This is a genomic window from Sphaerotilus microaerophilus (genome assembly GCF_023734135.1).
Taxonomy (GTDB): domain Bacteria; phylum Pseudomonadota; class Gammaproteobacteria; order Burkholderiales; family Burkholderiaceae_C; genus Sphaerotilus; species Sphaerotilus microaerophilus.
This window is the reverse complement of record NZ_AP025730.1, coordinates 1,921,031-1,977,350: the sequence shown is the minus strand read 5'-3', so window position 1 is coordinate 1,977,350 and position 56,320 is coordinate 1,921,031. Positions and strand designations below refer to the sequence as shown.

Sequence of the window (56,320 nt, the reverse complement as noted above, 5' to 3'; positions counted from 1 at the left end):
TCCAACGAGAATTTTTCGTTGTCATCATCGATTTTTTTGATGACTCAATTCACGAACCCCGCTGGGGACAGACCGCCCCAGACGGGTGCACCTGCGCAGCGCAGCGACAGGGGTCGACGCGGCCGGCCCGCGGCCACCGCCGCCTGCGTCCCCCGCCCCGCGTCGGAGCCCGGCGGAGGCTGCCCGGTCCTGCGGCAGTGACCGGGACCGCCGACCTCAGCCCGGCGGCTGCCCCAGGTAGGCCTGCGCCGACTCCAGCACCGAGCGGGTCAGGGTGGAGGTGGGGTCCTCCCGGAAGCTGGCGTGGATGGGCAGCGGCTGCAGCGCCCGCTCGGCCACCAGCTCGCGCAGCGGCGCGCCCCGCGCCAGCGCCGGCACCGTGGCCTGCGGCAGCGTGGCCACGCCGAAGCCGCCTTCCACCAGCTGCACCATCGCCGAGATGGACGAGATGGTGTGCACCCGCGGCACCGGCGCGCGGTGCTGCTCGAACAGCGCCAGCAGCGCCTGGTGCGGCTGCGAGCCGCGCTGGAAGGTCAGCAGCTCGATGCAGCTCAGGTCCAGCAGGCTGTAGCACGGCTGGGTGTGCTGCGCCGCGTGGCCGACGAACACCATCGGCATCGGCGGCAGCGGCAGCGTGCGCACCGCCGAGTCCGACGCCGGCAGTGCGGCGAACACCAGGTCCAGCGCGCCGCGGCGCACCTGGTCGACCAGCACCGGCGAGGTTTCCACCGTCAGCTCCAGCTCGAAGTCCGGGTGCGAGCTGCGCATCTGCTGCAGCCAGCCGGTCAGCCAGCTGTGCACCACCGACTCGATGGCCCCCAGCCGCAGCACCATCGCGCGGCCGGCGTGGCTGCTCATCTCCGCGCGCACCTGGCGCTGCACCTCCAGCAGCCGCAGCGCCAGCACATGGAAGCGCTGGCCGGCCACGGTCAGGCGGAACTGCTTGTCGCGCCGATCCACCAGCACCGTGCCCAGCTCCTCCTCCAGCGCCGCGATGCGCGCCGACAGCGCCGACTGGGTGATGTGCAGCTTCTGCGCCGCGCGGGTCACGCTCTTGAGCGACACCGCCCAGTGGAAGGCCTCGACAAAACGCAGGTTCATGGCACGGGGATGGTACGGGCTGCCAGCGGCCTCACCGCCATCCGCGCCCCATTGCGCACCACAAGGCACACCGCGTTCCGCGCGGCCTCCTGCACCACGGTCAAGCCAGCAGCCGCCGACCCCAGAGCTGCGCCGCTTCCCGCAGCGCGCCGGCCATCGGCTCGCTGCCCATGCGGTGGCCGCCACCGGGCACGCGGCTGACCTCGACGCCCATCCCGACCCCAGGGCCGCAGGGGCCCGCTGACCCCAGGCCCCCCCGGGCTGACATCGCCGCCAGCCGGTCCGTGGTGGCCACGGGGCAGACCGCATCCGCCTCCCCATGCACCAGCATCAGCGGCAGGCCCCGCACCGCCAGCGCCGGCAGCACCATTGCGGCCCAGCCCCAGGCGTCGTGGCCCGCCGTCCAGCCGCTGCCGCCGTAGTGGGCGTGCACCCGCCAACTGGCGAGGGTGGCTTCGCTGCGGGCCTCGGGCCGCTGCATGCGCGCCAGCGACCAGCGCGCCCCGCTCGCCAGAACGCCGCCGGGCGCGCCCTGGTCGTCGTCATAGGCCTGCGCGGCCAGGGCGAGCCGGTCCTGCGCGCTCGTGGCCGGCTGGCCGGCCGGGCTGAGCCCGGCCAGGTCGTGGCGGTGGTGGAGGTAGAGATCGGCCAGATCCAGCGGCGTGGACGGCGCTGGGCCCTCCCCGCTCTCCCCGCTTTCCCCGTCCAGCCAGCGGCGCCCGGGCTCGCCCAGCCACGGCGCCCAGCCGCCCAGGTAGTGCGCCAGCTCCGCCGTGCTGCCCAGAAAGGCCGAACGCAGGAACAGCCCCTGCACCCGCTGCGGGTGGCGCGCCGCATAGGCCAGCGCAACGAAGGCTCCCCAGGAGCCAGCGGCCACCGCCCAGCCCTCCAGGCCCAGGTGGGCACGCAGCGCCTCCAGGTCGTCCAGCAGCCACTCCAGCGTGTTGCCGCGCAGTTCACCCAGCGGCAGGCTGCGCCCGCAGCCGCGCTGGTCGCTGACGATCCAGCGCAGCGGCAGCCCGGCCAACCCCGCCAGCGACTCCGGCCGGCTGCGCCCGCCCGGGCCGCCGTGGATCACCAGCACCGGCCGGCCGCCGGGGTCGCCGCCTTCGCAGTACCAGACGCGGTGCGACACGCCCTCGGCCGCCGGCCGCTCCAGCCAGCGGCCGGCGGCAAAGGGGTCGATAGAAGGGTCGGCGCTCATGGGCATCAGTCCCGCACCCCGGTGCGGCCCCCCCTCTCCCACCTTGGGAGAGCGGCCGGGGGTGAGCGCCTGGGCCAGACCGGACTCATCCCGCGCCGCCGTCGATGCTCAGCTCTCGGCCGCCGCCGCGATCAGCGCGGCCAGCGCCTCGGCCACCTCGGCCTCGCTCACGCCCTCACCCAAGGCCAGCAACCCCACCGGCGCCCCGGCCAGCGCCGCAGCCCCGTCGGTCTTCAGCTTCTTCACCCACTCGCCCGCATCGCGCCCGCCGGCAAAGGCCTGGCTCTGCAGCAGCACGCGGCCATCGTGGGCGCTGAGCTTGAAGTAGAACTGGCCGTCCGCCTCGCGGTACTGCTTGAACACCGGCAGATGCGCCTTCGCCTTGGCCGCGGGCGCCGCAGCGGCCTTGAGCGGCTGGAAGCTGCGCAGGCCGACGGCATGGCGCAGCTCGTCGAGCAGCGGGCGGGCGATGGCGCGGGCCTTGGCGGCGCCGGCCTGCAGGATGGCCTCGATCTTCTCCGGGTGCGCCATCAGCTCGTCATAGCGCGCGCGCATCGGGCCGATCTGCCGCTCGATCTGGTCGAACAGCCGCTGCTTGGCCTCGCCCCAGGCCAGGCCGGCGCGCAGCTCGGCGCGGAAGGCCGCACGCTCCTCGGCGCTGGCAAAGGCGTCGAAGATCGTCACCAGCGCGCTGCCCTCCGGCTCCTTCGGCTCGCCGGGCAGCCGGCTGTCCGTCACGATGCGCGCAATCGCCTCGCGCAGCGCCCGGCTGCCGCCCTCGAACAACGGGATCACGTTGTCGTAGCTCTTGCTCATCTTGCGCCCGTCCAGGCCGGGCAGCAGCTCCATCTCCTCGTCCACCTGCGCCTCGGGCAGGACGAAGAACTCCTTGCCTTTGCCGAACAGGTGGTTGAAGCGCTGCGCCACGTCGCGCGCCATCTCGATGTGCTGCACCTGGTCCTTGCCCACCGGCACGCGGTGCGCGTTGAACATCAGGATGTCCGCCGCCATCAGGATCGGGTAGCAGTACAGCCCCATCGTCACGCCCGCGTCCGGCTCCTCGCCCGCGGCGGTGTTGGCATCCACGCTGGCCTTGTAGGCGTGCGCGCGGTTCATCTGCCCCTTGCTCGTCACGCAGGTCAGCAGCCAGGTCAGCTCCGGGATCTCGGGGATGTCGCTCTGGCGGTAGAACGTCGCCCGGTCCGTGTCCAGCCCGGCGGCGATCCAGGTGGCCGCGATCTGCAGCCGCGACGCCTCGATGCGGTCCGGCTCATCGCACTTGATCAGCGCGTGGTAGTCGGCCATGAAGAAGAAGCTCTCCACCCCCGACTCGCGGCTGGCTTCGATGCAGGGCCGCACCGCGCCGACGTAGTTGCCGAGGTGCAGGGTGCCGGTGGTGGTGATGCCGGTGAGGACGCGTTGGGGCATGGCAGACAGGGTGGGCAATGGGAAGGCGCCGGTGGCGCGCGGGCTCGGCTCGGGCCGAGCGCAGCAGGTGGTGGATTGTCGCTGCTGGCGGGCCTAGACTGGGTGGCGGCAGACGACGCCACCTCCCGATCCATGACCACCACCGTCACACTGCGCAGCCGCCGCAGGATCACCCTTCCGGCCCCGATCGCGGCCGCAGCCAGCCTGTGCCCGGGCGATGCGTTGAACGTCGAATGGGCCGGCGGGCGGATCGTGCTGACGCCGATCCCGGCCGCCTCTCAGACCCGCCAGCCCATGAGCCGATTCCTCGGCGCGGCACGCGGGGTCTATGGTGACTCGGCTGAGGAAGCGGACAACGAACTGCGCTGCCAGCGCGCAAGTTGGTGATGCCTCCGCTCATCGAAGATCGATCAAATCGAACGATTCGACTAAACTAACCGATCTCCACGCCTTAACCCGGAGTCCCTGACATGCTGACCTTCACCGCCAATGAAGCCAAGACCCGCTTCGGCGAACTGCTCGACCGGGTACAGCGCGAGCCGGTTCAGGTGTCGCGGCACAACCGGGTGGTCGGCGTGATGGTCTCGCCGGAAGACTACGAAGCGATGCGCGCCTTCTATGCGGATCGGCTGCAGCGGACACTGGACCAGACCGCTCAGGAAGCCGCCGCAAAGGGCCTGACCGACGAGGAACTGCAGCGCCTGCTCGCCGATGAAAGCTGATCGCCGGGCCGTCGTCGACACCAATGTCCTGATCAGCGCTGCTCTTTCGGCGGGTTCGGCGCCGGCCCAGGTACTGCGCCATCTGCTGGTCCACGGCCGCCTCGTCTTCTGCGAGGAAACCTTCGCGGAGCTGGAAACGCGGCTCTGGCGCCCGAAGTTCGACCGCTACCTCAGCCTGGAACGGCGCCGCCAACTGCTGCATGACCTGCGAGCCGCGGGCGAGTGGTTCTCTTTGCCCGCCTTGCTGCAGCAGTCCTACAGCCGGGATCCGGACGACGACAAGTTCATCCACCTCGCCTTGGCTGCGCGGGCCGACTGGCTCATCAGCGGCGATCAGGACCTGCTGGTCCTGGTGCCTCTGCCCGGGGTCGACATCCTCACCCCGGCCGACGCGCTCCAGCAGATCCAATTTCAACTGCGCGCCGCACAAGGTGCCGGCCAATTGGCCCGCGGGCTGGAGTTGCTCGACAAGGCGGCCGGCCAGGGCGAGGCCAAGTCTTAGACGGCACTCAACGCTCCCGCTGGCCACTGCGCAGACCGCCGCCATGCACCTCGACCCCTTCGTCGCCGTCGACGGCCTGCCCTTCACCACCACGCCGCAGCAGCTGCGCGAGCGGCTCGGCCCGCCGCATTCAGAAAGCCGCAGCACGATCGAACTCAATGAGTTGGACTACGGCGACGTGGTCTACCGGTTTCAGGACGGCGGCCGGCTGGAGGAAGTCACCCAGCGCGCCGACGTCGTCCACCTCGGCAGCGTGGCGGTGCCCTTCTTCGCGCTGGAGGGCTTCATCGCCGAACACGACCCCGACCACTTCGAGCGAGCCGGCTTCATCGTCAGCCCGAAATACGGCCTGGCTTTTGTGCCGAACCCCTCGCGCTGGGTGACGGCGCTGGCGGCGCACTGCATCGGCACCTGGCGGGACATGGCCGCCTGACCGACGCCGGGCGGGTTCTCCAGCCCTCCCGCCGTGACTGCAGCCCGCTACAGTCAGCGCATTGCCCCGCGCCACCGCTGGAAGGACCGCCATGCAGAACGCCCTCGTTGGACAACGCGTGCTCATCACCCAGTCGACCGCCTTCATGGGCCCGGCGCTCTGCGAGGTCTTCAGCAAACAGGGCGCCACCGTCATCGCCAGCCCGGACGACCTGGCCGACCCCGACGCCCCCGCGCGCGTCGTCGCCGCCGCAGGGCCCATCGACGTGCTGGTGGCCAACCTGGCCTTCACCGCGCCCAGCACACCGGCGCTCGACGTTCAGGACGCCGAATGGCGCGCCGTCTTCGCCGCCCTGGTCGACCCCCTGCCCCGCCTGCTGCGCGCCGCCGCCCCGGCGATGGTCGCGCGCCGCAGCGGCAAGCTGCTGGTCATCGGCAGCGCCTCCGCGCTGCGGGGCATGAAGCGCACCGCCTCCTACAGCGCGGCGCGCGGCGCCCAGCTGGCCTGGGTGCAGGCCGTGGGCGTGGAGCTGGCCCCGCACAACGTGCAGGTCAACGCCATCGCGCAGAACTTCGTCGACAACCCGACCTACTTCCCGCCCGAGGTGCAGGCCAACCCCCGCTTCCAGGAGCGCCTGGCCCGCGAGGTGCCCCTCGGCCGCCTCGTGGCCGCCCGCGAAGACGCCCAGTTCGCCGCCTACCTCTGCAGCCCGGCGGCCGGCTGCTTCGTCGGGCAGGTGTTTCCGGTCTGCGGTGGCTGGGTGGGGCGCTGAGGCCTGGCGGCAAACGGCAGACGGCAAACGGCATCGGGACTGGGCGCGAACCTCCTGCCCACCGATCCGTCAGAAAGCCCATACACCGTCAGAAACCGGAGCCTCGCCATGACCAGCCCCCCTGCCGCCACCGTCAGCCTGCGCGGCCGCCGCCGGATCACCCTGCCGGCCGAGATCGTCAGCGCGGACGGCCTGAGCACGAACGACACGCTGGAAGTTCGGCTGGTGAACGGCAGCATCGTCCTGGTGCCCACCCACGCGGCCCGGCCGGCGCCCCGGTCGATGAGCCGCTTCCTCGTCGCCGCCCGGGGCCTGTACGGCGCCACGGCGGAGGAGGCCGACGCCCAGCTGCGCGCGCAGCGCGATGAGTGGTGACCGCTGCGCTGGCGGCGCCCCGATGCTCGACGTCCCCGCCCTGCTCACCCGCCACGCGGGCCGCAAGGTCTACTTCGACACCCACATCTTCATCCACGTCCTCAACGGAACGCCCGACCTGAGCGTACCCTGCGTCCAGTTGCTCGACGCCTGCGCCCAAGGCGCCATCCAGGGCATTACCGGCGACCTGACGTTGGCCGAACTGCTGGTGCTCCCCCTGCGCCAGAACAACGCCGCCGCCGTCGCGGCCGTGCGCGAACTCCTGATCGACGACGCCGCCATCACCCTGTTGCCGCACGACCGCGCCACCTTCGAACGCGCCGCCGCCCTGCGCGCCCAGCATGGCCTGAAGATGCCGGACGCGCTGCAACTGGCCACGGCGCTTCAGGCGGGAGCGGCCTGTTTGGTGTCGAACGATCGGCGGTTTCCGGGGGTGGATGGGATGGAGTGTGTGAGCTTGGTGGGGTGAGCAGCGCGGCGTGGCATTTCCCTCCAAAGCAAAAGGCAAGCCATGACCCCACAACCAACGACTCGCCAAAACGGGGACTCAGAAAGGTCAGGGCTCACTCTTGGTCGTAGGCTTGGACACTTCGCCTTACCCGCTCGAATAGCTCTTGCCAGCTCTCACCAGGGACCTTGGGAGCCATCCACCAGTCCATCTCCTTCCACTGACGATGGACACGAATACGCGAGGCGGTCTTGCCACGGATCTTTGCTAGTGCAAGCTTTTCGACGGTGTCGTAGCCCTCGCGAACGCAGCTTCCGAGCTTCTCAAGCTCAACCGACGTGAGTTCGGCCATGTCCGAAGACGATCCTTCCGCCACCAAATGCCGGCACACAAGGTCCGGCAACGAGAAGACATAGGCAAGTTCCGGGAGAACGCGCAGGACGAAGCGTCGCGCTTGCTCGAAATGCTTCTGCTGTTGAACTGTGGGCTTCAGTTTCTGAATCTCTGCCAGCGTCTTACCATCGAACCACGCCTTTAGCGCCGCCAGAACAGCATGGACCGCCCGCTCACCCCGCTCCTTATCGTCGTCACATGACTTGAACGACTCGCCCATGAACCCATCCAAACTCTCGCGCCTAATCATCTGCGAGACGACAACGGGCCGCTCGGTCAGCCACTTTACTGTCCACGTGAACCAGTCCAGCGTCGTTCGCCCAGCAGGAGGCGATGTCTCGAGTCGAGCCCATATCTCGCGGAAGACCTCCGACGGCGCGCCGTAGTTTGCAGCCATCTTGTCGGCCCAGTCCGGCTCTTCGTCCAGCTCTTGAAGCTTCCTGCGCGCGCGAAGCGCGCAGTCGATTCGGTCAGTCAGCTGGTCTTCCTGCGCTTGCTTTCTCAGCTTGAAAGCAGCGAATGATTTCTTCAGTAGCAACTCTGCTGGACCATCGACGTCTGAATTCTGTGTGGAGATAGGCAATCGGCGCAGAAGGTAGTCTGCGTCGCCTCCAGCATCTTCGCCAAGCACTTGGATGCGATCGAGGATGCTCTCAAGAGGGTCTTCAATGGCAAGGCACTGGTCACTCTGCGAGAAAATGCCTTGAAGGCTCTTCCAGTGCTTGCCTATCTGATTGCTGGAATCGTTGATTTCCACGACGTCGCTAGGAACGACCAGCACAAGACCGTAAGAGCTCTGACCAGCTCGCCCGGCCCGACCGGCTGCATTGAGTAGGTCATGTGCCTTCATCTGAGCAAGCTGCTTGTTTTCCGCATCAAACTTGCTGTCTCCCGCGATGACGACGACATGGCTTGGTAAGTTCATTCCCTGCGCCAACGTCGACGTGGCCACCAGCACTGACACTCCGTTTGGACGCTGGAAGAGCGACTCGTGCAGTTGCCGCTCGGTCGGCAGAAGAAGGCCATGATGACAGAGGCTCGGCCACCGCGCGACCGTCATTCCGACGACCTCTATATAGAGCGCAGATTCATCCCCCAGTTCATCGAGCGCAAGGTTGTACAGATGTCGCTCATCTTCGGTAAGGGCGATATTCGCCTCACCAAGATGCCTTCCTGCGGCATCCTGAGCACTGATAGCGTATGGTATGGTCTGTGCGAAAATGAGCGATTTCACGCCCTCCTTGCGGGACGCGAGCGACGCAATCTCCGCTGCCACGCTGTTCACATTCGGAGTGAGCTTCCACGTCTTCGCGTTGATGGAAAGGAGCATCTCGCTTTCGGAGAGCGGAAGCAACGCGTAGTCATCCCGGCGCATGGAGTCCCACCGGAACCTCAGTCCAAGAAGACCCAGCGGCCGAGCCTTGAGTTCACGCTTCAGCGCGGCCGGTGGCCCTGGTTTGCGCTTGCCAGCAGCCAACAACTCTTGGCGCTTTGCAGCCAGCCTTTTGCGCAGGTCAGCGACTTGGTCGCTCGGGAAGACTACTGAACCGCGCACCTGCCGCGTCGGCTTCCATGCCATGTTTAGCGGTAAGCACTTGCGACCCGAGAGCTCCGTAATCCAGGCTGCCACTTCCTCAGCATTGCTCATCATTGCCGACAGCAACAGGTAGTCCGCTTTTGGCGCGTGTGTGGAGAGGTTCAGTATGCTGAGCATTGCATCTACAGCGCGCCTGCTACGGTCGTTCACGCCCGCGTGCAGTAGGTGGCACTCGTCGAAAACGAGCAAGCCAACCTCCTTGAAGAGTTCCGGCTGAACCCCAATCAAAGCCAAGCAACGTTCCGGCGTCATCACTGACATCGGCGGCAATCGGGTGCCCAACTCAAAGTCGAACGGGTTGTCGTTTGCCCGTTCACGACTCAGCCGAGCGTTGGGAAAGGTCTTCTGAAGCGCACGCGCTGTCTGGTCAACCAGCGCCAGCGTAGGTGCCAGAAAAATTGTGTCCTTTCCCAGGCAAAGATTCGAAAGAATCTTGAGTAGGACTTACGCAAACGTTTAAATCAAACTAGATTATTTAATATATCGGCGCCGATTTCGTGGTATTTGTGATAATATATTCACCATGAAACCCACGAGCCGAGACTACTGCCAATTTCTGATATCCACACAAATCAACTACACGCAGACCTATTTTGCGGATCACCATCAGAGGTTTTCTCATGACGCCATAAATCGCTACTTGCAGGCTGCCAATATCAGCCCGGCCGATGTCTGGAATCTGGCCCGACGAAACATCGAATTTGACGACGATGCCTGCCTGGTTTTCGATGACAGCGTTCTGGACAAGAACCACTCGCACAAAATCGAGCTGGTGCGCAAACAGTACAGCGGCAACGCCCACGGCCTGATCAAGGGCATTGGGGTGGTCAACTGCCTGTACGTGAACATCAAGACCGGCCACTACTGGATCATCGACTGGCGCATCTATGCGCCTGACGAAGACGGCAAGTCCAAGCTGGATCATGTCCAGGAGATGTTCGACAATGCCATGGCGCACAAGAAGCTGCCCTTTCGCACCGTGCTGATGGACTCCTGGTACGCCACCATGGATCTGATGAAGCACATCCACCGGGCGGGCAAGCACTTCTACTGCCCGCTCAAGAGCAATCGCAAGGTTGACGACAGCCAAGGCCAGCAGCCCTACAAGGCGGTCAGTACGCTGCAGTGGAGTGCCCAAGAACATGTGCATGGCAAACACGTCAAACTGTTCAAGTTTCCCAGTGACATCAAGCTGAAACTGTTCCGGGTTGTGGTTGATACCAATCGCACGGACTGGGTTGTGACAAACGACCTATCTCAAGATTCGACGGACGATACGCATGAGATGTGTGCCGTGCGCTGGAAGATTGAGCAGTACCACAGGGAGATCAAGCAGGTTCTTGGCATCGAAAAATGTCAGTGCAGAATGGCCCGGTCACAGAAGAATCACATCGCCTGCGCGATATTGGCCTGGGTCCACCTCTGCGAGACGGCCAAAGCGCTGAAGACAAACATCTACAGCCTGAAGAAGGGAATCCTCTCGGAATTCCTCAAGAAGGAACTTCGGTCACCAACCATTCGCATGGCACCCATCTGACATATTGAGTCGAAATGGCGAATCATTGCGCTAGCTGAAGTGACCCTGCGTAAGTCCTATTGAGCTCGGACAATGTCGATTTCCCCGCCCCGGTAGGAAAACTAATGGCTGCCGATACGCCTGGGGTCAGGTACCCCCGGGCCACGGCATCTCGGTGATTTTCCCAGAGATACGGGCGAGTCTTTGCGATGAGCGCAAGACCCGAAGTCCAAAGCGATGCGCCGACACCAGGAGGCGGCGGTAGGCGGGCCAAGCTGCCGCCCGGCAATTCGCTGCCCACTGCTTTCAACAACGACGCCAAATGACGAGGTCCAGGGAAGGAGCTATTGCCTAGTCGATTCAGAAACTGTACTGCCGGCTGCGTGCACAACGCTTCGACACGCTCCAGCTCGGGTAGCGATGGCGGATGGCCTGGACGTCCAAGCACCTCGGCGGCGATGCTTTGGACGCAACGCTGCAGCATCAGATACAGCGCACTCGCGCCAACTTCGGCCATCGTCAACTCGCCATCTGGCGAAATAGTTTCTGGAATGGTCGAGTCAGCGAGCAGCGCGTCTAGTTCGCCGGTCGCCAGCCGCTTGATGTCCTGCAAGAGCCTGCGCTCCACCTGCATTAGGCCGTTGGGGATATGAATCTCGCGCGACATCTCAGCAGCATCTGGGCTAGCGCCCGCGGCAAGAAACAAGAGCGTCGCAGAAACCTCCTGCGCCACTCCTCCGACCGTGAGCAAGCCTACGTCAGATTGGTTCGCCGGGCTCACAAGACGCTGTGCCTGCAAAGTTACATAATGTGCTGTCGCCGCGAGGAAAGCTGCGCCGCGCCGCTTCGGGCCATCAGGGTTTACGGAGGCCATGGCCTCCTGGGTGAAGGCAATCCTTCTGAGGCGCTGAAGTTCTGGTCGGAGATTCTCCAACAGGTCAGCGGCGTTGGATGTTCCCTCCGCCATCTTCCGTAGCCGAAGCCTCACAGAAATGATTTCAGCGTAGGCCTTGGTTAGCGCCTTGGGCAGGGAATTGGGGTCAAGACCAGACAACTCTGGGGCAGAGCGAATGAGCTCTGAGGTGGGGTCATCAAACACGCGGCCGCTCTTGGTCGATAGTTTCCATAGCTTTCGCCTTCTCGACAGCCAACTTTGCTAGGTCGTCCATCCACTGGCGAAGGTTCAATACCTCGAATACTTCCGCTCGCCTCCGCTCCACCCCACCAGGAACCCACTTCTCGTAACCCTTGAAGAGACTGGCTTGAGACTGATCTGTGCTCTCGTCGTCCGTGATGCTCAAGCGGTATCGACGGACCTGCTTCCACATGACCTCAGCCACCGCCTGTTGAGGGTCAGAGAGCCCGGCCCCCTTGAGCAGCAGTGTCACTTCGGCTGCGACAAGGTGTTCGTTCTCACCAGTTTCGAACTCTGCGAACTCCGGCCACACCCTGTCACGCACCATGGCCCGAGGGTTCTCCGTTGCTTTGTCCTCGAATATGACAACCGCAGTCACCTTCTGGGCTCCGTCGATTGACACTTGGAGGCCATCTAAACCCTTGTGGGCATGAATCATATGAGGCGTGTTCATCAGCGCGCCCGGGGTTCGCAACTGGGCAGCAAGCCAAGACATGACCTGGAACATCCAACCATCCCGGTGCGCGATATTGCCGGAAGATGTCAGAAGCTTGATGGCCCCTTTGACCGCACCTTTGGTAGTGGGCTTTGCCGCAAGGCCCGTAACGTGCAATATTTTGGCGACGTGGAGAGCTTGGCCCACCGCAATAATGGCGATGGCGTCAGCAAGTTCGTCAACGGAGGGCACTGTCCATGTGCAGCCCTCCCACTCCTTCTGAACGGTGAACGCCTTCTGAGCAATCATCATGAGTCTCTCTACTAGGCGCTACGTGGTACCCCGACCACAGTCATTGGCATTGGCATTGGCTTGTCGAACCTCCGCTATTGGCCGGCTCCGGTCATTTATTGCGCACATTTATCCTCCCCCGGCACATCGGATAATTCACACACCCCCAAAACCCCTTCCCCTCATTGCGCGGCAGCCGAAACACCATCTTCACCCCGCAGTTCACACAGGTGGGTTTCCAGTATTCGCCCTCCAGCGCCACATCCAGCAGCGCCTCCTGCTGCGCCGGGGTGCGTTTGGCGATCAGGTCGAGCAGCGCCGCGCCGTCGAGCAAATTGATCTGGTTGTCGCGGGCGAATTCGCGGGCCGCGTCGGTGTAGCGGGCCGTGCAGGCGAACTGGCCGCGGCGGATCTGGTGGGCGGCCATGACGCCGCGGAGTTCGCGGATCTTGTCGACACGCAGAGCGCCAGACATGGGCGGGAGGCGCCGGGTGGCGCGCCGGGCACGGGGGCTCCCAGGTGCTGCAGCAGGGCGAGGCATGGCCGCTGTTCCTCCCTTGGTTTTGATGTGTTGTGCGGACCATGCTACCCACTCGCCGGATGTGCGAAAAGCCGCCACGCCGGGCCAATGCGTGACAAAGTGCACGCCAGCCGAGCGCGGCAACCCGGCCGCCCGCGGGTCGCCGCCCTGCCGCCGCGTGGCGCTGGCGCGGGCATCCCCTGACACCGTGGGGATCAGCGCCGGGTGGCAGGATGCTCTGCCCGGGATGGGTTGACCTGCCCGCGCCCGTTCAACTGAAAGGATTGCCCATGCAGATCACCGTCGAGACCCTGGTCCGCGCCCCCATCGCCGCCGTCTGGAAGGCCTGGACGACGCCGGAGGACATCGTGCAATGGAACACCGCGTCGCCCGACTGGCACACCACGCGCGCGAGCGTGGATCTGCGCGTGGGCGGGGCGTTCTCGTCGCGCATGGAGGCGAAGGACGGGAGCATGGGCTTCGACTTCGCGGGGGAGTACACCGAGGTCGTCGAGCACCAGTTGCTGGTGGCGACCTTCGGCGACCGGTCGCTGCGGGTGGAGTTCATCCCCGGCGAGGCGGGGGTGACGGTGCGCGAGACCTTCGAGGCGGAGACGACCTTCCCGCCCGAGCAGCAGCGCCAGGGCTGGCAGGCGATCCTGGCGAGCTTTGCGCGGCATGTGGAGGGGCAGCAGTGAGGGCGTGAAGAATGTCGCAGGGCGCCGCCGATCGGGAAGAATGGGTGCTGTCATGACTCGGGCATCGCCGCCATGGAATTCCGCCTGATCTACGAGGGCCCGCTGCGGGGCCAGGGGGCGAAGTCGGCCCACAAATGGGACATCCGCCGCGCGCTGCACCCGCAGCTGCAGCGGCTGTGGCAGACGCGCCCGCTGGTGGACGCGGCGCCCACGCTGCTGGCGCACCCGGCGAAGCCGAAGGCGGTGTCGCTGATCGTCGAGAAGGGCGGGCGACTGTTTGCGCCGCTGGTGACGCAGCGGCTGAATCTGTACGCCGAGGTGTCGGTGCTGCTGTTTCGCCAGCAGCCGCGCGGCACGCTGATCACCGACGGTGGCGACATCGACAACCGGCTGAAGACGCTGCTGGATGGGCTGCGGGTGCCGCATGGCTCGATGGAAGGCCAGCTGGAGGACGCGAACGCCCCGGACCCGGCGCCCTTCTTCTGCCTGCTGGAGGACGATTCGCTGGTGACCAAGGTGTCGGTGGAGTCGGAGCAGCTGCTGCGCCCGGCCGCGGCGGACGAGGTGGTGGCGATCATCTCGGTGCACGTGAAGAAGACGGTGCTGACCACCGCCAACCTGTCGCTGTGAGGCGGGAAGCAAGCGGTTTCACGCCACGGGAGACGCCATGAACATCGACCCAACCGCCCCACTGCCGGCCGCGCTCACGCTCGGCTGCCTCGCCTGCGTGGCCGGCCTGCTGCTGGCCGACCGGGCCGGCTCGGGCTGGGGCCGGGTGGTGATGAAGCTCGGCGCCAGCAGCTGCTTCGTGGGGCTGGCGCTGGCGCTCGGCGCTACCGGCAGCGGCTTCGGGCAGGCGGTGCTGGCGGCGCTGCTGCTGGGCTGGCTGGGGGATGCGCTGCTGCTGTCGCACCGCCCGCAGGCCTTCATGGCGGGGCTGGGGGCGTTTCTGCTGTCACACCTGTGCTTTGCGGCGGCCTTCCTGGGCGGGCCGGCGTCGGGCGGTGCCATGGCCGTGGCCATGCTGGGCGCGCTGGCCTTCGGCAGCGGGGTGCTGCGCTGGCTCGGGCCCCACGTGCCGGCCGGCTTCCGCTGGCCGGTGCGGGCCTACGTGGTGGTGATCCTGGCGATGTGCATCGCCGCCGCCGGGCACGCCAGCGCCAGTGGGCGCTGGGCCGTGCTGGTGGGCGCGCTGCTGTTTGCCGCGTCGGACCTGGCGGTGGCGCGCGACCGCTTCGTGCAGCCGGGCTTCGTCAACCGGCTCTGGGGCTGGCCGACCTACTTCGCGGCCCAGTTGCTGCTGGCGGGGTCGGTGGCCGGGCGTGCGTAGCGGGGCCCAGGTCGAGCGCCATGAAACCATCGTTACACCCGCGATACGAGTAACAAGGGTTTACCAGCGAACCCGCATCGGCCACGGGTGAAAGAATGGTTTCAACGAGGGCCGGTTAGAACGCCCTCGGGAGCCCAGCCACCATGTACACGTTACTGAGGGTGCTGCCATTGCGCAGGGTGTTCGGAGAGCAGCTGCCTGTCCTGCTGACCTCCTGGGTCATCGCGGAGCTCTTCTACAAGTTCCACAGCTTCTCGCTCGAATGCGCCGCGTTCCTCGCGACGTGGTTCGCCCTGGATGCGGTGGTGCAAGGCCTGCGGCGCCTGTTCGGCGTGCCGGCCGACTCGGCCACTACCCGCTGACTGGACACCATGCTGATCCGCCCCATGATCGGCCGCTGGGAGGTGCCCCACATCGAGGGCATCACCAGCCGCGAGTCCCGGCGCCTGGCGGTGCTGCCGGTGCCCGGCCTGTCGGGCGACCTGCACCAGGATTTGGGGCGCGATGCGCTGGAGGTCGAGCTGCACGGCTCGCTGTCGGGTGACCAGGCGCGCGACGATTTCCTGAAGGAGCTGCGCGGCCAGTTCCTCGCCGGCGACCCGGTCGACTTCGTGGCCGACATCGTCAACGAGAGCGAACTCGAGCAGGTGCTGATCACCGCCTTCGAGCTGCAGGAAAGTGCCGACCGCCCCGACGAGTTCCGCTACCGCCTGGCACTGCGCGAGTACACCGAGCCGCCCGAACCCCCCGGCCTGGGAGACGGCTTCGGCCTGGACGTGGACGGCCTGCTCGACCTGGACGTGGACCTGGGCCTGGACCTGCTGGACCTGCCCGGCCTGCTGGGTGACGTGCCGGACATCGGCGACCTGCTGGCACCGGTGGAGCCGGCCGTGCAGCAGCTGAAGGACACCCTGGCCGGTGCGGCCCAGGTGCTGGGCCCCCTGGACGAGTTGCTGGGCTGAGGATGCCTCCATGCCACTCGCGACCGACCTCAGCACGCGCCTGGACGCAGGGGCGCTGGTCAGCGGCTTCCTCGGCCAGCTGAGCGGGCACGGTGCCAGCCTGGGAGCGATCAACGCCCCCGAGGCCGACACCGGGGGCATCGACGACACGCTGGCGGGTCTGGATGCCGGCAGCCTGGCGCCGCTGATCGCCAACCTGGCGCAGCAGGGGTCGGCCGCGCTGGTCGCCGCCAGTGGTGCCAGTGCGCAGGCCGACCCGCTGGCCGGCATCAACCAGGCACTGGCGCTGGTGGAGCAACTGTCCGGCAGCGGCGTGCGCGAGGACCTGGAGGCCCTGTTCGACCAGCTCGGCGCCGAGCTGGAGGGCACGGCCGAAGGCGGCACGGTGGGCCTGCTGCTGCGCCTGTCCCGCCTGCTGGCCGATTCGCCCCAGGGCGGCAGCCTGGTCGCGCTGCTGCGCTCGCTGCTCGGGGCCACGGGCGTGCAGGTGCCCGGTGCGCTGTCGCAGGCCGGCCAGTGGCTGCCGGCGGCGGCCTCGCTGGTGCGCAGCCTGGGCGGGCTGATGATGCTGGAGTCGGTGCTGGAAGAATCCCAGCGCCTGACCGGCCTGATGGCGCAGCGCCTGGACGCCGGGCTCATGCAGCGGCAGATCGACCAGCTGGCCTCGATGCTGGACCCCGCGCTGGCCGCACGCGTGGCCGGCACCGGCACCGACGACGCCGCCCTGGCGGCGCTGCGCGCGGCGCTGGCCGTGCCCGCCGGCCGGGTGGCCAGCCTGCGCGAAACGCTGGCCGCAGCCATGGGCCTGGGTGAGGCCACGCTGGCCTACCTGGACGTGGACCAGGTGCAGACCGAGGTGGCCACCGCCGCCGCACTGCTGCGCGACATCGACCTGGCACCCGTGCAGCGCCTGCTGCAGTCCGCCCTGGGCGGGTTGCGGCCGCTGATGCAGCTGGACCTGTCGCAGGTGCCGGCGCAGTCGCTGGGCACGCTGCTGGACCAGGTGCAGGCCCAGGTCGGCCAGATGGCCAGCCAGATCGAGGCCTTCGACCCCGGCGTGCTGCTGGCGCCGCTGCAGCAGGGCGTGGACACGGTCACCGCGCCGCTGGAGAACCTGGCCGAGACCTTCGCGCAGGTGCAGGCCTCGGTGCGCGCGGCGCTGCAGGCCATCACGCGGGTGGCCGTGGAGCTGCCGGTGGGCGAGCTGGCCGGCGCCATCCAGACCCTGCTGCAGCCCGTCACCCAGGTGCTGCAGGCGCTGACCGAGCTGGTGGCCGGCGTGGCCGCCGCGCTGGAGGCCGCCGCCACCCAGGCGCAGGCCGCGCTGGGCGAGGTGGAAGGGGTCGTCGACGACTTCAAGGCCCAGTTGCAGGCCCTGTTCGGCGAGGCCCGCGCCTTCGTCGAGGGCCTGGACCTGCCCAGCGTGGTGGGTGGCCTGTCCGATCGCATCGCCGATTTCACCCAGGCGCTGCAGCAGGCGCAGCTCAAGCCCTACTTCGACACCGCGGTGCAGGCCATCGACACCGCCACGGGCGTGGTCGATGCGGTGCCCTTCGACCTGTTGCCCGAGTCGATGAAGGCCGACGTGGACGCCGCCGTGGAGCCCATCAAGGCGGTGGACCTGGCGGCCTTCGAGACCCGGATCGAGCAGCTGGTGGGCATCGGCCCGGACGGCCGCTTCACCCCGCGTGCCGACCTGGAAGCGGCCGTCGCCGGCATCCAGGCCAAGTTCGACGCCCTGGTCCAGACCCTGCGCGACCACGACCCGGCGCAGTACCTCCAGCAACTCGACCAGCAGCTGGCACAGTTGTCGCAGCAGGTCAGCCAGATCGCCCCGGCGGTGTCGCTGCAGCCGGTGCAGGACGCGATCGACCAGGTGCGCAGCGCCGTCGCCGGCTTCGACCTGCGCGGCCAGTTGCAACCCCTGCAGCAGGTGTTCGACGATGCCATCGCCGCCATGCAGGCGCATTCCCCCGCGCAGCTGATCGTGCCGCTGGAACAGCGTGTGGATGAGGCACGCGCGCAGTTGCTGAACGTGCTGCCGCTGCAGGCCTGGCGCGAGGCGCTGGACGGCGTGCAGGCGCAGGCCCTGGCCCTGCTGGACCGGGTCGACCCGGTGCGGCTGGAGCCCCTGCTGGCCGGCCTGCTGACCCAGGCGCGCGACCTCCTGGCCACCGATGCGGCACGGTCATCACCGGCTCAGAACGCTGGCCAGGACACCGGCAGCCTGCCCTGGCTGGGCACGCTGCTGGCGGCCCTGCACCGGGGCAGCGGTGCACGCCTCCACTCGCACACCTTCCCCGAGGTGCAGCGCTGGATCCTGGCCCGCAGCGGCGTTGAGACCCTGGCCGCGCGCACCCGCGCCATCGCCGACGCCGTGGCCCGCACACACGGCGCGGTCACCGCGCTGGACCTCGGCGCGGCCACCGGCACCCTGGCCACCCGCGCCCAGCCGCTGCGCACGGCGCTGGCCAGCCTGGTGGCGGCACTGCCGGCCGAGTCGCCCCACCGCCAGCCGTTCACCGAGCTGGCACTTCAGCTGGACGTGGCCACCCAATGGGGCGACCTGGCCGCCAACCAGGCGCGCTACCTGGCGCGGCTGGAGCAGGCCCTGCCCTTGGGCGAGACGTTGCGGCGCACCGGGCTGTCGGAGGTGGACGAGGTCATCGGCCGCCTGCACGCCGCGTTCGAGCCGCTGCTGGCGCTGCTCAACACCGTGCGCGCCTTCCTGCGCACGGCGGGCCTGGCGCAGGTGGACCAGGGCATCGCACCCATGCTGCAGGCGCTGTTCGACGTGGCGCCGCCCCAGCGGCTGGCGGCCCTCACGGCGCCGCTGTTCGTGGCCTTGCGCGGGCGCTTGCAGGCCTTGCTGAACGCGGTGATCCTGCCGGTGCAGACGGCGCTGCAGCGGGTGCAGGACCTGATCGACGCGGTGGACCTGACGCCGCTGCGCGAGGCGGTGGACGAGGCCTTCCAGGCCGCGGTGGCCCAGGTGCAGGCGCTGTCGCCCGCCACCCTGCTGGCCGCGCCGCTGGCCGCGGCCGAGGCGCTGCAGGCCGAGGTGGCGGCCTTCAACCCGCTGCAGGCGCTGCTGGGGCTGCTGAACGGCCTGCGCGACACGGTGGCGCGGGTGCTGGCCAAGCTGAACGCGCAGGAATTGCTGGCCGATCCGGTGGCGATCTACCGCGAGATCGTCGATGCGCTGGACGCGCTCAACCTGCAGGCGCTCATGGCCCCGGTGCTGGACCTGCTCGACAGCATCGCCCACGACGTGGACAGCGGCCTGGACGACACGGTGGGCGCATTCCAGCGCCTGCAGGACGCCCTGCCCTCGGGCGGCGGCGGCTCCTCGGGCAGCGTCTCGGTCACGGCCTGAAGCCGACGCAAGGACATCATCATGGCCGGCCTCATCACCTGTTCCACCGTGCTGCTGCTGGCACGCAAGCGGCTGGAGCGCGTGGAAACGCTGCTGCGCGGCAAGGTGCTGTCCGGTGGCGCCGTCAACGAGATCGACCGCCAGGTGCTGTTCCTGGCCCGCCAGGCCCTGCGCTCGCTCAACCGCGACCCGATCCCGGCCAACCGCTTCGATGCCGACACCTTCGCGCCCTGGCTGGCCACCGGCATCTCGCAGTACGCGGTGATGGGCTCGGTGGGGCCGGAGATCACCCGCTTCGCGGCCCGCTTCGCCCCCGGCCAGGACTGGCTGGTCCAGACGCTGCGCAGCGGCAACCCCGACCCGCAACGCCCGCAGGTGCTGGCGCGGTCCACCGACTTCCTGCTCAAGCTGTGCGAGCGCATCGTCGCAGCCGCGGCGCAGATCGACAACGCCGACGACCGCAGCACCCGGCTGGAGCAGATGCGCGCCTTCGCGCTGGGCTGGGCCTGCCACATCGCCACCGAGGTGGCCAGCGCCCCGTACCGCGACGCCGTGGCCGCCGAACTGGGCGACACCGCCGCGGCACCGCCGCGCCAGCGGCTGTCGGTGCAGGCCGTGCGCGGCGCGCTGGAGGAGGCCGTGGCGCGCCAGGTCTACCGCCGCACCAACCCGCGCGGCGGCGACTGGAACGGCTGGCTGCCCGCCGACGACCAGGTGCCGCAGGCGCTGTTCGAGGCGCTCGCCGCGGCTGCAGCCGACGTGTACGGGCAAGGCGCCCGGGTGAGCGGCTCCAAGGCCTTCGACACGCAACTGGCCGCCCACGACCCGCCGGCGCTGTCGCGCCGCCTGATCGAGGACGGTTATGGTGAATACCGGCTGCTGACCGAGCGCGGCTACAGCTGGCGCTACGTGGACTGGCTGAAGGCCACGCTGGTGATGTTCCTGCCCGCGTCGCTGATGTACCCGTTCGCGGCCTTCCTGCCGCAGGGCCGCCACCAGCGCCGCGACGCGGACTTCTTCACCGGCAAGCCGCCCGACCAGCAGCGCGACGACGAGCGCGCGGTCTTCGAGGTGCTCACCTTCCCGCTCGCCGCCAACGCCGCCGTGCCCTTCGGGCTGACGCTGTGGCTGATGCTGGGCAGCCGCCTGGGTGTGGGCAAGGAAACCATCTTCGGCATCGTCAGCGCCAGCGTGTCGCTGGCGGCGGCCGTGGCCTTCTTCGCCACGCTGGGCCTGGACGACAACCCGGCCTGGGTGCGCTGGTTGTTCATGTTCGCCATCCCGCTGGGGCTGGAGGTGGCGCTGATCGCCTACGTGCTGGGCCGCGGCGGGCGCGATGCACGCCACCTGCAGCTGGCGCTGGGCGCCCTCACCCACGTGGGCCTGGCGCTGCTGTTCGTGATCCTGTTCGTCGCGGTGCTGCATTTCGGCATCGAGGGCGTGGTGGACGACGGCGCGGGCAGCGGCGCGTTCTGGGGCAGCGCGGCCGGCTGGTTCGTGCTGGTGGGCGTGCTGTGGCTGGTCACCGCGGCACTGCTCAACCGCATCGACTCCAGCCTGCCGGGCGTGACCCGCGACGACTTTGCCGGCGGCCGGCGCCACTACCTGCGCCTGTTCGACGACACCACGCTGGGCGCCGGCCCGCTGCCGGGTACCCAGGCCACGCCGGCGCAGCTGCACCAGCGCCTGTTCCCACCCGGGCGCGTGCCCCTGCTCAAGCTGTGGTGGGAGGACGGCGCGCACCCGCTGTTCGTGCGCAGTGACCGCCACAGCCTGGTGTTCGCCTTCAGTGCCGACGGCAGCAGCAAGCCGCAGCGTGTCAGCGCCCCGCTGGCGCCGATGACGGCCACCGACTACGGCCAGTTGCTGAAGAAAGCGGTGCAGGACTTCGACGGCAACTTCAGCGGCAAGCTGCGCGTCGAGCGCGTCGTGGCCGACGAGCCGCTGGACCCCACGCTGCCCACGGGCGCGGTGTTCGCCGACCATGGCGACGACCAGGCCACGGTCCAGGCCTACCTGCCCGCGGCCCAGTCCTTCCGCGCCGTGCCGGGGCCGGACCAGGAGCCGTATGTGCTGCACCTGGCGCCACACGAGGCCACCACGCTGCGCATGGGGCAGGCCGGCAGCGTGCTCGCCAGCACGGGCCTGGCGCCGCTGGCCGGGCCCGGCGCGCTCAACGCGGTGGTGGCACCGGGGTCGGCCAACCTGGTCGGCGACGCGAACACCCGCTTCCTCGACACCTTCGTGCCCGGCGACGTGATCGAGACCGTCGGCCTGGCCCCCAACGACCAGGCCCGGGTCGTCGTCGCGGTGCAGGACGACCAGCACCTGAGCGTGAGCCTGGCGTTCAACCCGTTTCCCGCGGCCACCGGCTACCGCCGCCTGGCGCGCGACCGCGAGACCGACCTGGCGGGCACCGGCACCGTGGCCACCGATACCACCGTCTTCCGCCAGCTGGTGGGCACCGGCACGCAGTTCGAGCGCCTGTTCATGGCCGGCGACCGCATCGAGGCCACCCCACCGTTCGGTGGCGCGCCCGAGTCGCGCACCGTGGCGGCCGTGCTGTCGCCCACCCTGCTGCTGCTGGACCTGCCGTTCAGCGCCAACGTGCCCGGCACCCCCATCGTGGCGCCGGTGGTGGGTGCCGCGTTTGCCCGCCCTGGGCGCCTGCGCGCCGAGGGCTTCAACTTCGCACCCACCGACCCGACGCCGCCCTCCGGCCTCACCGACACCCTGGGCCGGGCCGCCGACCTGGCCACGCTGCTGTGCCTGGGCACGGCGTCCCACGCGCTGCTGGCCAACGAGCGTGCAGCCGTGGCCGCCGGGCCGGCCGACCAGCAGCACGCCGCGGTCAACAAGGCCTACCAGGTGATGCGCAACTGGAACCTGGACCACCGCCGCGGCAACGAGTGGCGCATGCTCGTCGCCGGCCAGGCCGTGAGCGAAAAGCACGGCCTGGCCGACCGCGCCGATGGGCTGCAGCCGCTGATGCCGGCGGCCTGGCGCACGCCCGCAGCGGCCGGGGAGGGCACGGCCAACGACCTGGGCTGGGTGCCCCTGCTGCAGGCCTGGCTGGAGATGGCCGGCGACCCGCGCAGCGACACGGTGGCCGACCGCACCTCACGCCCGGACCGGCCTTCCAACCTGCATCTCTCGCGCGGTCTGGCATTCCTGCTGGACCTGCCCACACCGGTGTAAGTCACCATGGCCGAAGACGACCGCATCCTCGCCGACGACATCCGCGGTCGCACGCTGGCGTTCTTCACCGAGCTGGGCATTTCCGAGACCCTGTTCACCACCGCCTTGCAGGCCAGCGTGAGCTTCGCGCTCGCCGCACCGGCCGACGCCGCACGCACGCCCTGGGTGCCCATGGGCGCACGCAACATCGGCGGGCGCATCCGCGCCCTCGCGCAGGACCCGGCCAATCCGCTCGTGATGTACGCCGGCACGGCGCTGGGCGGCGTGTTCAAGACCACCGACGGCGGCGACACCTGGGCGCACCTGGGCCGGGCGCAGGATGCCTTCCCGGTCGGCACGCTGGCGGTCGACCCCAACAACCCCAACGTGCTGATCGTGGGCAGCGGCGAGCCGGTGAGCCTGACCCAGTTCAGCGCCCCGCCGAACCCGCCGTCCATCAACACGCTGGACTTCGCCCCCGCAGGCTTCGGCCTGCTGCGCTGCGACCAGGCCGCGGCTCCCATCCGCTTCGTGCCGGAGGTCGGCGGCTGGTCCAACCTGGTCGTCGCCGCGCAGCAGCTGGCGCTGGCCGCCGGGGCCGCGGTGCTGCCGCAGCCGGCCGCCGTGGCCGGCCCGAACAACATCGTGCTGCCCGCCGGCGCGGCCGACCGCTACAGCGCCATCGCCTTCGACCCCGCCACCGAGGGCCGCTGCTGGATCGCCAGCAGCACGGGGCTGTGGCGCCGCGAAAACGGCCCGCCGGTGCGCTTCGTGCGCGAACCCGTGCCCGCGCCCGTGCCGCCGGTGGTGCTGAACACCCAGGCCGCCCCCCTGGGCGCAGTGGCCACCGACGTGGTGATCACGGCCAACCCGGCACGGCCCGGCACCTTCCGGCTGTTCGTCGGTTTCACAGCGCTGGGCGTCTTCCGCGGCATCCACGACCCGGCCGCCGGGGGCAACGTGGCCTGGGATCCCGGCCCGCTGGCCGGCGGCCTGCCCGGCGCCAGCTCGCCGCTGGGCACCACGCACGACCGCATCCGCCTGGCGGCCTGCCGCGACGCACCCGACCACGTGTACGCGCTGATCGAGAACGGCATGCCCTTCTCCGGCCCGGACCAGCGGGCGGTGCTCAACGTCTTCCACAGCGCCAACGGCGGCACCACCTGGACCCCCGGCCCGGTGCCCACGCTGGCCAATTCCGCCGCGGCCCAGGTGGGCGACGGCATCGGCGCCACCCAGGGTGGGCAACCCTGGGCCCACCTGGTGCTGGCAGTGCACCCCAGCAACCCCGCCATCGTGGTGGCCGGCGGCATCAACCTGGCGATCAGCCACGACTTCGGCGCCAACTGGGTACGCATCATCCACTGGCCCAATTTCGGCGACGGCGACCGCGCCCAGCATGGCGACCAGCACGCCCTGGTGTTCGACGCGGCCGACCCGCGACGCCTGTGGGTAGGCAACGACGGCGGCCTGTCGATGGCACCCGACGTGGTGCGCGGCAACCCGCTGTCGGACGCCACCTGGCGCAAGCGCAGCCACGGCATCCAGGCGGCGCAGTTCAACGACATCGCGATCAACCCCAGCCACCCCTTCATGGTGGGCGGCGGCCTGCAGGACAACGCCACCTACATCTCCTACGGCGGCGAAACCTGGCACACGGTGTCCGACGCCGACGGCGGCCAGATGACCTTCACCCTCAACAACCCGCGTACCTACATCGCCCCGAACCAGAGCAACGTGCTGATCAGCACCATCGTGCCGGGCAACTCGGTCACGCCCAACCCGGGCTTCTATCCCCTGGTGCAGCGCCGGCGAGTCAACGCCGACCTGGCCGCGCCGAACGAGTTCTTTGCCGTCAACCTGGCCCGCACCGGCTTCGGCAGCAGCTTCATCCCCATCATTGCCCAGCACCGCACCACCGCCGGGCATTTCATCGTCGGCCAGAGCGGCCGGGCCATCGTCACGGCCAACAACGGCACCAGCTTCAACAACGCCGGCATCCCGGCCTTCGGCGGCGGTGCGGTCAGCGCCATCGCCTACGGCAACGCCACCAACAACGGGGCGACCGACGACTGGTGGGTCGGCACCAACCAGGGCCTGCTGCACTGGGGCAACAACGCCGCCCCGCCCACGGCCTGGGATGCGGCGCCCTACACCATGCCGCCGGTGGCCGCCAACTCGGTCATCACCAGCATCGCGGTGCATCCGGCGGACGACAACTGTGTGGCCGTGTGCACCGCCAACGCCAACCCCACGGTCGCCGTCGGCACGCCCACGCCCTTCCAGGGCCAGGTCTTCCTGACCCTGGACCGCGGGCAGAACTGGGCCGACATCACCGGCCTGGCCGCGGTTGGTGCACCGCCGCCCCTGCCCGGCCTGCTGGCGCTGCCACCGTCGCCCATCGCCGGCCTGGTGTTCGACCCGCAGCCCGCCGCCGGCGCCGCACAGGTGCTGTTCGCCGGCACCCTGGCGGGCGTGTTCGTGATCCGCAACCTGCCGCCGCGGCGGGTGCCTGCCGCAGCCGGCGCCGTGCCGGCCTTCAACCCGCGCTGGCAGAGCTTCAACGGCACGGCCACCCAGGCCCTGCCGCTGGCGATGGTGAACGACCTGGCGATCCAGACCATCGCGCCCAACGGCGGCGCCGTGGCAGGCAGCGCCGAGTCCTTCACCCGCCAGCGCCTGATCGCGGCGATGTACGGGCGAGGCATGTTCGTCACCGACCTCACCGCCTACCCCGCCGGCCCGCTGGCCGGGGGCGGGCCACGGCACCGGCTCTACATCCGGCAGACGGTGGTCGAGAGCGGCCACAGCTACCCGCGGCCCACGCCCGCGACACTCAACACCGCCCCCGCGGCCGGCGCGCCGGACCAGTACGGCGGCGACCCGCGCCTGCCGCTGGCCCCCGCGCCCTTCCCGCTGCCGTTCACCGACCAGGACGGCTTCGACCTGCGCATCGACAACGCGCCGTTCCAGTTCTTCGAGACCACGCTCGACGGCGTGGAGTTCGACGAGGACCTGCGCACCCGACCGCTGGTGGCGGGCGAGCGCAACGCGGTGTACGTGCAGGTGCACACCGCCGGCTGGGACGCCATGCCGGCCACCACGGTGCACCTGTTCTTCGCGCCGGCCGCGGGTGGTGTGCCACCCGACCTGCACGGCGGCTTCTGGGGCGTGTTCACGCAGGACCCGCTGCCGGCTCCCGCCGTGGCACCGGTGGCCCCGGCGGCCCCCTGGCAGCGCGCCGGACACGCCGTGGTGCTCAACCGGATCGCCCCCAACCAGCCGGAGGTGGCCCGCTTCGACTGGGTACCGCCGGCCAGCCTGGGCGGCGGCAGCGCCGCGCTGCTGGCGGTGTGCACCAGCGCCGCGGACGCCCTGCCCGCCGCCCCGCCCGAGCCGATGGGCGCCCTGATCCGCGGCGAGCGCCGGGTGGCCGTGCGGGTGGCCGCGGTGCAGGCCTTCGTGCCCGACTTCTTCATCCGCGACGCCGTGGACGACGACGGCCGCCTGGGTGGCGTGGCCTTCGGTGGCCGCAGCCCGGACCTCATCGTGGTGGAGGCCGCGCAGGCCGACCCTGCCACCGCCTTTGCCGACCTGGGCGACGACCGGGCCGGCGACCGGGTGCGCGGCAACGGCGGCAACAACGTCATCTACGTGCGCCTGCACAACCGCAGGCCGGTGGCCGCCAATGCCGATGCGCGGCTGTTCTGGGCCCTGCCGAACGCGCCGCTGGACAGCGCGGCCGGCAACGCCGGCCTGCCGTTCGACCTGGCGAAGTGGCAGGAGATCGCGCCCGCCGCGCCGGCCGATGCCACCAACCTGGCCGTGCCGGCGCGGGGCGTGGCCTACGCACGCTTCGCCTTCAATGCCGCACCCGCCCCGACGGCCGACTTCCCGAACGCGATCGGCTTCATCGCGCTGATCCGCTCCAGCGACGCGCTGGACCCGCTGCCCACCGTCACCGGGGTGGACACCCCGCCGGAGTTCTGGCGCCTGTTCACCGAACTGGCCAACGCCAACAACGCCGCGCTGCGCGCGCTGCGTTTCGCCTGAAGCCGCCCCACCATGTCCGCCGAGACCGCCCTCATCGACGCGCTGGCCGCCCACCTGGCCCAGCGCACCGGCCTGGCGCCCGCCCGGGTGGGTGCAGCGCTGCCGGCGACGGCGGGCGACCTGCCGGCCATCGTGCTGTCACTGCCCGAGGTGCACCGCATCAGCCCCGGCCTGGGTGAGCGTGCCGCGCTGATCACCGACGGTGCGCTGCCGGTGCGCGCGCGCATCGACCTGGCCAACCCCTTCCTGCCGGGCGAGCCGGGCTTCTCCCTCGTCAGCGCCGACCGGCTGAGCCTGGTGCTGCCGCACGGCGGCCAGGTGAAGGCCGACGCCACCGCCGGCCCCCTGGCCGCGGCTGACCTGCAGGTCAGCGTGGCCGGCGCGGCGCGCACGGTCGTCAACACCGCGCCCGGTGCCGGCCAGGTCCAGCCGGACCCGGCGATCGGCACCCTGCGCTTCGGTGCGCCGCTGCCGGCCACCGGCGAGGTGGTGGCCAACTACTTCCTGGGCCAGTGGGAGCGCCGCGTCACGCCGCTGGCCGGCCGGCTGCTGGTGACGGTGTGCACCGCCGGCAATGCCCTGCCGCAGGCGCGCACGCTGAGCATCGCCGTGGCCGATGCGATGGACGATGCCGGCGCGCTGCCGCCCGGCCTGCGCAAGGTGGCCCTGGCGGCCCTGGGCGCCACCACCGTGGTGGCCCCCGGCGAGCCCGGCCCGGCCGGATCACGCCGGCGCGAACTGCAGTTCAGCTTCGAGTACGAGCACGAGGTCAACCGGCCCGACTCGTCCGGCGGCGTGATCCGCCGCATCCCGATCACGTCGCAGTTGCTGTCCACGGCGGTCGATCCCGCCAGAGGCGCGATCACCACCAGCCTGAGCACCGACACGCCGACGGAGGTCCCGCCATGACCCCCGCCGACGCCCGCCCCCCCATTCACCGGCCCCACGCCCTGCACGAAGGAGAAGCGCAATGAGCGAAGCGATCACCGAAATGATCCTGCCAGGCACCTACATCGAGGTGCGCTCGGAGGGCCTGATCGGCGTCGGCGGCATCGCCACCGGCAACCTCGGCGTGGTGGGCACCGCCAGCCGCGGCCCGGTGGGCGAGGCCGTCATCCTGGGCAGCTACCAGGAAGCGCTGGACACCTTCGGCACCTACGACGCCCTGCCTGCGAGCCTGGCCACGCCGCACCTCACGCTCACACGCACGCTGGAGCAGGTGTTCCGTGGCGGCGGCAGCACGGTGTACGCGGTGCGCGTGGCCAACCTGGCACCGGCCACCACCATGCGCAGCATGAGCTGGGCCGTGAACGCCGCGGCCGACGCCCTGCTGTTCACGCTGACGGCCACCTCGCCCGGCACCTGGGCCAACGCCATCACGGCCAGCTTCACGGCGGCCGCCAATGGCAACCCGCCCACGCTGACGCTCACGCTGGGCCGCACCCGCGAGGTGTTCCCCGGCGCCAATGCCGGCGCCATCTTCGACGCGGTGGTCGAAGGCAGCCGCCTGGTGCGGGCCACCGGCCTGGCCGCCGGCAGCCGCGGCACCGCGGTGGCGGCCGTGGTGGCGGCCAGCGCCGCCAACGTCGGCGGCCCCGACGGCGTGCCCGCCACCAACACCGAGCTGGCCGCCGGCCTGGCCCTGCTGGCCACCCAGCCGGTGAACATCGTCGTGGCCGCCGGCTTCGACGCGCGCAACTCGGCTGCCACGATGCTCGCGCACCTGGAAGCCACCGAGAACGACGGCCGCGAGCGCATCGCGGTGATGGGCGCGTCCACCGACGTACCCGCCGACCTGGTGACCAACGACGTGGCCGCCGGCAGCAACCCGCGCCTGGTGCTGGTGGCCCCGGGCATCGTGGCCGACGACGCTGCACGCAGCGGCGACGACCGTCGCGTGCGCCTGCCCTCCTCCTACGCCGCGGCGCTGGTGGCCGGGCGCATGGCCACGCTGGCACCGCACATCAGCCTGACCAACAAGGACGTGGCCGCCGCCGCGCTGACACGCGACTACACCCGCGCCGAGCAGAAGAACCTGCTGAACAACCGCGTGCTGCTGCTGGCCAAGGGCTTCGGCATCCGCGCGGTCAAGGGCATCACCACCGACACCGGCGCATTCCGCCAGATCTCGGTGCGCCGCATCGTGGACTACGCCAAGGCCGGCGTGCGCCTGGGTGCCGACCCCTACATCGGCCGGCTGAACAACTCGCGCGTGCGCTCGGCGCTCAAGGCCACGCTGGACGGCTTCCTGTCGGGCATGGTGCTCGACGAGATGCTGGTGGGCTACACGCTGGACGTGAGCGCCACGCGCGCGCAGGAGATCAACGGCCAGGCCATCGTCACCATGACGCTGCAGCCCACGTTCTCGATCGACTTCATCAAGGTGATCATGAACCTGTCGTGACCCGACCGGCCCCAACCCAGTCCACGGCTCCCCACTCCACCGGAGGCACCCCATGCCCACCAATGTCTACCGCGGCTCCGACGGCACCATCGCACTGGCCGTCGAAAGTGGCGTCGAAGGCGACCTCGCCAAGACCGTCAACGACCAGTACTCGCTCACTCCCATCGGCCGCGTCACCGGTGTCACCGTGCGCGTGACCAACGACGTCAAGCCCTTCCACGAACTGGGCCAGCGCTTTGCCACCGAGCTGCGCCCGGGCAACATCAACGTGTACGGCTCCATCGACCGGGCCTACATCAACGGCGCGCTGCTCAAGCTGATGCTGGGCGACGCCGCCAACAGCCGCCCGGCCGGCAGCTTCGCGAGCCCCTCCTTCAACCTCAGCCTGCGGCTGGAGAACCCCTCGCTGCCCGGCACCGCCAGCACCGTCACGGTGATGGGCGTGAAGCTGGAGGAATGGAGCTACAGCCTGCCCGAGGACGACTTTGCGATGGAAACGGTCAACTTCCGCGCGCTGTGGGTGAAGGTCGAGGACGCCACGGCGTGACGGCATGCGGCACCCTGAGTCAACCCACGTGAGCGGGCCGAGCGCCGGGCCGCTCCCAAGCCGGCCCGCCATCCCCTCGGGGGATCGGCCCATGTACCCGTGGGACGAGGGGCAGACATGACCAAGCAGCTTTCCACCGACGACCTGCTGGCCGGTGCGCAGGCCCTGCACCGCGTGGAGGTAAGCGCGGCGCTGCTGGGCGCGGCCGCGCCCGGCGTGGTGACCCTGAAGCCGCTGACCGCTGGCGCCGTGCAGCGCGTGGCCCAGGCCGCCCGGGAGGAGCGTGTGCTGGCCAGCGTGCTGATGGTGCAGCAGGCCCTGGTCGAGCCGCGCCTGACGGTGGACCAGGTGGGCGCGCTGTCGGCCGGCCTGCTGCAGCACCTGCTGGCCGAGGTGAACCGCATTTCTGGCCTGGCGCTCGACGAGGACGACCTGGAGCAGGCCATCCGCGCCCCGCTCACCAAGGCCTGCTTCGTGCTGGCGCGCGAGTTCGGCTGGACCCCGGGCGACTGCTCGGCGCTCACCGTGGGGCAGATCCTGCTGTACCTGGAGATGCTCGCGCGCGACCAGGCCCTGCCCGATCGGCCCGATCCGCAGGCCAGCCACCTCTGAAGCCGCAAGCCTGAAACCGCCAGCCTGAACCCGGACTCCCCGCCATGCCCGCCCCACGCCCACCGCCCGAACTCGGCCAGATGCTGCGCACGCTGTGGCAGCAGGCGAGTGCGCCCCGGCACTTCGTGCAGGGCGCGGCGACGGCCCTGGCGCGGCTGGACCGCATCGACGCGGCCTGGCGGCGCAGCGCGCCGATGCGCGAGGTGCCGCTGGGTGCGCTGCTGGCGTCCCCGCTGGGGGCCAGCCAGCTTCCGCTGGGACTGGCTGCAGCGCAGGCACTGCAGGCCCTGGCCGGACCCGCTGCGCAGGACGAGGCCGACCCCACCACACCCGTTCGTGCGCGCCGCCAGGCCACCGCGCCCGCCGCCGGGTCGGCGCCTACATCAACGGCCCGGCAACCGGTGCCGCCCACGCGGGCCGCGCAGGCCGAAACCGCCGGTGCGCGGCGCCGCGGCCCCACACCGCCGCGGCCAGCCGTCGGCCCGCAGGGGCCCATCAGCGCCGCGGTGGCTGCCGCCACCTGGGCCCAGCGGGTGGCTGCGGCCGGGCTGGGGCAGGCCATGGCGCAGGTGGTGCAGCGGCCCGCGCTCGCCAGCCCCCTGGCGACCGGGCTCGGCACCGCGCTGGCACAGGCAAGCCAGCCGCCCTGGGGCACGGCCATCGCCCAGGCGCTGCGCGACGCCGGCATCGCGGCACCACCCACACCACGGACAACACCGATGCCGCGCGGCACAGGCGCTCGCCGCGGCCCGCGGGTCAGCCCGGCCGGCGACACCCCATCGGCCGGCGCCCACGATGCGGATGCGGCAGCAGCAGGGCAGACCGGCTTCGCGGGTGCTGGCCAGGCCATGCTCGACGCAATCCAACGGCTGCCCTCGCAACGGCCCTCCGGCGCATCGCCCCTCCCGCGCCGCCGCACAGCGCCCGCCCCGCACGACGACCTGTCCACGGCCCGCGGCCTGGGCCAGGCGCTGGCCGGCGCCGGCCAGGCGGTCGCCGGCGCGCTGGGCGCCACGCTGGCCCAGGTGCCGGGCGCAGCGTCGCTGGCCCCGGCCTTGTCCACCGGCCTGCGTGGCCTGGCGGCCCGAGCGGCCCAGGCCTCCGCAGCGCCCGCGGCCACGCTCGTCCCGGCGACAGCGTCTGCCGGGTCAGGCCGCCCATCGGCAGCGGATGCCGGCACCGCCGCCAGCCCGCCCCCCGTCGCCGCCGCGCTGGACGACGACGACCTGACCCAGCGGCTCACCCGCGTGCTGCAGCGCGAGGCGCGCCGCGACGGCATCGACCTGGACGACTTGCAGTCATGACCCTGTCGCGCCCCAACGCCCGCCTCACCGTCGACGGCCAGGCCCTGTCCGCCGACGAGGCCGCCCTGTTGCGCCTGCGGGTGGACCTGGGCAGCAGCGGCGCGCACGACCAGGCCGAACTGCTGCTGTGGCCGAGCTCGCGCCTGGCCGACACGGCGCCCAGCGCCACGCTGGCCATCGCCCTGGGCGAACGCGACAACGAGACCGATGTGTGGACCGGTGAGGTCAGCGCCCGCCGCCAGCAGCCCGACGCGGTGGCACTGGAAGGCCTGGCCACCACGGTGGCGCTGAACCGCAGCCACAAGGCCCAGAGTTATCTCAACCAGACGGTGGCCGACATCGTGCGCGACCTGGCCGGCGAGGTGAGCATCGACCAGGCGCAGGCCGGCCTGAAGCTGCACGCCTTCCACGTCGACAACCGCCGCCCGGTGTGGGCCCACCTGCGCACGCTGGCCCGGCTGGTGGGCGCCGAACTGGGCTCGGCAGCCGATGGCGGGCTGCGCTTCCTACCCGCGGCCGGCCCCGCCGCGCCGGTGGCGCTGCGCTACGGCGCCGAGCTGCTGGACTGGCAGGTCAGGCGGTTTGCCATACCCGGCGCTGCCGCGGTGGCGGCCGAGGGCGCCGCCAGCGAACAGGGCGATGCGCGCTGGCACTGGCTGGCGCACGACCCCGTGGGCGACAAGGGCGCCACGGCGGGCCCCACCCGCGTGCCGGCCGCGCTGGCCACGCGCGACGGTGCGCAGGCCGTGGCCCAGGCGCTGGCGCAGCGCGCCCAGCGTGCCGCGCTGCAGGCGCAGGTGCTGATCGTGGGCCGTGCAGCGCTGCGCCCGGGCGACATGGTGGAGCTGGTCGACTTGCCCGGCGGCAGCCCGGGCGTGCTGCGCATCCGCGCGCTGCGCCACACGCTGGACGTGCGCAGCGGCTTCCTCACCCGCCTGGAGCTGGAAGGCGGCGAGGGCAGCGGCGGCTCCCTCGGTGGGCTGGCGGGAGGGCTGCCGTGACCGGGCTCATCGACACCCTGCGCGCCATCGTGCGCGACGAACTGGCGCGCCGGCACGGGCCCGCCCGCGGCGTGGTCAGTGCCGTGTTCCCGCGCGACGCCGACGGCAGCGACCACAACCACCAGGTGAACGTGAAGCTGCCGACGCTGGGCGTGGAGCTGCAGCACGTGCCGGTGGCCGTGGGCCGGCTGGGCCTGTCGGCGCTGCCGCAGGTGGATGACCAGGTGCTGGTGGTGTTCCTGCACGGCGACCTGAACGCGCCGGTGGTGGTGGGCTCGCTCTACGACGCGGCGGTGCAGCCGCCGGTGGCCCAGGCCGGCGAGCTGGTCTATGCGCCCAGCGACGCGGGCGGCGACGCCTCCCTGAGGCGCCTGCACATCGCGCTGGGCGACGACGTGACGCTGACGCTGGACGACGAGAACCTCACCGTCAAGCTGGCCGGCACCGAGCTCACCATCGCCAAGGACGGCGACGTCACGATCACCAGCGCGGCCAAGCTGGTGGTGAAGGCGCAGGGCGACATCAGCTTCGAGGCCAGCGGCAACCTGGACCTCAAGGCGCAGGGCAACGTCACCGTCTCCGGCGTGTCGGCCACGCTGGAGGGACAGGGCTCGGCCAAGGTCAAGGCCCCGTCGGTTTCGCTGGCCGGCAACACGCAGTTCAGCCCGAGCTGAGCAGCCCCCCAGAGGATCACGCCATGTCCGGCCCCCCCGTCTCCATCGGCTGCGCGGTGTTGCTGTCGCCCGGCGCCTCCGGCCCGCCGGACTCGGGCGTCATCACCACCGTGCTGCAGACCATGGCCACCGCCGGCGGCCTGCCGCTGGCCACCAGCGGCAGCCTGTGCCAGATGGTCAATTCGCTCTCGGGCGTGCCCTATGTGCTGCCCATCGGCCAGGGCGGCTCGACCAGCGTGACCCTCGGCGGCCAGGCCCTGGTGCGCCTGGGCGACATGATCCCCTCGGGGCCCGGCGTGCTGACCGTGCTGGGCCCGCCGGCCGCGCCTTTCGTCATCGACACGGGGCCCCCCTGACATGGCCACCACCACCAAGCGCACTGCCGACACCCTGGCGCCGTTCCTGGGCCGCGACCTGGCGCTGCATTACGCGGCCGGTGGCGGCTTCTTCGAGGACGCCGACCTGCTGGAGCGCCGCAGCGGCAACGGCAGCGACCTCGACGTGGCGCTGGCCGACGGCCTGGTCAACCTGGAGCAGTCCCTGGCCAACCGCCTGAAGACACGCAAGGGCGAGCTCGCCGCATTGGGCCACCCTGACTACGGCTCACGCCACCACGAGCTGATCGGCGAGCCCAATGTGGACCGCACGCGCCATCTCATCAAGCTCTACGTGCTGCAGGCCCTGCGCGACGAGCCGCGCATCGAGCAGGTGCTGGCCGCCAGCGTGCGCGCCGAGCACACGCCACCGCGCAGCAGCGTGCGCATCGAGCTCGCCCTGCGCGTGCGCGGAGAGCCGGACGTGCTGAACCTGGTGCTGCCCTTCTCGCTGGGTCTTTGAACCGGAGACGCCCCGTGACCTACGCCGCCGAGCCCTATGCCCAGTTCGTGGACGACCTGCTGTCGGCCCTGACCGGCGGCAGCATCCGCGAGCAGTTCCGCTTCCTGCCCGAGGAGGCGCCCTACAAGCTGGCCGAACCCGGTGCGGTGGCGCCCGGCAGCGTGCGCGTGTGGGGCCAGGTGGATGCCCGCTACTTCCGCTTCCGCAGCCCGACCGACTTCGCGCTCGGTGCGGCCAAGGACATCGTCTGGGCCGCCACCCCCGAGGGCGCTCCGGCCAAGGACGCGGTCTGGCCCGACGCCGGCAGCGTGTTCTTCGCCAGCTACGAGGCGGTGGGTGCCACCCGCCTGCTGACCGACCGCAACCCCGGCAGCGTGACGCGACTGCTGGCCGAGAGCTTTGCGCGCGAGTATGCGGTGCTGTCGCGCCAGCTGGAGGCGGTGTACCAGGCCGGCTTCGTGGACACCGCCGGCGGGCGCGACCTCGACCAGCTGGCCGCGCTGGTGGGCGTGGTGCGGCGCCGGCGCCTGTCGGCCGCCGGCAGCGTGGTGTTCGGGCGCAGCACGCCGGCGCCGGCGGACATCACCATCAACGCCGGCACGCGGCTGTCCACCCTGCAGCCACCGGCCATGGGCTTCGAGACCACCGTGGACCGCACGCTGCAGCGCGGCAACCTCACGGTGGACGTGCCGGTGCAGGCGCTGGAGCCCGGTGCCGCCGGCGTGGTGGCCGCCGGTGCCATCGCGGTGGTGAACCGGCCCATCCTGGGCATCGAGACCGTCGCCAACCCGCAGCCCACGCGTTTTGCCGGCAGCGACGAGAGCGACGAGCTGCTGCGCGCGCGCATCAAGCGCGCCCACGAGTCCGCCGGCCAGGCCACCACCGGCGCGCTGCTGGGTGCGCTCACCACCCTGCCCGGCCTGCGCGAGAAGGACGTCCGCATCGGCGAGGACTACCTGGCCCACCCCGGCGTGGTCAAGCTCACCGTGGCCCTGCCCGACACCGGCAGCGAAGCCGAGCGCCTGGCCATGATCGACCAGGCCGTGGCGCTGATCGAGCAGACCCGCCCGGTGGGCGTGCGCATCGAGCACAACATCGACGCCCCGCTGCCCGCCGGCAGCGCCACCGCCGGCCCGGGCACGGTGGCCGAGGGCGGCGACATCCCGGTCACGCTGGGCGTGGCGGGTCAGGCCCTGTTCATGCCGGTGGACATCAACGTGGAACTCACGCCGGTGGTGCTGGCGCTGGCGCCCGAGGCCCGCGCCGACCTGGAACGCCTGGCGCGCGATGCGGTGCTGGCCTTCGTGGCCGAGGCCGGCATCGGCGAGGCGCTGGTCTACAACCGCCTAGTGGCCCAGCTGATGGCCCTGCCCGGCGTGCTGGACGTGGGGCTGGAGATGTTCCCGCAGGCCGACCCGGGCGCCGCGCGGCGCCGCAACGTGCTGCCCGACAACCCGCAGGTGCGGCCCACCGCGGGCGTGGTGACGGTGAGCATCGGCGGCTCGCTGGTCATGCTCGACCTGACGGTGGACTTCGTGCTGCAGGGCGCCGGCACCATCGGCGACCCCGCCACCGCGCGGGAGGTGGCGCGCAGCGAGGCCGCCACCCGGCTGAAGGACGGCGTGGCCGCCCTGGCCGCTGGCGCCACTCTCAACGTGGCGCTGCTCAAGGCCATGGTGCCCGACACCGACACCTACCGCCTGAGCGACCTGCACTACCACGCCGAATACGTGGACGCTGGCGTGCGCCTGCACCAGCAGGACGTGCAGCTGCCGCTGTCCGGCCTGGAGCGGCTGTGGATCCGCCGCGTGGCGCTGACCACGGGAGGCGCGACATGAGCTCGCGCGCCGACCAGATCCTGGCGCGCTTTCCGCTGCACCTCGATGCGGCGCGGCGCGGCAAGCGCCTGGGCGAGGCCACGGCCGCGCTGGCGCAGGACCTGGACACGCTGGCCGCCGCGCTGGCGGCCGTGCGGCGTGCCCACCGGCTGGCCGATGCCGACGAGATGGCCGACCTGCTGCGCCTGGCGGCGCTGCACGGCATGGGCCGGCCCGAATTCGAGGTGCTGCTGCAGCGCCAGCGCCGCACCCGTGTGCTGCTGGCTGCGCTGCAGGTCGCCAGCGACGACGCCACGCGCACCGCCACGGCCGACGCGCTGCTGGCGCTGTGGGCCCCGCAGGCACCGGCCCCGCGGCTGCTGCCGTTGTACGCCGACCCCGACGCCCCGGACGACACCGCGCGGGCCGCGCAGCGCCTGGCCGCCCAGGTGGTGCTGACCCTGCGCCAGGCCCGCCTGAACGACGCCCTGCGTGGCCGCATCGCGCGCAGCGCAGCCATCGCGACGCACGGCAACGGCACGGTGCAGGCGCTGATGGAGGCCGCCGCGAACGCACTGGACCTGGCGATCGGCCCGATCCAGCACAGCGCCGACCGCTTCTGGCACGCCGCCCGCGTCACCGACCGCCTGCGCCTGGCCCGCCCCACGGCCGACGCCAGCGTGGAGCTGCAGCCGGCCGACGAGCTGCTGGGACTGGAGGAGAACCCGCTGGAGCGCAGCAGCACCGACGCCACGCCGCGCCGCCATGCCGAGCTGTTCACCCTCACGCGGCGGGGCTTCGAGCGCGCGCTGCTGCGGGTGCAGATCACCGGGGAAGCCGATCGCAGCGTCGCACCCATGCTGGTCAACCGCGACGAGGGCCACGGCATCGGCTACGACGCCCGCCTGGCGGCTGGCGCCGAGCTGATGTTCCAGGAGGACGGCCGCGTGCTGCTGGACGGCGCCGACGTCACCGCCAACGCCTTCGCCTGGCAGGGCGCCTGCTTTGCCGGGGACGACGCCAGCGAGCAGGCCGATTTCGTTTTCGCCGGCAGCGGCCTGGGCCCGCGCCAGAAGCCGGCGCGCTTTGCCACCTTCACGCCGCCGGCCGCGCTGGACCGCGAGGCGGCCTACCCCTCCGACGGGGCCAGCCTGCCAATGCCAGGCATCGCGGTGGGCGTCACGCGGCTGGCCTTCTTCGTGCGCGAGGCGCATGCGGCCGCCCTGGCCGGCAGCCCGGCTCAACCGAGGGTGGTGACGCCGCGGCACGGCCAGGCGATCTTCGACGCGTCGGTGTTCGCTGCGCCGCCGCTACCCAATGCGCCGGCCGCACGGGTGGCGCTGTCGTGGCTGGAGCACCGCGCCTTCGCGGTGCGGGTGCTGATCCCGCCGCGCCTGCGGCTGTGGCGAGACGGTGCGGAGGACCCCGACGGTGTGCTCACGCTGCAGGCCGTGGCACGTGCGCTGGAACGCCACCGCCCGGCCGGCGTGGAACTGCGCGTGGAATACATCGACGAGCGCTGGATCCTGGGCCAGGGCACTCTGACCAGCGGCATCGACGACGACCTGATCGAACAGCTGCGCTCGGGCATGGTGCTCTGGAGAGCCCCCGCGCAGCCAGCGCCCGCCTGACGAGAACCGCTTCCCAAGGAGAAGAGCCACATGATCTTCGATCCTCCCTTCATCGCCAAGACGGTCACCCCCGGCGAGCCGCTCACCGCGCAGGCCTGGAACGACATCGTCACCGCGCTGGGCCAGGTGCACCAGCACCTGGAGAACACGGAGGCCACCGCGCTGCGCGTGCAGGTCGCCGCCCAGGACATCGACCTGCGCCAGGTGCGCGTGACGGCACTGCGCGAGGACGGCATTGCCTTCGACGCCGTTCCGCCGGTGCCGCCGCTCACGCAGCATGTGTTCGGGGGGCTGCGTGCCGGCAGCTACCAGCTGCGCGTGGAGGCGCCTGGCTACCAGGTGGCCACCACCAACGTCACCGTGCCCAGCGCCACGGTCACCAACGTGCCGCTGACCGCATCTGGCGGGTTCATGCCGGCGCTGTTCGGGCTGGAACTGGGGCAGGCACTGGGCGCCTTGGGCGATGCCCAGATCGCGGTGGCCCGGGTGCTGGACGTCACCGGCACTGACGTGCCTCCGGCCAACCCCGGCGCGCAGTACGGCAGCTCGCGCGTGCTGATGCAGCTGCCGCCGCCCGGCACGCCCGTGGCCACCGGGCAGGGCGTGCAGCTGGTGATTGCCGCGGTGCTGAGCGCACAGGCCAGCGTGGAAGTGCCGTCGCTGGCCGGCCTGTCGCTGCCCGAAGCCCAGAAGGCCCTGGAAAGCCTCGGCCTGGTGCTGGGCAAGGTAACCACCAAGCAGACCCGCACCGCCTGAACGACCGCCGGCCTGTCAGCCGCTGATCATCGACCCGTACCGTTTCCGACCCCACCAGGAGCTTCACCATGGCCACCAAGCTGAGCTCGAACCTCGTCCTCGGCGCGCAGCTCACCCAGACCGCGCGCCTGGCAGCCCAGATCACCCCGATCACCGTGGAAGTGGCCCCCCAGCCCGCCCAGGCCAAGGTGGTGCGCGAAGGCTTCCAGGTGCCCGCGGTGGCACTGAACAACCAGGCCGCCGAGTTCTTCCTCGACAACCTGGAGGTGCTGCAGCCACGCCAAACGCCGCGCGTGGTGTCGCAGAGCCTCCGGCCCGGCACGCGCGTGACCGCCGGCGCCGTGGTGGACCTGGTGCTGGCGCGCGCTGGCGACGTGCCGTTCAAGATCTTCGAGGGCGTGCACACAGGGTTGATGGAGCGCACGGTCGACAACCTGCTGGACGGCATGCTGACCCAGCCAGCCGTGCGGCAGGCGGTGCTGAAGTACGACAAGGCCGAAGACGTGCCGGCGGCCGACCGCACGCTGCTGGTCCAGCAGTTCCAGCAGAGCGCGGACATCGCCATCGACGACACCAGCCCCGACACCGGCTTTGCGGCCGCCTTCCAGTCCGCACGCATGGCGCTGGCGTTCAAGTGACCTGCGGCGCCTGAGCGGCTGACCGCCCGACCACCTCACCGGCAAGGAAACCAACCATGGCCGCTGCTGGCAGCAAGACCGGGGTGCAGGCCAACCTGCTGGCCAGCGAGGTGATCGGCTTCGAGAGCCTGGCCCTGGAGGTGGCCTACTACTTCCCGCTGGTGTCCCTGACCGGGGCCACGTCCACCACGCTGGAGTTGGCCCTGCCGCGCAATTCGCTGGTGGACAGCTTCAAGGTGCAGGTACAGGCGCGCCGGGTGGACCTGGTGCAGGCCCAGCAGGTGGCCCAGGTGCGCAGCTACAGCCAGACCGTCGGCACGACCACCCACCACGAGCTGGTGATCGACTTCGGCACGCCGCGCACCGTCAGCAGCGTGTCGCTGCCCTCGCCGCTGACGGTGCGACGGGTGTACGGTTGGCTGGGCAGCCAGTTCAACCCCAGCTCGGCGGCCTCGGTGTCCGACGTGGATGCACGCAGCAGCATCACCTTCCCGGAGCTGCGCACCGAGCGCCTGCGCGTGCTGTTGTCGGCCACACCCAGCCCGGCGCAGCTGGACCAGGTCCTGCTGCACCTGCCCGAGCCGCCGTCGGGCCTGGCGATTGCCATCGACGGTGCGCCCCCGGTGTGGACCCACCCCGACCCCGTGCAGCCGCGCCCCGATGTCAGCCAGCCCGACGAGGCCGGCTGGGACCAGGACTCGCGCCGCATCGTGGACCTGAGCGCCGCGCTGGCCGCGCTGACCGGCGACCCGCTGGCCGATGACGGCAGCACGACCTTCGTGCTCAAGCTCACTACCGCCGTGCCCTGCACCCTCAACCTGCAGCAGCAGGCGCTGGCCACGCGACGCATCCGCCGTGTGCGCTTTGCCGAACAGACCACCACCACGCTGGACTTCCCCGCGGAAGGCCGGCTCGACCTGCCGCTGGCCCTGCCCGCCCCTACCGACGTCACGCCGCGCGTGATCAGTCAGGTCCACTGGGTGGCCGAGGCCGATCTGGGCCCGCAGCGCACCGTGCCGCCCCTGGGACCGGACGCCGCGCCGGGCGAAGCCGGCCTGCCGCTCGCCCAGGCTGTGGTCACCCCGGAGGTGGCGCTGATCACGCAGCTGCCGCCGGGCAGCGGCATCCAGACCCTGCAGGCGCTGCGCTGGCCCCTGCAGGCCCTGGGCGACGGCGCCGAGGCACGCGTGGTACTGTGGGAAGCCGGACCGCCTGACACCGGCAGCCTGCCTGTGCAGCCGCTGGCCAACGCCACCAGCGAGCCCGTCACGCTGGCCCCCTCCGACACCGAGGCCTGGGTGAGCTTCCCCTTCAAGAAGCCGCCCCTGCTGCCCACCACCACCGCCTCCACCACCGCCCCTCCCATGCCCTGGGCGGCGCTGGTGGTGTCGCGCGGCCAGGTGGCCTTCGGCCTGGCCAAGGCGGGCAGCGGCGCCGGAGCCCTCGTGGATGCGATGCGCCTGCGCCGCGGCCCGCCCAACGGCCCCTGGAAGGCCCTGCCCGCGCCGCTGCAGAACGCCAGCCAGGTGCTGGACGCGCGCGCCCGCCTGCGCCTGGCCGGCCTGGCGCCCAAGGATGCGCCACTGGCACCCCTGACCCTGGGCCTGGTGGACAGCAACGCCAGCCAGGAACTGAACCCGGTGCCCAGGGGCGAACGCGCCAGCCTCGCCCTGGGTGCCGGCCTGGGCGCCAGCCAGCCGGTCCTGCGGCTGACCAGCCGCGTGGCGGGGCGGCTGGCGCTGCGCGATGTCGACGTGGTCTCCAACCACTGAGGCCCCTCGTACCACCGCAACCACTGCAAGGGGAAGACCACCATGGCCGACGATGCACGATCCCAGTTCGTAGAGGGCCTGCGAGTCACCGCCGAGCACCTGCAGCACCTGCAGGACCGGCTGCGCGAGTCGGTGGCCGACCTGCGCCGCACCGTCGGCTGCGGGCGCATCGCCTGGGGTCTGGTGGTGCGACAGGACGGCGCCGGCCTGCGCGTCGAACCGGGCGTGGCCTTTGCGCCGGGTGGGGTGCGGCTGAACCTGGACAGCGCCGTCACGCTGGCCAGCCCCGCGGCCGGCCAGCGGGTGGTGCTGCGTGCCAGCAACGGCGACCAGGCGGCACTGCGCGTGGGCAACACGCCCACCGTCATCACCCTGCTGACCCAGGCCGCGCTGGAGGCCGCGGATGCACCGGCCCCCGGCCCGGACGCCCTGGTCATCGCCCAACTCAGCGCAGACGGTGACGCCCTGCGCATCGAGCAGGACGCCAGCCTCTTCGTGGCCGCCGGCGTGCACGGCCACAGCGGCGAGCACCGCCAGGACGCCCAGGGACGCTGGTACTACGACGGTGCACCGCTGCCCGTCAGCGTGGGCCCCGCCGGCCCGCCTGGGCCGGAAGGACCGGAAGGCCCTGCGGGACCCGCTGGCGAAACCGGACCCGCCGGTCCGGCGGGTGCACAGGGTTCACCGGGGCCACAGGGGCCCCAGGGGCCACAGGGGCCGGCAGGGACCGACGGCACGAACGGTACGAACGGCGCAGACGGGGCCGTCGGTCCAGTGGGCCCGGCCGGACCTGCCGGACCGATCGGCCCGGCAGGGCCACCAGGGGCCACGGGCGCGCCAGGCACACCCGGCCTGCCGGGGCCGGTGGGCCCGCCTGGGCCGGCGGGGGCCATCGGCCCCGCCGGTGCGACCGGTCCGACGGGTGCCGCGGGGCCAGCCGGTCCAATAGGTCCGACCGGTCCGGTGGGTCCGGTAGGGCCGCAGGGCATCCAGGGCCCGCCCGGGCCTGCAGGCGATGCCGGACTGGCCGATTGGCCGTTCATCGAGAAATCCAACTGGCCGCAGGGCCAGACACTGACCACGGCGCAGGCGCTCACCCTGCTGAAGCAGGTGGAAATGAGCACCTCCACCCCGCTGCTGCCGCGTGTCATCGAACTGGCACCGCAGGTGGTGCAGGTGTGGGTCGAACCGGCCACCACGGTGCGCACACCCAGTGGCGCCCTCGTCAACACACCCGGCCCGCTGGTTGCGCTGCACGGCGTCACCCGGCTCGCGGCGCGCGCCGTGTTCTGGAACTCGAACGACGACGCCGAGCGCCTGACCGCCGTGCTCAACACGGGCGGCCGCCTGATGCTGCGCGTGCACTGCGGCCACCTGATCGACGAGAAGGAGCGCGCGCTGTCCTCCAGCCTGGACGGATTCGTCGGCACCCGTTCGCCGCGGCTGCCGGCCGGCGTGCTGGAAGCCTGGGTCTTCCTGCCCCCGCCGGCCAACCTCACGGGCGGCACGACGACCGGCACCACGACCGGCACCACGACGGGTCTCACGCCCGCCCTCCTGACGCCGGTGATCGGCTTGGCGGTGGACCGGCTCACGGCCGCCGCGCCCCGCCCGAGGTCGGCAGCGAAGAAGGAGCCCGCCGCCCCGCCCCCACCCAAGGGCCCGCGCAAGCGCTGACGCCGGGCGCGCCCGGCCCGGCCCGGCGCTGAACCGGGTCCCTTCCCGTGCCACCCCGGCCTGCCCATCAGTGAGCCGGTGGCTGGTGCGCCGCTGCCGGCCCCACCTGCGGCTACAGTGGGAAACCCCTTGGAGACCCGCTGCCATGCTCATCCGCCTCGCCCGCCCCGAAGACCACGACCAATGGCTGCCGCTGTGGCGCGGCTACCAGAGCTTCTACAAGGTGGACCTGCCGGCGGAGCAGACGGCGCTGAACTGGCAGCGCTTCCATGACCCGGCCGAGCCGATGCATTGCGCGGTGGCGGAGGTGGAGGGCCGGCTGGTGGGAATGGTGCATTACATCTACCACCGCAGCTGCTGGACGGCGGGGGACTACTGCTACCTGCAGGACCTGTTTGCCGCGCCGGACTGCCGCGGCCAGGGCGTGGGCCGCGCGCTGATCGAGCACGTCTACGCCGCGGCCGAGGCGGCGGGCGCCTCGCGGGTGTGGTGGCTCACGCACGAGAGCAACAGCGACGCGATGCTGCTGTACGACCGCATCGCGGCCAAAAGCGGCTTCCTGCAATACCGCAAGCTGCTGGGCTGACGCCCTCCACCACTCACCCCCACTCACCACCCCTCACCGCCGGCACGCTCTGTGCATGCCGGCGGGCACCGCCCTTGGCGGCGGCACAAACACCGGAGCTCAGCCCACCATGCCCCTCGACGCCATCCTCCCCACCCCGCCCGCCGGGCGGGCCCCGCCATGATCCGGATCAGCTTCTCGGTGGCATTGCAGTACGCGGTCAGTTCCCCGGGGGCCGACTTCATCTTCAACGTGCAGGCCGCGCACACACGCCAGCAGAGGGTGGTGTCGGAGCACCTGACGGTCAACCAGGCCGTGATGCTGCAGAGCCACACCGATGTGCCCAGCCGCGCGCGCTACCTGCGCCTGAGCGCCCAGCCCGGCCTGCTGGAGCTGCGCTCCAGCGCGGTGGTCGACCTGCACCACCACATCGTGCCGCCGGAGCACCTGGCCGAGGTGCCGGTGCGCCAGCTGCCGCCTCAGGTGCTGCCCTACCTGTACCCGAGCCGCTACTGCGAGTCCGACCACCTGGGCGCGCTGGCGATGCAGGAGTTCGGCCGGCTGTGGCAGGGCCACCAGCGCGTGATCGCCATCCGCGACTGGGTGCAGCGGCGGGTGGTCTTCCGTGGCAACACCTCCACCAGCACCACCACCGCGCGCGACACGCTGGCCAGCGGGGCCGGGGTGTGCCGCGACTTTGCCCACGTGATGATCGCGTTGTGCCGGGCGCTGAACATCCCGGCACGCTTCGTGACGGGCTTCGACTACGGCGCCGACCCGGCCCTGGGCCCACCGGACTTCCACGCCTACGTGGAGGTCTACCTCGGCGGGCGCTGGTACCTGTTCGACCCCTCCGGCACGGCCATCCCGATGGCCTTCGTGCGCCTGGCCACCGGCCGGGACGCCAGCGATTCGGCCTTCGCAACCATCTTCGGCCCGGTGGCCAGCCAGCCCCCGGTGATCCGCATCGAGGCGCTGCCCGACGACCGGGGACTGCTGCAGATGCCGCAGCACACCACGGACGCGCTGTCCACCGACGACGGCGCCCCCTGAACCGCGGCGCCGGCCAGCGGCGATACTGGCCGGATGGACCGACCCACCCCGACGCGGCGCGGTGAGCGCCGCCCCTTCTGGTTATGGCGCGGTGAGCGCAGCCCCTCCCGGCTAGGGCGCGGCACCGCAGCCGTGCTGACCTGCGCAGCGATCGTCGCCCTGGCCGGCTGCATGAGCACCCCGCCGGCCACCGAGCCTGTGGCGCAGGGCGACTTCACCAGCGTCACCCAGCAGCTGACCAGCACCATCGCCCACGAGATGGACGCGCAGCGCGTCGCCGGCCTGAGCATCGCGCTGGTGGACGACCAGCGGGTGGTCTGGGCGCAGGGCTTCGGCTGGGCCGACGTGACCGAACGCCGGCCCGCGGCGGCGGACACGCTCTACCGCGTCGGCTCGGTGTCCAAGCTCTTCACCGACACCGCGGCGATGCAGCTGGTGGCGCAGGGCCGGCTGCAGCTGGACGCGCCGATCCAGCAGGCGCTGCCGGACTGGCGCATCCGCAGCCGCTGGAGCGGGTCTCCGGCAGGGGCGCCGATCACCCCGCGCCTGCTGATGACGCACCACAGCGGCCTGCCGCGCGATGTGCTGGGCGGCATGTGGGCCGAACCTGCAGGGGCGGTGGGCGACTTCCGCACGATGCTGGCCGGGCTGGCGGACCCGGCGTCCACCGAGGAGGCCGCGGCGCCGCCGGGGCTGGCGTTTGGCTACTCGAACGTCGGGCTGGACCTGCTCGGGCTGGCCATCGAGCGGGTGAGCGGCCAGCGCTTCGAGCAGCACATGCAGCAGGCGCTGCTCGATCCGCTGGGCATGCGCGACGCAACGTTCAGCGCCGGGCCGGTCGATTCGCCACGCATGGCGCGCGGGCACATGAAGTCCGCTGCGCAGGTCGAGCCCGGGCTGCGCGACCTGCCGGCCGGCGGGCTGACGGCCAGCGTCAGCGACGTGGCGAAGTTCATCTCGATGCAGTTTGCCAACGGACGCAACGCGGCCGGTGACGTGCTGCTGCCCGCCGCGCAGGTCGCCGAGATGCTGCGGGTGCAGAACGCCGATGTGGCGCTGGACAGCGGCTTTGGCAACGGCCTGGGCTGGATGCTGGCCACCTTCGGGCGCGACACGGTGCAGGGCGGCGGGCCGGTGGCGCACCACGCGGGTGCCACCTTCTACCACCGCGCCCAGCTGATGATGCTGCCCGCGCAGCGCCTGGGCGTGATCGTCGCCGCCAACGACGGTGCCGCCGGACCGGTGGTCAACCGCGTTGCGGCGCGGGCGCTGGCGCTGCTGCTGGAGGCCAGGACCGGCCAGCCCCAGCCGGCACGGGTGCCCGGCTACCAGCCGGCGCCGCGGCCCTGGACCGATGCCGAGCGGCAGGCCTGCGTGGGTGAGTACAGCACCGTCGCGGGGGTGGCCACTGTGAGCACGTCAGGCGACCGGCTGCGCGCGGAGCTGGGGGGCCGCCGCTTTGACCTCATCGAGGGCGCCGACCGCTGGGCCGGGCTGCGCTACCGGCTGGGCGGCTGGCTGCCGCTGTCACTGGCGGCGCTGGAGGGGATCGGCGTACAGTGCCGCAGCGTGGCGGGGCAGGACGGCGGACACGAGGTGCTGATCGCCCGCTACGACGGGCAGGAGCTGTTTGCGGGCGACCGGCTCGCCCCGCCGGCCGAGGTGCCGGCCGAACTGGCCGCGCTGGTGGGCCACTGGGTGCCGGAGCTGGCGCCGGGCGAGGTGCCGACGCTGGAGCGCGTGGAGGTGGAACTCGACGCCGGCCGCCTCTGGGTGCGGCCGACGCTGGCGGCGGCCTTTGGCGGCTCGTCGGCCGCCCGGCTGCCGCTGCAGGTGCTCTCACCGACGCGGGCGCAACTGGTCGGCCCGGTGGCCGGCACCGGGCCGGTCATCACGCTGCGCCGGGTGGAGGGCGAGGCGCGCATCGTCTACTCGGGCTGGGTCTTCCGCCGCGTGCACTGAGCGCGGCAGGGCACGGCCGCAGAACACGGCCGCAGGGTGCGGCGGCCCGTCAGGGCGTGCCCATCGCCTCGCGCCAGCGCATCGCGTCGTGCACCCGGAAGCGGGTGCTGGGGTGGTCGAAGAACAGGGCCTCCTCGATCGGACCCGGGTCGGGCTTGCGGTACTCGGTGAGCTTGAGCACCGCCTCGGCCACGCCGTGCGGCTCGCGCGCCAGGTTCAGGCCGAAGCGGTCGGCCTCCACCTCCTGCGTGCGCACCAGCGTGTTGGTGGCCGGCGTGGCCAGGAACATGAACACGGCGAACACCGCGCTGAGCAGCGGCAGGCTGGCCACGTCCGCCACGCCGTGCAGGCCGAGCCGCTCGCCGTGGCGTGCGAGCAGGCGCTGCATGGCCCATTGCGCGAACAGGAAGCCCGCCAGCAGGATCAGCGCGAAGAAGGCGAGCATCTTGTAGATGTGGTTCAGCACGTAGTGGCCCAGCTCGTGGGCCATCACGGCACGGATCTCCGGCAGCGAGGTGCGGCGCAGCAGGTTGTCGTTGAGCCGCACCGCGGCCGAGCCGAAGATGCCCGACACATTGGCGCTCACGCGTGTGGTCTGGCGCGAGGCATCGAACTCGTAGACGTTCTCCACCGGCACGCCATCGGCCCGGGCCATCGCGAGCACCGCGGCGCGCACCTCGCCGTTCTCCACCGGCTTGTAGGTGTTGAACAGCGGATCGACCCAGACCGGATAGACCATCAGCACCAGCACCATCAGCGCCGTGGCCGTGACCGTGCCCCACAGCCACCAGCGCTCGCCACTGCGACGGAACACGGCGTACAGCGCCGCCACGGCCAGCGCGGTGACGAGCGTGCCCACCGCCAGGCCGATCAGCTGCTCGCCAAACCAGGCGCCGAAGCCCTGCGTGGCCATGCCGTAGGCGTGCTCGCGCACGAATCCCTGGTAGACGGTGAGCGGCAGCGTCAACACCCAGCCAGCCACCGAGAAGCAGGCGCCGTAAAGGCCATCACGCAGCAGCGGCCGGCGGGCCACGCGCTGGGCCCAGTCGCGCAGACGGGCCGAGCGCCGTCCGCCCAACAGCACGGCCGACACGGCCAGCCCGAGCAGGAAGTTCCACAGCTGCAGCCAGTAGCCGCCCTCGAAGTAGGCATCGGCCCGCGCCGTCACCTCGGCCGGCAGGCGGGCCAGGTAGGCGCGGGTGGCGGCATCCGCATCGCGTGGCAGGCCGGCGCGCCAGGCGTCGTCCACCGGGACGATGTGGAACTGCGGGTTGGTGACCACGCCGGAGGCGGCCGGGCCGGCCTGCGCAGGCGCCTCTCCCGCCGCCTGCACCGGCCCTGCTGCTGCAGCCAACGCCAGTCCCAGCGTCAGCGCTGCCCACCTGCCCGCGCCAGTGCGTCTCTGCTCCATGGCCACTCCTCGTCACCTCGAGATTGTTCACGGATTGTGGATGGAACCGCACCGCCCTGCAGCGGCGGGACCGCCACGGTATAACCGCCGCCATGCGCTCCATCCAGCACCCTGGCCCCTCGCTGGGCCGCATCGAATCCGCTCCTGCCGGCCTGCAGGCCTTCTCGGCACTGCTGTCGCCCGGACGCAGCCTGCTCGACGCGGTGCAGGCGGCCTTCGACGCCCAGGGCGCGACGAGCGGCGTGGCCCGCCTGCGCGGCGGCGTCTTCGACCCCTGGCCCTACGTGATGCCTGCGCTGTCGCGCTCACCGGCGCACGCGGTGTACTTCAGCGAGCGCTTCGAGGCGCGCAGCCCGATCCGCCTGCAGGAGGCGACGATCACCTACGGCCGGCGCGGCGGCCAGCCCTGGCTGCACGCCCACGTCGACTGGCTGGACGCCGACGGCCAGCCGCACTGCGGCCATGTGCTGCCCACCGAAGCGTTGCTGGTCGACGGTACCGCGCAGCTCGACGGCTGGGCGCTGAGTGGCGCCGGTTTTGCGGTGCAGCCGGACGAAGAGACGAACTTCTCGCTGTTCCGCCCGGTGGCCATGTCGACGGCATCGGCGGCGGTGGGCGATGAAGCCCCGGCGCTGGCCGTCCGAGTCCAGCCGAACCTGGACCTCTGCGAGGCGCTGGAGTCGATCTGCCGCGCGCAGGGCTGGCGCTCGGCCGTGGTGCGTGGCGGCGTGGGCAGCACGGTGGGCGTGGTGTTCGACGACGGCCGCGTGGTCGAGCCCTTCGTCACCGAGACGCTGATCTGCCACGGCGAGATCGGCCCGGGCACGAACGGCGAGCTGGAGGCCCGCATCGACGTGATGCTGGTCGACCACCTCGGCGGGCGCCACCAGGGCCGGCTCGCGCGCGGCCGGAACGCGGTGCTGGTGACCTTCGAGCTGGTGTTGGAACGGGCGGACTGAAAGCCCGCCCGGCTGGGCGCAGCGCTCAGAGCACCGCGGTCGAGATGCCCGGCACCGCGGCCACGATGACCAGGCCGACGATCAGCGCGACGATGTAGGGCCAGATCGCACCCATGGCCTCGTCGGGCGAGACGTCGCCGATGCGGCAGGCGATGTAGAAGCCCACGCCGATGGGCGGCATCATCAGGCCGATGTTCATCGCGCAGACCACCACCATCGCGTAGTGCACGTCGTTGACGCCCAGGCTGCGCGCGATGGGGAACATCAGCGGCGCCATCAGCAGCAGCGCGGGCAGGCCCTCCAGCACGCAGCCGAGCACCAGGAAGACAACGATGGTCACCGCCAGGAAGGTCGGCACGCCGCCGGGCAGCCCCTTCATGAAGGCGGCCAGCTGCTGCGCCACGCCGGATTGGGTGATGACCCAGGCCATCGCCAGCGCGCAGCCCAGGATCAGCAGGATGGCGCCGGACAGCGCCGCGGTGTCCACCAGCATCGCGTAGATCTGCTTGGGGCGGATGCCGCCGTACATCACCATGCCCACCAGCATCGCGTAGACCACCGCCAGGGTGGACACCTCGGTGGCGGTGGCGACACCGCCGCCCACCGCGCCGCGGATCAGGAAGGGCAGCACCAGCGCCGGGCCGGCGATCAACAGCGTGCGGCCGACCAGCGACAGCGGCGCGCGCTGCACCTGGGCCATCTGCTCGCCACGGGCCTTCCAGCGCGCCAGCACGGCCAGCGCCAGCAGCAGCACCAGCGCGACGGTGACACCGGCCTGGAACAGCCCGGCGATGGACACCCCGGCCACCGAGCCGAGCACGATCAGCACGATGCTGGGCGGCACGGTGTCGGCCATCGCCGCGCCGGTGGACAGCAGCGCGATCATCTCCTTGGGCTGCTGGCCGCGGCGCTTCATCTCGGGGAAGAGCGCGGGCGCCACGGTGGCCATGTCACTGACCTTGGAGCCGGAGATGCCCGAGACGATGAACAGCGATCCCAGCAGCACGTAGCTCATGCCGCCCTTCACATGCCCGATCAGCGAGGCGAGGAAGTCGATGATGGCCTTGCCCATGCCGGTGGCGTCCAGTACACAGCCCAGCAGCACGAAGATGGGCACCGACACCAGCACCAGGCTGGACATGCCCTCGTCCATGCGGCCGATCATCACACCCATCGGCACCTGGGTGGTGAAGGCCAGGAAGGCCACCGAGCCGATGCCAAAGCAGAACGCGATCGGCACGCCCGCCAGCAGGCAGACGGCGACAAAGCCGATCAGGAAGAGCGCGATGTTCCAGTGCCCGAGCGTCTTCAGCACCGGCTGGCCCGCCCAGCAGGCGGCGGCCACTGCTCCGACCAGCAGCGCGCCCACCAGCAGCTCGCGCGGGCGGCAGACCTTCCAGGCGTGCAGCAGCAACACCGCCAGCATCGACCCGATGCCGCAGGCGATCGCGCTGACGCGCCAGGAGTTGGGGATCTCCAGCGCCGGCGTGGTGACGAAGGCCTCCTGCTCGACGTACTCGATCGCCGGCCCCACCAGCGCGGCCAGGAAGGCCGCCATCACCACCAGCCCGAAGGCCTGCACGTAGCCCTGCAGCGGCTGGGGCAGGCGTTGCAGCACGACGGTCAGGCGCAGGTGCTCGTTGCGGTGGATGGCCAGCGCGGTGCCGAGCATCGCCAGCCAGAGGAAGGCGATCGACACCGCCTCGTCGACCCACACCAGCGGTGCGCCGAACAGGTAGCGCGACGCCACCCCCGCCAGCAGCATCAGCGTGATGGCCGCCACCAGCATCGCAGCCACCGCCTCGAAGGGCATCATCAACCGCGCACGCGACATCGTCGCCTGCACCTCGATGGGCAGGACGACGTTTTCCTGGAGATCGGAGAAATCGGCGGGCGCGGTCATGGGCGGGGGTACGGCATCGGGTCGAGGGCGGGGTCGCGGCGAGGATCGCGTCGGCGGCGGCGTGAAACGCTGCGGCCCGGTCGGGACCGGGCCGCAGGGGTCATCAGCTCAGCTTGCCGGTGTACTTTTCCAGCAGGGCCCAGGCCTCGTCGCCGAACTTCTTGTGCCACTCGGCGTAGAAGCCGGCGACGCGCAGCTTGGCGCGGAAGAGCTCGGCATCGGTGCTGTTGAAGGCCATGCCCTTGGCCTTGAGGTCGGCCATCAGCCCGTCATTGAGCTTCTTGACGTCGTCGCGCTCCAGCAGGCCGGCGGCGTTGACGTTGCGGGTGATGATCTCCTGCACGTCGGCCGGCAGACGCTCGAAGGCCTTCTTGTTGGCCAGGAACCAGAAGCCGTCCCACATGTGGTTGGTCACCGAGCAGTACTTCTGCACCTCGTGCAGCTTGGCGGTGGCGATGATGGCCAGCGGATTCTCCTGGCCGTCCACCACCTTGGTCTGCAGGGCGGTATAGACCTCGGCGAAGTTGATGGTCGCCGGGCTGGCCTCGAAGGCCTTGAACATCGACACCCAGAAGGGGCTCGGCGGCACGCGCATCTTCATGCCCTTGAGGTCCTCGGGCTTGGTGATCGCGTGCGAGCTGGAGGTCATCTGGCGGTAGCCGTTGTCCCAGATCTTCTCGAAGGCGAACATCGTCGACTTGGCGGCGATCTCCTTGCGCACGTGCGCGCCCAGCTCGCCGTCCATCGCGGACCAGACCTGGCCATAGTCCTTGAACGCGAAGCCCACGCCGGAGATCTGCGCCGAGGGCACCAGCGTGCCCAGGATCAGCGGCGACAGAGTGAAGAACTCGACCGCGCCGGAGCGGATCTGGCTGAGCGTGTCGGTGTCGTTGCCCAGCTGGCTGCTCGGGAAGACCTTCAGCTCGACGCGGCCCTTCGAGTCGGCGGCGATCTTGGCGGCCATCTCGTTGGCGCGCACGTTCATCGGGTGCGTCACCGGCAGGTTGTTGGCGTACTTCAGCGAGAACTCGGCGGCTCGCGCCGGGCCCAGGTGCAGCGCGGGGAAAACCAGGGCGCTGGAGCTGGCGATGACGCGGCGGCGGGTGATGTTCATGGGGAGGTCTCCTGGGGTCGGGCGAATGCTTCGCCGGGTGGGAATCTTGTGGATCGGATTCTGAGCGTCGGGGGCTGGCTCAGTCGGGGGTAATTTCCTGCACGTCGCCACGCTCGTAGAGCAGCGCGCGCACGTCCTTCTTGGTGATCTTGCCGTAGCCGGACTTGGGCAGCGCCTCCCAGAACACGAACTGCCGCGGCCAGCGGTAGCGCGCCAGGCGGCCGTCGAGGAAGGCCAGCAGCTCGTCGCCCGTTACCGGGGTGGCACCGTCGCGACGCACCACCACGGCCACGCCGACCTCGCCCCAGGTGCGGTCGGGCACGCCCAGCACCGCCACCTCGGCGATGCCGGGGTGCTCCAGCAGCAGGTCTTCGCACTCGCGCGGGTAGACGTTGCTGCCGCCGGAGATGTACATGTCCGACTCGCGCCCGGTGATGTACAGCAAGCCCCGCGCGTCCAGCCGGCCCAGGTCGCCGGTGTGGAACCAGCCGCCGCGCAGCGCACGGGCGGTGGCCTCGGGGTTGTCGTGGTAGCCGGCGAAGACGGCCGGGCCGCGGCAGCAGATCTCGCCCACCTCGCCCACCGGCAGCGGCCGGCCGTCGGCGTCGAGGATGGCGACCTCCATGCCGGTGCGCGGCCGCCCGCAGGCGCCGATGTTGGCGTTCGGGTCGGCATCGTCGGCCGAGTGCATGTGGCGCGGCAGCACGGTGATGTTGCCGGTCACCTCGCCCAGGCCGAAGTACTGCACCAGCACCGGCCCCAGCTTGCGCAGCGCCAGGCGCTGGTCGGCGCGGTACATCGGCGCGCCGGCGTAGATCACGAACTTCAGCGACGAGTGGTCATAACGGTCCACCGCCGGGTGCTCGACCAGCAGCTTGACGATGGTCGGCACGGTGAAGAGGTTGCTGACGCGGTGGCGCTCGATGAGCTGCCAGACCTGCTCCGGGTCCATCTTCTCGCTGGGCAGCAGCACCGTGGCAGCGCCGCGCGCGACATTCATCAGCGCGTGGATGCCCGCACCGTGCGACAGCGGCGCCACGGCGATGGCACAGTCGTCCTCCGTCGTGCCGGGGATCAGGTCGGCCAGGTGGTTGGTCACCACGAAGGCCATCTGCCCATGCGTCAGGATGCCGGCCTTGGGCTTGCCGGTGGTGCCCGAGGTGTAGAAGAACCAGAGCGGGTCGTCGTGCGCCACCGATTCCTCGGTTTCCTCGGTCGGCGCGGCGCCGGCCTGCTGGGCGAGCAAGTCCTCGTAGGCCAGCTCGCCTGGCGGGACGTCGTCCCCGATCCAGACCACGTGCTGCAGCGCGGGCGCGGCCTCGCGCACCGCGGCGGCGTGGCCGGCGAAGACGGTTTCCACCAGCATCGCCACCGCGCCACTGGAGGCACCCAGGTAGGCCACCTCGCCCGGCGTGAGGCGGAAGTTGGTCGGCACCCAGACGCAGCCCATGCGGAAGGCCGCCCAGGCGCTCTCGAACATCGCCAGGTTGTTGCGCGACTGCTGCAGGATGCGGTCGCCCTTCTTCAGCCCCAGCGCACGCAGCGCGGCAACCAGCGCATCGACGCGCGCGTCGATCTGCGCCCAGCTCCAGGACCGCTCGCCCTGGATCAGCCCGGGCCGGTCGGGGAAGAGCCGGGCCGTCTGCCGCAGCAGGCAGGAGAGATTGGCGGTCTGCGCAGCGTTCACGCCACCGACTCCAGGATGCTCAGGTAGTTCGCCACCGCCGCGCCACCCATGTTGAACACCGCGCCGCGGCCGGCGCCGGCCACCTGCATCTCGCCGGCGCTGCCGGACAGCTGCATCGCCGCCATCACGTGCTGGGACACGCCGGTCGCACCGATCGGGTGACCGCGGGACTTCAGCCCGCCGGAGGGGTTGACCGGCAGGCGGCCGTCGGCGCGGGTGACGCCCTCAGCGATCACGCGGGCGCCCTGGCCGTGCGGCGCCAGGCCCATGGCCTCGTACTCCAGCAGCTCGGCGACCGTGAAGCAGTCGTGCGTCTCGACGAAGTGCAGGTCGGCCAGCGTGCTGCCGGCCGCCGCCAGCCCGCGCTGCCAGGCCAGCGCCGCGCCCTCGAAGCGGGTCGGGTCACGCCGCGACAGCGGCAGCACGTCGTTGACCTGGGTGCGCGAGCGCCAGCGCACCGCCGGGGCGGCCGCGCCGGGCAGCGGCTCGGTGGCGATCACCAGCGCGGCGGCGCCATCGGACACCAGCGAGCAGTCCGAGCGCTTGAGCGGCCCGGCCACGAAGGGGTTCTTCTCGGAGGGCGTGCGGCAGAAGTCGAAACCGAAGTCGCGCCGCAGGTGCGCCCAGGGGTTGCGCACGCCGTTGGCGTGGTTCTTGGCGGCGATCTGCGCCAGCGCGTCGCTCTGGTCGCCGAAGCGCGCGAAGTACTCGCTGGCAATCTTGCCGAACACGCCGGCGAAGCCGCCGGGGGTGTCGCCCTCCTCCTTGACGTAGGAGCACTTGAGCAGGATCTCGCCGATCTGTGCACCGGGCACGCCGTTCATCTTCTCCAGTCCCACCACCAGCACGCGCTTCATGCGGCCGGCGCCGATGGCGTCCAGCGCCGCCCAGATCGCCGCCGAGCCGGTGGCGCAGGCGTTCTCCAGCCGGGCGGCCGGCACGTGGCGCAGCGCGGGGATCGCCACTGCGGCCAGCGCACCGCTGAAGTCCTGCCGCACGAAGCCGGCGTTGTAGTGGCCGACGAAGACGCCGTCGATGTCCTCCGGCGTCAGCCCCGCGCTTTCGATGGCCGGCAGCGCGACCTGGGCGAACAGCGCCTCGGTGTCCAGCGCGTCGAGCTTGCCGAAGGGCGAATGGGCCCAGCCGACGATGTAGGGGTTGGCGGTCATGGCGGGTATCCGGGTCTGCGTGGCGTCGATCGGCCCGGGTTCACAGGTCTACCATGTGAACCAGAATCGTTCGGCCGCTGGGTCTTATGGGGCGATTCATGCGATGCTAAGCGTCAGAATCCCGCAAGAATTGCCCTCCCCACCCGCTTCACACACATATCGGTTCGATATATGGACCTGTCCGCCGGGGTAAACCCGGAGCCATCGCTCTCCCCTCAGGAAGCTGCCGACGCCCCGCGCGGCGAGACCGCCGGCGCCCAGACGCTGCGCCGCGGCCTGGCGGTGCTGCGCCTGCTCACCCGCGTGGGCCCGGGCGGGCTGCGCATGAACGAGATCGGCCGGCGCCTGGGGCTGGCCAAGGCCACCGCGATCCGCCTGACGCTGACGCTGGTGGACGAGGGCTTCGTGATCCACGACCGCGCCACCGGCGCCTACCGGCTCGGGCCGGAGGCCTTCGCCGTCGGGCTGGCGGCCGAGCCCAGCTACGAGCTGCAGCGCCTGGCCGCGCCGCTGATGAACGCGCTGGCGCTGGAGTCCGGCGACACGCTCTTCTTCACCGTGCTGCACGGCGACGAGAGCATCTGCCTGTCGCGCGCCGAGGGCGACTTCCCGATCCGCAACCAGCTCGTCAAGGCCGGCGACCGCTGGCCGCTCGGCGTGGGCGCCGGCAGCTGCGCGATGCTGGCCGCGCTCGCCGATGCGGACATCGACGCCATCCTGGCGCGCAACGCCGCGCAGCGCCTGGCGCACTACCCGCGCTGCAGCGACGCGGCCATCCGCGCGCTGATCCTGGAGACCCGCGCGCAGGGCTACTGCCTGAATCCCGGCCTGGTGCTGGAAAGCAGCTGGGCGCTGGGCGTGCCGGTGTACGACCGCCACAACCGCCCGGTGGCCTCGATCAGCCTGGCCGCCATCGAACCCCGCCTGGGCGCCGCCCGCCGCGCTGCGCTGGGCAACCGGCTGATGCAGGCCAGCCGCGAGCTGACCCAGCAGCAGCTCGGCCGGCCGCAGCCGGACTGAGCCCATCCTGAATCGCTTCCCGCTTCCTCACCCACAACGGAGACAACCCCCATGTCCAACTCCTCCACCCCCTCCTCATCGGCTTCCCAACGCGTCGCCGTCGTCACCGGCGGCGCCCGCGGCATCGGCCTCGAAGTGGCGCGCTGGTTTCTGGCGCGCGACTACCGCGTCGCGCTCTGGGACATCGACGCCGAGACGCTGGGCCGCACCGCCAGCGAGCTGAACGACGCCGCGCACGTGCTGGCGATCCACTGCGACGTGTCTCAGCCCGACCAGGTGGACGCCGCCACCGCGAAGACCGAGGCCATCTTCGGCCGCATCGACGCACTGGTCAACAACGCCGGCGTCGCGGTGTTCAAGCCCATCGGCCAGACCAGCTTCGAGGACTGGCAGACCGTGCTGGGCACCAACCTGAATGGCCCCTTCCTCTGCACCCAGGCGGTGGCGCCGGTGATGAAGAGAGGCGGCGGCGGTGCGGTGGTCAACATCGCCAGCATCTCCGGCCTGCGCGCCAGCACGCTGCGCGTGGCCTACGGCACCAGCAAGGCCGCGCTGATCCACCTGACCAAGCAGCAGGCCACCGAACTCGGCACCGTGGGCATCCGCGTCAACGCGGTGGCCCCGGGCCCGGTGGAGACCGAGATGGCCAAGCTGGTGCACAGCGTGGCGATCCGCTCGGACTACCACGACGTGATCCCGCTGAACCGCTACGGCACGACGGAGGAGATCGCCAACGTGGTGGGCTTCCTGTGCAGCGACGCGGCCAGCTACGTCAACGGCCAGGTGGTGGCGGCCGACGGCGGCTTCGACGCCGCGGGCGTGGGGCTGCCGACGCTGCGGCGCAATGCGCAGCCCTGAACATGCGCCAATCCTGACCGGTGCTGGCCGTCAGGCGGCCAGTCGCTCAGGCCTGTCGATGGCACGGCTGGCGTTGCAAGCGCCGGCCCCTGGCCCGGCTCAGACTGGCACGGGCTCGGGCATCGACAGCGTGGGGCCGGTGCCCGCAGCGGGGACCGGCCCGGACGCCGCTGCCAACACCGCGGCCTGCACCACGACGGGCGCGACGATGGCCGGCACCAAGGGCTCGCCGCTGGCCAGCAGGCGGGCGTAGACCTCCTCCGGCACCGGCCGACCCAGGAAGTAGCCCTGGCCGGTGTCGCAGCGCAGGTCGGCCAGCTGGGAACGCTGCTCGGCAGTCTCGATGCCCTCGGCCGTCACCTTCATGCCCAGGTTGTGGCCCAGCTGCACGATGGCGTAGACCAGCGTGATGTGCTCGGGGCGCGGCCCGAGGTCGCGGATGAAGGAGCGGTCGATCTTGAGCGTGTCGACCGGGAAGCT

General features: G+C 71.1%; 50 protein-coding genes (1 of these 50 only partly in view). 37 read left to right on the top strand and 13 right to left on the bottom strand.

Annotation, left to right across the window (positions count from 1 at the left end; all coding sequences use genetic code 11):
* Positions 1-216: 216 nt before the first annotated feature.
* From NGK70_RS08685 to NGK70_RS08675, 3 genes are all read right to left on the bottom strand, one after another.
* Positions 217-1,101: a LysR family transcriptional regulator gene (locus tag NGK70_RS08685; protein WP_251972852.1), complete on the bottom strand. Its 885-nt coding sequence runs from the start codon at positions 1,099-1,101 to the stop codon at positions 217-219.
* Between the two features lie 100 nt (positions 1,102-1,201).
* Positions 1,202-2,305, bottom strand: coding sequence for an alpha/beta fold hydrolase (locus NGK70_RS08680; RefSeq protein WP_251972851.1), 1,104 nt, complete (start codon positions 2,303-2,305; stop codon positions 1,202-1,204).
* 108 nt (positions 2,306-2,413) lie between these two features.
* Positions 2,414-3,733 carry a tryptophan--tRNA ligase gene (locus tag NGK70_RS08675; RefSeq protein ID WP_251972850.1) on the bottom strand — a complete coding sequence of 440 codons (1,320 nt, stop codon included), beginning with the start codon at positions 3,731-3,733 and terminating at the stop codon, positions 2,414-2,416.
* 132 nt (positions 3,734-3,865) lie between these two features.
* Between NGK70_RS08675 and NGK70_RS08670 the strand changes: the two genes are divergently transcribed.
* The 7 genes from NGK70_RS08670 to NGK70_RS08640 all read left to right on the top strand — a co-directional run bounded on the left by NGK70_RS08670 (position 3,866) and on the right by NGK70_RS08640 (position 7,006).
* Complete coding sequence (locus tag NGK70_RS08670; RefSeq protein ID WP_251972849.1) at positions 3,866-4,120, top strand: AbrB/MazE/SpoVT family DNA-binding domain-containing protein; 255 nt, start codon at positions 3,866-3,868, stop codon at positions 4,118-4,120.
* 83 nt (positions 4,121-4,203) lie between these two features.
* Complete coding sequence (locus NGK70_RS08665) at positions 4,204-4,455, top strand: type II toxin-antitoxin system Phd/YefM family antitoxin (RefSeq protein WP_251972848.1); 252 nt, start codon at positions 4,204-4,206, stop codon at positions 4,453-4,455.
* Positions 4,445-4,957 (top strand): putative toxin-antitoxin system toxin component, PIN family, encoded by a 513-nt coding sequence (locus NGK70_RS08660; RefSeq protein WP_251972847.1) that lies wholly within the window; start codon positions 4,445-4,447, stop codon positions 4,955-4,957. Before NGK70_RS08665 ends, NGK70_RS08660 begins: the two co-directional genes overlap by 11 nt.
* Before the next feature lie 43 nt (positions 4,958-5,000).
* Positions 5,001-5,390 carry a hypothetical protein gene (locus tag NGK70_RS08655; protein WP_251972846.1) on the top strand — a complete coding sequence of 130 codons (390 nt, stop codon included), beginning with the start codon at positions 5,001-5,003 and terminating at the stop codon, positions 5,388-5,390.
* A 91-nt stretch (positions 5,391-5,481) separates the two neighbouring features.
* Complete coding sequence (locus tag NGK70_RS08650) at positions 5,482-6,162, top strand: SDR family oxidoreductase (RefSeq protein ID WP_251972845.1); 681 nt, start codon at positions 5,482-5,484, stop codon at positions 6,160-6,162.
* A gap of 108 nt (positions 6,163-6,270) precedes the next feature.
* A complete protein-coding gene (locus NGK70_RS08645; protein ID WP_251972844.1) occupies positions 6,271-6,537 on the top strand; it encodes an AbrB/MazE/SpoVT family DNA-binding domain-containing protein in 267 nt (88 codons plus the stop codon).
* A gap of 22 nt (positions 6,538-6,559) precedes the next feature.
* Entirely contained in the window at positions 6,560-7,006 is a 447-nt protein-coding gene (locus NGK70_RS08640; RefSeq protein ID WP_251972843.1) for a type II toxin-antitoxin system VapC family toxin, read from the top strand.
* 94 nt (positions 7,007-7,100) lie between these two features.
* Here the strand turns inward: NGK70_RS08640 and NGK70_RS08635 are convergent, their stop codons facing one another.
* Entirely contained in the window at positions 7,101-9,407 is a 2,307-nt protein-coding gene (locus NGK70_RS08635) for a DEAD/DEAH box helicase (RefSeq protein WP_346433176.1), read from the bottom strand.
* Positions 9,408-9,498: 91 nt separating this feature from the next.
* Between NGK70_RS08635 and NGK70_RS08630 the strand changes: the two genes are divergently transcribed.
* A complete protein-coding gene (locus tag NGK70_RS08630) occupies positions 9,499-10,512 on the top strand; it encodes an IS701 family transposase (RefSeq protein WP_251969112.1) in 1,014 nt (337 codons plus the stop codon).
* Between the two features lie 22 nt (positions 10,513-10,534).
* Here the strand turns inward: NGK70_RS08630 and NGK70_RS08625 are convergent, their stop codons facing one another.
* The 3 genes from NGK70_RS08625 to NGK70_RS08615 all read right to left on the bottom strand — a co-directional run bounded on the left by NGK70_RS08625 (position 10,535) and on the right by NGK70_RS08615 (position 12,828).
* Positions 10,535-11,590 carry a hypothetical protein gene (locus tag NGK70_RS08625; RefSeq protein WP_251972842.1) on the bottom strand — a complete coding sequence of 352 codons (1,056 nt, stop codon included), beginning with the start codon at positions 11,588-11,590 and terminating at the stop codon, positions 10,535-10,537.
* Entirely contained in the window at positions 11,583-12,374 is a 792-nt protein-coding gene (locus NGK70_RS08620) for a hypothetical protein (RefSeq protein ID WP_251972841.1), read from the bottom strand. The genes NGK70_RS08625 and NGK70_RS08620 overlap by 8 nt, the downstream gene beginning before the upstream one ends.
* Before the next feature lie 91 nt (positions 12,375-12,465).
* Positions 12,466-12,828, bottom strand: coding sequence for a restriction endonuclease (locus tag NGK70_RS08615; protein ID WP_251972840.1), 363 nt, complete (start codon positions 12,826-12,828; stop codon positions 12,466-12,468).
* Positions 12,829-13,163: 335 nt separating this feature from the next.
* Between NGK70_RS08615 and NGK70_RS08610 the strand changes: the two genes are divergently transcribed.
* From NGK70_RS08610 to NGK70_RS08485, 26 genes are all read left to right on the top strand, one after another.
* Entirely contained in the window at positions 13,164-13,571 is a 408-nt protein-coding gene (locus NGK70_RS08610; RefSeq protein WP_251972839.1) for an SRPBCC family protein, read from the top strand.
* Positions 13,572-13,643: 72 nt separating this feature from the next.
* Positions 13,644-14,201: a hypothetical protein gene (locus NGK70_RS08605; RefSeq protein ID WP_251972838.1), complete on the top strand. Its 558-nt coding sequence runs from the start codon at positions 13,644-13,646 to the stop codon at positions 14,199-14,201.
* Positions 14,202-14,238: 37 nt separating this feature from the next.
* Positions 14,239-14,901 (top strand): lysoplasmalogenase family protein, encoded by a 663-nt coding sequence (locus tag NGK70_RS08600; protein ID WP_251972837.1) that lies wholly within the window; start codon positions 14,239-14,241, stop codon positions 14,899-14,901.
* Between the two features lie 143 nt (positions 14,902-15,044).
* Positions 15,045-15,263: a hypothetical protein gene (locus NGK70_RS08595; RefSeq protein WP_251972836.1), complete on the top strand. Its 219-nt coding sequence runs from the start codon at positions 15,045-15,047 to the stop codon at positions 15,261-15,263.
* Between the two features lie 9 nt (positions 15,264-15,272).
* On the top strand, positions 15,273-15,863 hold the full coding sequence (locus tag NGK70_RS08590; RefSeq protein WP_251972835.1) for a hypothetical protein: 591 nt from the start codon (positions 15,273-15,275) through the stop codon (positions 15,861-15,863).
* 10 nt (positions 15,864-15,873) lie between these two features.
* On the top strand, positions 15,874-19,239 hold the full coding sequence (locus NGK70_RS08585; RefSeq protein ID WP_251972834.1) for a hypothetical protein: 3,366 nt from the start codon (positions 15,874-15,876) through the stop codon (positions 19,237-19,239).
* Positions 19,240-19,260: 21 nt separating this feature from the next.
* Positions 19,261-22,437, top strand: coding sequence for a hypothetical protein (locus NGK70_RS08580; protein ID WP_251972833.1), 3,177 nt, complete (start codon positions 19,261-19,263; stop codon positions 22,435-22,437).
* A 6-nt stretch (positions 22,438-22,443) separates the two neighbouring features.
* Positions 22,444-26,469, top strand: a complete 4,026-nt coding sequence (locus NGK70_RS08575) for a WD40/YVTN/BNR-like repeat-containing protein (protein ID WP_251972832.1) — start codon at positions 22,444-22,446, stop codon at positions 26,467-26,469.
* Between the two features lie 12 nt (positions 26,470-26,481).
* The gene (locus tag NGK70_RS08570) at positions 26,482-27,378 is read left to right on the top strand and encodes a hypothetical protein (RefSeq protein ID WP_251972831.1); all 897 of its coding nucleotides are present in this window, start codon (positions 26,482-26,484) and stop codon (positions 27,376-27,378) included.
* Between the two features lie 61 nt (positions 27,379-27,439).
* Positions 27,440-28,873 (top strand): phage tail sheath C-terminal domain-containing protein, encoded by a 1,434-nt coding sequence (locus NGK70_RS08565; RefSeq protein ID WP_251972830.1) that lies wholly within the window; start codon positions 27,440-27,442, stop codon positions 28,871-28,873.
* Positions 28,874-28,925: 52 nt separating this feature from the next.
* On the top strand, positions 28,926-29,420 hold the full coding sequence (locus tag NGK70_RS08560) for a hypothetical protein (protein WP_251972829.1): 495 nt from the start codon (positions 28,926-28,928) through the stop codon (positions 29,418-29,420).
* Positions 29,421-29,537: 117 nt separating this feature from the next.
* Positions 29,538-30,032: a hypothetical protein gene (locus tag NGK70_RS08555; RefSeq protein ID WP_251972828.1), complete on the top strand. Its 495-nt coding sequence runs from the start codon at positions 29,538-29,540 to the stop codon at positions 30,030-30,032.
* A 44-nt stretch (positions 30,033-30,076) separates the two neighbouring features.
* The gene (locus NGK70_RS08550) at positions 30,077-31,336 is read left to right on the top strand and encodes a hypothetical protein (protein WP_251972827.1); all 1,260 of its coding nucleotides are present in this window, start codon (positions 30,077-30,079) and stop codon (positions 31,334-31,336) included.
* Positions 31,333-32,337, top strand: a complete 1,005-nt coding sequence (locus tag NGK70_RS08545) for a hypothetical protein (RefSeq protein ID WP_251972826.1) — start codon at positions 31,333-31,335, stop codon at positions 32,335-32,337. Before NGK70_RS08550 ends, NGK70_RS08545 begins: the two co-directional genes overlap by 4 nt.
* Positions 32,334-33,011: a phage baseplate assembly protein V gene (locus NGK70_RS08540; protein WP_251972825.1), complete on the top strand. Its 678-nt coding sequence runs from the start codon at positions 32,334-32,336 to the stop codon at positions 33,009-33,011. Before NGK70_RS08545 ends, NGK70_RS08540 begins: the two co-directional genes overlap by 4 nt.
* Before the next feature lie 23 nt (positions 33,012-33,034).
* Entirely contained in the window at positions 33,035-33,367 is a 333-nt protein-coding gene (locus NGK70_RS08535) for a hypothetical protein (RefSeq protein WP_251972824.1), read from the top strand.
* A gap of 1 nt (position 33,368) precedes the next feature.
* Positions 33,369-33,848, top strand: coding sequence for a GPW/gp25 family protein (locus tag NGK70_RS08530; protein WP_251972823.1), 480 nt, complete (start codon positions 33,369-33,371; stop codon positions 33,846-33,848).
* Positions 33,849-33,862: 14 nt separating this feature from the next.
* The gene (locus NGK70_RS08525) at positions 33,863-35,686 is read left to right on the top strand and encodes a baseplate J/gp47 family protein (RefSeq protein WP_251972822.1); all 1,824 of its coding nucleotides are present in this window, start codon (positions 33,863-33,865) and stop codon (positions 35,684-35,686) included.
* The gene (locus NGK70_RS08520) at positions 35,683-37,296 is read left to right on the top strand and encodes a hypothetical protein (protein ID WP_251972821.1); all 1,614 of its coding nucleotides are present in this window, start codon (positions 35,683-35,685) and stop codon (positions 37,294-37,296) included. The genes NGK70_RS08525 and NGK70_RS08520 overlap by 4 nt, the downstream gene beginning before the upstream one ends.
* 30 nt (positions 37,297-37,326) lie before the next feature.
* Complete coding sequence (locus tag NGK70_RS08515; protein ID WP_251972820.1) at positions 37,327-38,052, top strand: PEGA domain-containing protein; 726 nt, start codon at positions 37,327-37,329, stop codon at positions 38,050-38,052.
* Positions 38,053-38,120: 68 nt separating this feature from the next.
* A complete protein-coding gene (locus NGK70_RS08510) occupies positions 38,121-38,690 on the top strand; it encodes a hypothetical protein (RefSeq protein WP_251972819.1) in 570 nt (189 codons plus the stop codon).
* Between the two features lie 56 nt (positions 38,691-38,746).
* Positions 38,747-40,462, top strand: coding sequence for a hypothetical protein (locus tag NGK70_RS08505; RefSeq protein ID WP_251972818.1), 1,716 nt, complete (start codon positions 38,747-38,749; stop codon positions 40,460-40,462).
* 42 nt (positions 40,463-40,504) lie between these two features.
* Positions 40,505-42,139: a collagen-like domain-containing protein gene (locus NGK70_RS08500; protein ID WP_251972817.1), complete on the top strand. Its 1,635-nt coding sequence runs from the start codon at positions 40,505-40,507 to the stop codon at positions 42,137-42,139.
* Positions 42,140-42,284: 145 nt separating this feature from the next.
* Positions 42,285-42,725: a GNAT family N-acetyltransferase gene (locus tag NGK70_RS08495; protein ID WP_251972816.1), complete on the top strand. Its 441-nt coding sequence runs from the start codon at positions 42,285-42,287 to the stop codon at positions 42,723-42,725.
* Between the two features lie 159 nt (positions 42,726-42,884).
* Positions 42,885-43,757, top strand: coding sequence for a transglutaminase-like domain-containing protein (locus NGK70_RS08490; protein ID WP_251972815.1), 873 nt, complete (start codon positions 42,885-42,887; stop codon positions 43,755-43,757).
* Between the two features lie 171 nt (positions 43,758-43,928).
* Entirely contained in the window at positions 43,929-45,719 is a 1,791-nt protein-coding gene (locus NGK70_RS08485; protein ID WP_251972814.1) for a serine hydrolase domain-containing protein, read from the top strand.
* Positions 45,720-45,768: 49 nt separating this feature from the next.
* Here the strand turns inward: NGK70_RS08485 and NGK70_RS08480 are convergent, their stop codons facing one another.
* Positions 45,769-47,130, bottom strand: a complete 1,362-nt coding sequence (locus NGK70_RS08480; RefSeq protein ID WP_251972813.1) for a M48 family metallopeptidase — start codon at positions 47,128-47,130, stop codon at positions 45,769-45,771.
* A gap of 92 nt (positions 47,131-47,222) precedes the next feature.
* Between NGK70_RS08480 and NGK70_RS08475 the strand changes: the two genes are divergently transcribed.
* Entirely contained in the window at positions 47,223-48,089 is an 867-nt protein-coding gene (locus NGK70_RS08475; RefSeq protein ID WP_251972812.1) for a PPC domain-containing DNA-binding protein, read from the top strand.
* Between the two features lie 25 nt (positions 48,090-48,114).
* On the opposite strand, the gene NGK70_RS08470 is transcribed toward NGK70_RS08475, so the two are convergent.
* The 4 genes from NGK70_RS08470 to NGK70_RS08455 all read right to left on the bottom strand — a co-directional run bounded on the left by NGK70_RS08470 (position 48,115) and on the right by NGK70_RS08455 (position 53,962).
* Positions 48,115-49,992 (bottom strand): TRAP transporter large permease, encoded by a 1,878-nt coding sequence (locus NGK70_RS08470; protein WP_251972811.1) that lies wholly within the window; start codon positions 49,990-49,992, stop codon positions 48,115-48,117.
* 103 nt (positions 49,993-50,095) lie between these two features.
* Positions 50,096-51,106: a TRAP transporter substrate-binding protein gene (locus tag NGK70_RS08465; protein ID WP_251972810.1), complete on the bottom strand. Its 1,011-nt coding sequence runs from the start codon at positions 51,104-51,106 to the stop codon at positions 50,096-50,098.
* 79 nt (positions 51,107-51,185) lie between these two features.
* Positions 51,186-52,793 carry an acyl-CoA synthetase gene (locus NGK70_RS08460; RefSeq protein WP_251972809.1) on the bottom strand — a complete coding sequence of 536 codons (1,608 nt, stop codon included), beginning with the start codon at positions 52,791-52,793 and terminating at the stop codon, positions 51,186-51,188.
* Positions 52,790-53,962, bottom strand: coding sequence for an acetyl-CoA acetyltransferase (locus NGK70_RS08455; RefSeq protein WP_251972808.1), 1,173 nt, complete (start codon positions 53,960-53,962; stop codon positions 52,790-52,792). Before NGK70_RS08455 ends, NGK70_RS08460 begins: the two co-directional genes overlap by 4 nt.
* A 171-nt stretch (positions 53,963-54,133) precedes the next feature.
* Here NGK70_RS08455 and NGK70_RS08450 point away from each other — a divergent pair, with 171 nt between their 5' ends.
* Both NGK70_RS08450 and NGK70_RS08445 read left to right on the top strand, forming a co-directional pair.
* Positions 54,134-54,982, top strand: coding sequence for an IclR family transcriptional regulator (locus NGK70_RS08450; protein ID WP_251972807.1), 849 nt, complete (start codon positions 54,134-54,136; stop codon positions 54,980-54,982).
* Between the two features lie 51 nt (positions 54,983-55,033).
* Positions 55,034-55,840: an SDR family NAD(P)-dependent oxidoreductase gene (locus tag NGK70_RS08445; RefSeq protein ID WP_251972806.1), complete on the top strand. Its 807-nt coding sequence runs from the start codon at positions 55,034-55,036 to the stop codon at positions 55,838-55,840.
* Positions 55,841-55,939: 99 nt separating this feature from the next.
* Here the strand turns inward: NGK70_RS08445 and NGK70_RS08440 are convergent, their stop codons facing one another.
* Positions 55,940-56,320, bottom strand: the final stretch of a protein-coding gene (locus NGK70_RS08440) for a putative bifunctional diguanylate cyclase/phosphodiesterase (protein WP_251972805.1). Its footprint extends 1,581 nt past the window's final position; only the last 381 of its 1,962 coding nucleotides appear in the window; the start codon falls outside the window, past its right edge; the stop codon is at positions 55,940-55,942.

What these genes read in the sequence shown, in the direction of transcription:
- NGK70_RS08455 (WP_251972808.1), bottom strand. Translation starts at nt 53,962, where the DNA reads ATGACCGCCAACCCCTACATCGTCGGCTGGGCCCATTCGCCCTTCGGC.
- NGK70_RS08680 (WP_251972851.1), bottom strand. Translation starts at nt 2,305, where the DNA reads ATGAGCGCCGACCCTTCTATCGACCCCTTTGCCGCCGGCCGCTGGCTG.
- NGK70_RS08645 (WP_251972844.1), top strand. Translation starts at nt 6,271, where the DNA reads ATGACCAGCCCCCCTGCCGCCACCGTCAGCCTGCGCGGCCGCCGCCGG.
- NGK70_RS08550 (WP_251972827.1), top strand. Translation starts at nt 30,077, where the DNA reads ATGCCCGCCCCACGCCCACCGCCCGAACTCGGCCAGATGCTGCGCACG.
- NGK70_RS08640 (WP_251972843.1), top strand. Translation starts at nt 6,560, where the DNA reads ATGCTCGACGTCCCCGCCCTGCTCACCCGCCACGCGGGCCGCAAGGTC.
- NGK70_RS08480 (WP_251972813.1), bottom strand. Translation starts at nt 47,130, where the DNA reads ATGGAGCAGAGACGCACTGGCGCGGGCAGGTGGGCAGCGCTGACGCTG.
- NGK70_RS08685 (WP_251972852.1), bottom strand. Translation starts at nt 1,101, where the DNA reads ATGAACCTGCGTTTTGTCGAGGCCTTCCACTGGGCGGTGTCGCTCAAG.
- NGK70_RS08585 (WP_251972834.1), top strand. Translation starts at nt 15,874, where the DNA reads ATGCCACTCGCGACCGACCTCAGCACGCGCCTGGACGCAGGGGCGCTG.
- NGK70_RS08515 (WP_251972820.1), top strand. Translation starts at nt 37,327, where the DNA reads ATGATCTTCGATCCTCCCTTCATCGCCAAGACGGTCACCCCCGGCGAG.
- NGK70_RS08580 (WP_251972833.1), top strand. Translation starts at nt 19,261, where the DNA reads ATGGCCGGCCTCATCACCTGTTCCACCGTGCTGCTGCTGGCACGCAAG.
- NGK70_RS08670 (WP_251972849.1), top strand. Translation starts at nt 3,866, where the DNA reads ATGACCACCACCGTCACACTGCGCAGCCGCCGCAGGATCACCCTTCCG.
- NGK70_RS08520 (WP_251972821.1), top strand. Translation starts at nt 35,683, where the DNA reads ATGAGCTCGCGCGCCGACCAGATCCTGGCGCGCTTTCCGCTGCACCTC.
- NGK70_RS08495 (WP_251972816.1), top strand. Translation starts at nt 42,285, where the DNA reads ATGCTCATCCGCCTCGCCCGCCCCGAAGACCACGACCAATGGCTGCCG.
- NGK70_RS08650 (WP_251972845.1), top strand. Translation starts at nt 5,482, where the DNA reads ATGCAGAACGCCCTCGTTGGACAACGCGTGCTCATCACCCAGTCGACC.
- NGK70_RS08565 (WP_251972830.1), top strand. Translation starts at nt 27,440, where the DNA reads ATGAGCGAAGCGATCACCGAAATGATCCTGCCAGGCACCTACATCGAG.
- NGK70_RS08660 (WP_251972847.1), top strand. Translation starts at nt 4,445, where the DNA reads ATGAAAGCTGATCGCCGGGCCGTCGTCGACACCAATGTCCTGATCAGC.
- NGK70_RS08665 (WP_251972848.1), top strand. Translation starts at nt 4,204, where the DNA reads ATGCTGACCTTCACCGCCAATGAAGCCAAGACCCGCTTCGGCGAACTG.
- NGK70_RS08510 (WP_251972819.1), top strand. Translation starts at nt 38,121, where the DNA reads ATGGCCACCAAGCTGAGCTCGAACCTCGTCCTCGGCGCGCAGCTCACC.
- NGK70_RS08560 (WP_251972829.1), top strand. Translation starts at nt 28,926, where the DNA reads ATGCCCACCAATGTCTACCGCGGCTCCGACGGCACCATCGCACTGGCC.
- NGK70_RS08570 (WP_251972831.1), top strand. Translation starts at nt 26,482, where the DNA reads ATGTCCGCCGAGACCGCCCTCATCGACGCGCTGGCCGCCCACCTGGCC.
- NGK70_RS08500 (WP_251972817.1), top strand. Translation starts at nt 40,505, where the DNA reads ATGGCCGACGATGCACGATCCCAGTTCGTAGAGGGCCTGCGAGTCACC.
- NGK70_RS08545 (WP_251972826.1), top strand. Translation starts at nt 31,333, where the DNA reads ATGACCCTGTCGCGCCCCAACGCCCGCCTCACCGTCGACGGCCAGGCC.
- NGK70_RS08675 (WP_251972850.1), bottom strand. Translation starts at nt 3,733, where the DNA reads ATGCCCCAACGCGTCCTCACCGGCATCACCACCACCGGCACCCTGCAC.
- NGK70_RS08555 (WP_251972828.1), top strand. Translation starts at nt 29,538, where the DNA reads ATGACCAAGCAGCTTTCCACCGACGACCTGCTGGCCGGTGCGCAGGCC.
- NGK70_RS08485 (WP_251972814.1), top strand. Translation starts at nt 43,929, where the DNA reads ATGAGCACCCCGCCGGCCACCGAGCCTGTGGCGCAGGGCGACTTCACC.
- NGK70_RS08610 (WP_251972839.1), top strand. Translation starts at nt 13,164, where the DNA reads ATGCAGATCACCGTCGAGACCCTGGTCCGCGCCCCCATCGCCGCCGTC.
- NGK70_RS08655 (WP_251972846.1), top strand. Translation starts at nt 5,001, where the DNA reads ATGCACCTCGACCCCTTCGTCGCCGTCGACGGCCTGCCCTTCACCACC.
- NGK70_RS08535 (WP_251972824.1), top strand. Translation starts at nt 33,035, where the DNA reads ATGTCCGGCCCCCCCGTCTCCATCGGCTGCGCGGTGTTGCTGTCGCCC.
- NGK70_RS08475 (WP_251972812.1), top strand. Translation starts at nt 47,223, where the DNA reads ATGCGCTCCATCCAGCACCCTGGCCCCTCGCTGGGCCGCATCGAATCC.
- NGK70_RS08505 (WP_251972818.1), top strand. Translation starts at nt 38,747, where the DNA reads ATGGCCGCTGCTGGCAGCAAGACCGGGGTGCAGGCCAACCTGCTGGCC.
- NGK70_RS08450 (WP_251972807.1), top strand. Translation starts at nt 54,134, where the DNA reads ATGGACCTGTCCGCCGGGGTAAACCCGGAGCCATCGCTCTCCCCTCAG.
- NGK70_RS08605 (WP_251972838.1), top strand. Translation starts at nt 13,644, where the DNA reads ATGGAATTCCGCCTGATCTACGAGGGCCCGCTGCGGGGCCAGGGGGCG.
- NGK70_RS08470 (WP_251972811.1), bottom strand. Translation starts at nt 49,992, where the DNA reads ATGACCGCGCCCGCCGATTTCTCCGATCTCCAGGAAAACGTCGTCCTG.
- NGK70_RS08575 (WP_251972832.1), top strand. Translation starts at nt 22,444, where the DNA reads ATGGCCGAAGACGACCGCATCCTCGCCGACGACATCCGCGGTCGCACG.
- NGK70_RS08465 (WP_251972810.1), bottom strand. Translation starts at nt 51,106, where the DNA reads ATGAACATCACCCGCCGCCGCGTCATCGCCAGCTCCAGCGCCCTGGTT.
- NGK70_RS08615 (WP_251972840.1), bottom strand. Translation starts at nt 12,828, where the DNA reads ATGTCTGGCGCTCTGCGTGTCGACAAGATCCGCGAACTCCGCGGCGTC.
- NGK70_RS08630 (WP_251969112.1), top strand. Translation starts at nt 9,499, where the DNA reads ATGAAACCCACGAGCCGAGACTACTGCCAATTTCTGATATCCACACAA.
- NGK70_RS08445 (WP_251972806.1), top strand. Translation starts at nt 55,034, where the DNA reads ATGTCCAACTCCTCCACCCCCTCCTCATCGGCTTCCCAACGCGTCGCC.
- NGK70_RS08595 (WP_251972836.1), top strand. Translation starts at nt 15,045, where the DNA reads ATGTACACGTTACTGAGGGTGCTGCCATTGCGCAGGGTGTTCGGAGAG.
- NGK70_RS08530 (WP_251972823.1), top strand. Translation starts at nt 33,369, where the DNA reads ATGGCCACCACCACCAAGCGCACTGCCGACACCCTGGCGCCGTTCCTG.
- NGK70_RS08620 (WP_251972841.1), bottom strand. Translation starts at nt 12,374, where the DNA reads ATGATGATTGCTCAGAAGGCGTTCACCGTTCAGAAGGAGTGGGAGGGC.
- NGK70_RS08600 (WP_251972837.1), top strand. Translation starts at nt 14,239, where the DNA reads ATGAACATCGACCCAACCGCCCCACTGCCGGCCGCGCTCACGCTCGGC.
- NGK70_RS08490 (WP_251972815.1), top strand. Translation starts at nt 42,885, where the DNA reads ATGATCCGGATCAGCTTCTCGGTGGCATTGCAGTACGCGGTCAGTTCC.
- NGK70_RS08590 (WP_251972835.1), top strand. Translation starts at nt 15,273, where the DNA reads ATGCTGATCCGCCCCATGATCGGCCGCTGGGAGGTGCCCCACATCGAG.